General features: G+C 64.6%; 43 protein-coding genes, 1 tRNA gene and 1 pseudogene. 18 read left to right on the top strand and 27 right to left on the bottom strand.

Annotated elements, in window-relative coordinates; translation table 11 throughout:
• Positions 1–12 precede the first annotated feature (12 nt).
• From dnaN to P7A99_RS21415, 8 genes are all read left to right on the top strand, one after another.
• On the top strand, positions 13–1131 hold the full coding sequence (gene dnaN / locus P7A99_RS21450; RefSeq protein ID WP_058348952.1) for a DNA polymerase III subunit beta: 1119 nt from the start codon (positions 13–15) through the stop codon (positions 1129–1131).
• 145 nt (positions 1132–1276) lie between these two features.
• Positions 1277–3223, top strand: coding sequence for a S9 family peptidase (locus P7A99_RS21445; protein ID WP_277795779.1), 1947 nt, complete (start codon positions 1277–1279; stop codon positions 3221–3223).
• The gene (locus tag P7A99_RS21440; RefSeq protein WP_277795778.1) at positions 3220–3582 is read left to right on the top strand and encodes a hypothetical protein; all 363 of its coding nucleotides are present in this window, start codon (positions 3220–3222) and stop codon (positions 3580–3582) included. Before P7A99_RS21445 ends, P7A99_RS21440 begins: the two co-directional genes overlap by 4 nt.
• 266 nt (positions 3583–3848) lie before the next feature.
• Positions 3849–4226, top strand: coding sequence for a VOC family protein (locus P7A99_RS21435; protein ID WP_277795777.1), 378 nt, complete (start codon positions 3849–3851; stop codon positions 4224–4226).
• A gap of 248 nt (positions 4227–4474) precedes the next feature.
• The gene (locus tag P7A99_RS21430) at positions 4475–4627 is read left to right on the top strand and encodes a hypothetical protein (RefSeq protein ID WP_277795776.1); all 153 of its coding nucleotides are present in this window, start codon (positions 4475–4477) and stop codon (positions 4625–4627) included.
• Positions 4628–4681: 54 nt separating this feature from the next.
• The gene (recF, locus tag P7A99_RS21425; protein ID WP_277795775.1) at positions 4682–5860 is read left to right on the top strand and encodes a DNA replication/repair protein RecF; all 1179 of its coding nucleotides are present in this window, start codon (positions 4682–4684) and stop codon (positions 5858–5860) included.
• A complete protein-coding gene (gyrB, locus tag P7A99_RS21420) occupies positions 5857–8307 on the top strand; it encodes a DNA topoisomerase (ATP-hydrolyzing) subunit B (RefSeq protein ID WP_277795774.1) in 2451 nt (816 codons plus the stop codon). Before recF ends, gyrB begins: the two co-directional genes overlap by 4 nt.
• A gap of 73 nt (positions 8308–8380) precedes the next feature.
• Complete coding sequence (locus P7A99_RS21415) at positions 8381–9232, top strand: hypothetical protein (RefSeq protein WP_277795773.1); 852 nt, start codon at positions 8381–8383, stop codon at positions 9230–9232.
• Here P7A99_RS21415 and P7A99_RS21410 read toward each other — a convergent pair.
• The 5 genes from P7A99_RS21410 to P7A99_RS21390 all read right to left on the bottom strand — a co-directional run bounded on the left by P7A99_RS21410 (position 9229) and on the right by P7A99_RS21390 (position 16381).
• Positions 9229–9879 carry a flavin reductase family protein gene (locus P7A99_RS21410; protein ID WP_277795772.1) on the bottom strand — a complete coding sequence of 217 codons (651 nt, stop codon included), beginning with the start codon at positions 9877–9879 and terminating at the stop codon, positions 9229–9231. The two genes, P7A99_RS21415 and P7A99_RS21410, sit on opposite strands and share 4 nt — an antisense overlap.
• Before the next feature lie 183 nt (positions 9880–10062).
• The gene (locus P7A99_RS21405) at positions 10063–11460 is read right to left on the bottom strand and encodes an efflux transporter outer membrane subunit (RefSeq protein ID WP_277795771.1); all 1398 of its coding nucleotides are present in this window, start codon (positions 11458–11460) and stop codon (positions 10063–10065) included.
• Between the two features lie 150 nt (positions 11461–11610).
• Positions 11611–14793 (bottom strand): efflux RND transporter permease subunit, encoded by a 3183-nt coding sequence (locus tag P7A99_RS21400; RefSeq protein ID WP_277795770.1) that lies wholly within the window; start codon positions 14791–14793, stop codon positions 11611–11613.
• Between the two features lie 164 nt (positions 14794–14957).
• On the bottom strand, positions 14958–16133 hold the full coding sequence (locus P7A99_RS21395) for an efflux RND transporter periplasmic adaptor subunit (RefSeq protein WP_277795769.1): 1176 nt from the start codon (positions 16131–16133) through the stop codon (positions 14958–14960).
• A gap of 71 nt (positions 16134–16204) precedes the next feature.
• Positions 16205–16381, bottom strand: a complete 177-nt coding sequence (locus tag P7A99_RS21390; protein WP_277795768.1) for a hypothetical protein — start codon at positions 16379–16381, stop codon at positions 16205–16207.
• Positions 16382–16549: 168 nt separating this feature from the next.
• On the opposite strand from P7A99_RS21390, the gene P7A99_RS21385 reads away from it, so the two are divergent.
• Entirely contained in the window at positions 16550–17197 is a 648-nt protein-coding gene (locus P7A99_RS21385; RefSeq protein WP_277795767.1) for a TetR/AcrR family transcriptional regulator, read from the top strand.
• Positions 17198–17336: 139 nt separating this feature from the next.
• Here P7A99_RS21385 and P7A99_RS21380 read toward each other — a convergent pair whose 3' ends face one another.
• The gene (locus P7A99_RS21380; protein ID WP_277795766.1) at positions 17337–17798 is read right to left on the bottom strand and encodes a low molecular weight protein-tyrosine-phosphatase; all 462 of its coding nucleotides are present in this window, start codon (positions 17796–17798) and stop codon (positions 17337–17339) included.
• A gap of 300 nt (positions 17799–18098) precedes the next feature.
• Here P7A99_RS21380 and P7A99_RS21375 point away from each other — a divergent pair, with 300 nt between their 5' ends.
• Positions 18099–19397 carry an integrase arm-type DNA-binding domain-containing protein gene (locus P7A99_RS21375; RefSeq protein WP_277795765.1) on the top strand — a complete coding sequence of 433 codons (1299 nt, stop codon included), beginning with the start codon at positions 18099–18101 and terminating at the stop codon, positions 19395–19397.
• A gap of 42 nt (positions 19398–19439) precedes the next feature.
• Here P7A99_RS21375 and P7A99_RS21370 read toward each other — a convergent pair whose 3' ends face one another.
• The 5 genes from P7A99_RS21370 to P7A99_RS21350 all read right to left on the bottom strand — a co-directional run bounded on the left by P7A99_RS21370 (position 19440) and on the right by P7A99_RS21350 (position 22929).
• Positions 19440–19988, bottom strand: a complete 549-nt coding sequence (locus P7A99_RS21370; protein ID WP_277795764.1) for a MucR family transcriptional regulator — start codon at positions 19986–19988, stop codon at positions 19440–19442.
• A gap of 122 nt (positions 19989–20110) precedes the next feature.
• Positions 20111–20860 carry a hypothetical protein gene (locus P7A99_RS21365; protein WP_277795763.1) on the bottom strand — a complete coding sequence of 250 codons (750 nt, stop codon included), beginning with the start codon at positions 20858–20860 and terminating at the stop codon, positions 20111–20113.
• 54 nt (positions 20861–20914) lie between these two features.
• Positions 20915–21454: a hypothetical protein gene (locus tag P7A99_RS21360; protein ID WP_277795762.1), complete on the bottom strand. Its 540-nt coding sequence runs from the start codon at positions 21452–21454 to the stop codon at positions 20915–20917.
• Positions 21455–21458: 4 nt separating this feature from the next.
• Entirely contained in the window at positions 21459–21812 is a 354-nt protein-coding gene (locus P7A99_RS21355) for a hypothetical protein (RefSeq protein WP_277795761.1), read from the bottom strand.
• Between the two features lie 193 nt (positions 21813–22005).
• The gene (locus P7A99_RS21350; RefSeq protein ID WP_277795760.1) at positions 22006–22929 is read right to left on the bottom strand and encodes an HNH endonuclease; all 924 of its coding nucleotides are present in this window, start codon (positions 22927–22929) and stop codon (positions 22006–22008) included.
• Positions 22930–23341: 412 nt separating this feature from the next.
• On the opposite strand from P7A99_RS21350, the gene P7A99_RS21345 reads away from it, so the two are divergent.
• Complete coding sequence (locus P7A99_RS21345; RefSeq protein ID WP_277795759.1) at positions 23342–25240, top strand: hypothetical protein; 1899 nt, start codon at positions 23342–23344, stop codon at positions 25238–25240.
• Positions 25241–25338: 98 nt separating this feature from the next.
• Here P7A99_RS21345 and P7A99_RS21340 read toward each other — a convergent pair whose 3' ends face one another.
• A complete protein-coding gene (locus P7A99_RS21340; RefSeq protein WP_277795758.1) occupies positions 25339–25710 on the bottom strand; it encodes a hypothetical protein in 372 nt (123 codons plus the stop codon).
• A gap of 210 nt (positions 25711–25920) precedes the next feature.
• Between P7A99_RS21340 and P7A99_RS21335 the strand changes: the two genes are divergently transcribed.
• Complete coding sequence (locus tag P7A99_RS21335) at positions 25921–26127, top strand: helix-turn-helix domain-containing protein (RefSeq protein ID WP_277795757.1); 207 nt, start codon at positions 25921–25923, stop codon at positions 26125–26127.
• Here the strand turns inward: P7A99_RS21335 and P7A99_RS21330 are convergent.
• Positions 26124–27035 carry a HEPN domain-containing protein gene (locus P7A99_RS21330; protein WP_277795756.1) on the bottom strand — a complete coding sequence of 304 codons (912 nt, stop codon included), beginning with the start codon at positions 27033–27035 and terminating at the stop codon, positions 26124–26126. The two genes, P7A99_RS21335 and P7A99_RS21330, sit on opposite strands and share 4 nt — an antisense overlap.
• A gap of 552 nt (positions 27036–27587) precedes the next feature.
• Here P7A99_RS21330 and P7A99_RS21325 point away from each other — a divergent pair.
• Positions 27588–29105 (top strand): hypothetical protein, encoded by a 1518-nt coding sequence (locus P7A99_RS21325; RefSeq protein WP_277795755.1) that lies wholly within the window; start codon positions 27588–27590, stop codon positions 29103–29105.
• Between the two features lie 21 nt (positions 29106–29126).
• Here the strand turns inward: P7A99_RS21325 and P7A99_RS21320 are convergent, their stop codons facing one another.
• The 6 genes from P7A99_RS21320 to P7A99_RS21295 all read right to left on the bottom strand — a co-directional run bounded on the left by P7A99_RS21320 (position 29127) and on the right by P7A99_RS21295 (position 39366).
• Entirely contained in the window at positions 29127–29387 is a 261-nt protein-coding gene (locus P7A99_RS21320) for a hypothetical protein (protein ID WP_277795754.1), read from the bottom strand.
• 63 nt (positions 29388–29450) lie between these two features.
• Positions 29451–29873, bottom strand: coding sequence for a hypothetical protein (locus tag P7A99_RS21315; protein WP_277795753.1), 423 nt, complete (start codon positions 29871–29873; stop codon positions 29451–29453).
• Positions 29874–30355: 482 nt separating this feature from the next.
• Positions 30356–32398 carry a hypothetical protein gene (locus P7A99_RS21310; RefSeq protein ID WP_277795752.1) on the bottom strand — a complete coding sequence of 681 codons (2043 nt, stop codon included), beginning with the start codon at positions 32396–32398 and terminating at the stop codon, positions 30356–30358.
• Between the two features lie 481 nt (positions 32399–32879).
• Positions 32880–34199, bottom strand: coding sequence for a reverse transcriptase domain-containing protein (locus P7A99_RS21305; protein WP_277795751.1), 1320 nt, complete (start codon positions 34197–34199; stop codon positions 32880–32882).
• A gap of 1085 nt (positions 34200–35284) precedes the next feature.
• Positions 35285–38527 carry a DnaA N-terminal domain-containing protein gene (locus P7A99_RS21300; protein ID WP_277795750.1) on the bottom strand — a complete coding sequence of 1081 codons (3243 nt, stop codon included), beginning with the start codon at positions 38525–38527 and terminating at the stop codon, positions 35285–35287.
• Entirely contained in the window at positions 38524–39366 is an 843-nt protein-coding gene (locus P7A99_RS21295) for a hypothetical protein (RefSeq protein WP_277795749.1), read from the bottom strand. The genes P7A99_RS21300 and P7A99_RS21295 overlap by 4 nt, the downstream gene beginning before the upstream one ends.
• Before the next feature lie 223 nt (positions 39367–39589).
• Here P7A99_RS21295 and P7A99_RS21290 point away from each other — a divergent pair, with 223 nt between their 5' ends.
• Positions 39590–39826: a hypothetical protein gene (locus P7A99_RS21290; RefSeq protein ID WP_277795748.1), complete on the top strand. Its 237-nt coding sequence runs from the start codon at positions 39590–39592 to the stop codon at positions 39824–39826.
• A 77-nt stretch (positions 39827–39903) separates the two neighbouring features.
• Here the strand turns inward: P7A99_RS21290 and P7A99_RS21285 are convergent, their stop codons facing one another.
• The 4 genes and pseudogenes from P7A99_RS21285 to P7A99_RS21270 form a co-directional block, all read right to left on the bottom strand.
• A complete protein-coding gene (locus P7A99_RS21285) occupies positions 39904–40917 on the bottom strand; it encodes a hypothetical protein (RefSeq protein ID WP_277795747.1) in 1014 nt (337 codons plus the stop codon).
• Positions 40918–40985: 68 nt separating this feature from the next.
• On the bottom strand, positions 40986–43616 hold the full coding sequence (locus P7A99_RS21280; RefSeq protein WP_277795746.1) for a hypothetical protein: 2631 nt from the start codon (positions 43614–43616) through the stop codon (positions 40986–40988).
• Positions 43613–44806 (bottom strand): SIR2 family protein, encoded by a 1194-nt coding sequence (locus P7A99_RS21275; RefSeq protein ID WP_277795745.1) that lies wholly within the window; start codon positions 44804–44806, stop codon positions 43613–43615. Before P7A99_RS21275 ends, P7A99_RS21280 begins: the two co-directional genes overlap by 4 nt.
• Positions 44807–45538: 732 nt before the next feature.
• Positions 45539–45781 (bottom strand): annotated as a pseudogene (locus tag P7A99_RS21270) (IS110 family transposase); the annotation flags it as partial.
• Positions 45782–46183: 402 nt separating this feature from the next.
• Between P7A99_RS21270 and P7A99_RS21265 the strand changes: the two are divergent.
• Entirely contained in the window at positions 46184–47608 is a 1425-nt protein-coding gene (locus P7A99_RS21265; protein WP_277795744.1) for an SIR2 family protein, read from the top strand.
• Positions 47605–49620: an ATP-binding protein gene (locus tag P7A99_RS21260; RefSeq protein WP_277795743.1), complete on the top strand. Its 2016-nt coding sequence runs from the start codon at positions 47605–47607 to the stop codon at positions 49618–49620. The genes P7A99_RS21265 and P7A99_RS21260 overlap by 4 nt, the downstream gene beginning before the upstream one ends.
• Before the next feature lie 109 nt (positions 49621–49729).
• On the opposite strand, the gene P7A99_RS21255 is transcribed toward P7A99_RS21260, so the two are convergent.
• Positions 49730–52234 (bottom strand): hypothetical protein, encoded by a 2505-nt coding sequence (locus P7A99_RS21255; RefSeq protein ID WP_277795742.1) that lies wholly within the window; start codon positions 52232–52234, stop codon positions 49730–49732.
• A gap of 1143 nt (positions 52235–53377) precedes the next feature.
• Positions 53378–53454: transfer RNA gene (locus P7A99_RS21250), tRNA-Arg, on the bottom strand.
• Positions 53455–53741: 287 nt separating this feature from the next.
• On the opposite strand from P7A99_RS21250, the gene ggt reads away from it, so the two are divergent.
• On the top strand, positions 53742–55496 hold the full coding sequence (gene ggt, locus P7A99_RS21245; protein WP_347276704.1) for a gamma-glutamyltransferase: 1755 nt from the start codon (positions 53742–53744) through the stop codon (positions 55494–55496).
• Positions 55497–55689: 193 nt separating this feature from the next.
• Here ggt and P7A99_RS21240 read toward each other — a convergent pair whose 3' ends face one another.
• Both P7A99_RS21240 and P7A99_RS21235 read right to left on the bottom strand, forming a co-directional pair.
• Complete coding sequence (locus P7A99_RS21240) at positions 55690–56121, bottom strand: acyl-CoA thioesterase (RefSeq protein ID WP_101716738.1); 432 nt, start codon at positions 56119–56121, stop codon at positions 55690–55692.
• Positions 56122–56124: 3 nt separating this feature from the next.
• Positions 56125–56406, bottom strand: coding sequence for a zinc-finger domain-containing protein (locus P7A99_RS21235; protein WP_101716739.1), 282 nt, complete (start codon positions 56404–56406; stop codon positions 56125–56127).
• Positions 56407–56550: 144 nt separating this feature from the next.
• On the opposite strand from P7A99_RS21235, the gene P7A99_RS21230 reads away from it, so the two are divergent.
• Positions 56551–57513, top strand: coding sequence for an ABC transporter ATP-binding protein (locus P7A99_RS21230; protein WP_277795741.1), 963 nt, complete (start codon positions 56551–56553; stop codon positions 57511–57513).
• Positions 57514–57671: the final 158 nt, after the last annotated feature.

The following is a 57671-nucleotide window of genomic DNA, read 5'->3' as shown; positions in this document are numbered from 1 at the left end:
TTGGACCGAGAAATGAAGCTTACCATCGAGCGGGCGGCGCTGCTGAAGGCGCTGGGTCACGTGCAGAGCGTCGTCGAACGCCGCAACACCATCCCGATCCTGTCCAACATCCTGCTGTCGGCGGATCGCGACACCCTCTCGTTCTCGGCCACCGATCTGGACATGGAGATCATCGACGAGGGCCTGGCCCAGATCGACGTGCCCGGCCAGATCACCGCCCCGGCCCACACCTTGTACGAGATCGTCCGCAAGCTGCCGGACGGTTCGGACGTGTCCCTGAACTTCTCGGGCGATGACCCGCGCCTGGTGATTCAGACCGGCCGCTCGCGCTTCAACCTGCCGGTGCTGCCGGCCGGCGACTTCCCGGTCATGAGCAACGAGGGCCTGTCGGGCCGCATCGCCGTCGACGTCAACGAGCTGATGCGCCTGATCGACAAGACGCGCTTCGCCATCTCGACCGAAGAGACCCGCTACTATCTGAACGGCCTCTACCTGCACACGGTCAACGAGGGCGGCGAGACCAAGCTGCGCGCCGTGGCCACCGACGGCCACCGCCTGGCCCTGGCCGAGATGCCGGCGCCGGAAGGCTCGGCCGGCCTGCCGGGCGTGATCGTGCCGCGCAAGACCATCGCCGAGGCCCGTCGCCTGCTGGAAGACGCCGGCGAGTCGATCGACCTGCAGGTCTCGCCCCAGAAGGTCCGCTTCGAGTTCGGCCGCGCCGCCCTGACCTCCAAGGTCATCGACGGCTCGTTCCCCGACTACATGCGCGTGATCCCCAAGGACAACGCCAAGATCCTGACGCTGGACAACGACCTGTTCGCCAAGGCCGTCGACCGCGTGGCCACCATCTCGGCCGAGAAGAGCCGCTCGGTGAAGCTGGCCATTGAGCCGGGCCGCATCACCCTGACCGTCCGCAACATGGAAGCCGGCCAGGCCGTGGAAGAGGTCGAGGTCGACTACGACGGCGAGCCCTTCGAAATCGGCTTCAACGCCCGCTACCTGCTCGACGTCTGCGGCCAGATCGGCGGCCCGCAGGCCGAGTTCCGCTTCGCCGACCCGGCGTCGCCCACCCTGGTGGTCGACCCGACCGATCCGGGCGTGAAGTACGTGCTGATGCCGCTGCGGGTTTAAGTCCGCATATTTTCCGACTGTCCCCGCGAAGGCGGGGACCCAAGCTGACTTGAGCCTCCTGGCGCCGCGCCCCTCCTAGCCTCGGCTTGGATCCCCGCCTTCGCGGGGATGAACGGTGGAGGGGGCGGTTCCCGGAGGCGCCCTCGTGAAATCCCGACTGCTTGTCCTGACCGCCGCCCTGGCGCTGTCGACCTCGACCCTCGCCCTCGCTCAGGGCCCCGCCCCCGTCGAGCGTCGCGAGATCGGCAACCAGATCCTCGAGAACGTGCCGACAGCCGATCCGGCGATCCGGGCGAGCCTTGCGCGCTATCAGAACGCCCGCAGCGCCAGCTTCCAGGACTGGGCGCCGGGCGGCGCGATGCTGATCGTCACGCGTTTCGGCAACACCAACCAGATCCACCAGGTGGCCGCCCCGGGCGCCGACCGCAGCCAGCTGACCTTCCACGACGAGCCGGTCAGCGGCGTCCACACCCTGCCCGGCGGCGACATCCTGTTCTCCAAGGACACCGGCGGTGACGAGTGGTTCCAGCTGTTCGTGCGCGACGCCTCTGGCAAGGAAGTCCAGCTGACCGAAGCGGGCACCCGCAACCAGTCACCGGCCTGGTCGGGCGACGGCAAGGTGCTGGTCTGGAGCCGCGCGACCAAGGGCTCGGCCAACTACGACGTCGTGATGCGCGATCCCTCGGCCCCCGACGGTCGCAAGGTGATCTTCAAGGGCGAGGGCCAGGTCTCGCCGATCGACGTCTCGCCCGACGGCAAGACCGTGCTCCTGGGCCGCTATTTCTCGATCGGCGAGAGCAAGCGCTGGCTGCTGGACGTGGCCACCGGCAAGACCACCGAGCTGAACCCCGTGAAGGGCAAGGTCTCGTATGACGGCGGCCTGTTCACGCCGGACGGCAAGTCGCTGCTGATGCTGTCGGACGAGGGCTCGGACTTCATGCGCCTGGTCGAGTTCGACCTGGCGACCGGCAAGAAGCATCTGGTCTCGGGCGAGCGCCCTTGGGACGTCGAGGACTTCAAGCTGTCGAAGGACGGCCGGGTCCTGGCCTATGTGGTCAACGAGGACGGCTATTCGAAGCTGGTGGTGCAGGACTTCCGCACCCGCCGCGCCCTGCCGCAGCCTCAGCTTCCGGGCGGCGTGGTCTCAAACCTCGCCTTCTCGGAGGACGGCTCGAAGATCGGCTTCAGCCTGGCAACGCCCACGGCGGCCAGCGACGCCTGGAGCTTTGACCTGGCCAGCGGTCAGGTGACCCGCTGGACGGCTTCGGAACTGGGCGGCCTGGACGCCAAGGCGCTGGTCAGCCCCGAGCTGGTGCGCTTCCCGTCGTTCGACAAGCGCTCGATCCCGGCCTTCGTCTACAAGCCCAAGCTGGCCGCGGGCCAGAAGGCGCCGGTGATCATCGACATCCACGGCGGCCCGGAAGGCCAGTCGCGACCGGTGTTCAATCCGTTCCATCAGCACACCACGGCCGAGCTGGGGGCTGCGGTGATCGTCACCAATGTTCGTGGCTCGTCGGGCTACGGCAAGACGTTCCTCAATCTCGACAACGCCGAGAAGCGCGAGGACTCGGTCAAGGACATCGGCGCGCTGCTGGACTGGATCAAGACGCAGCCGGACCTCGATCCGAACCGCGTCGTCGTCTACGGCCAGTCCTACGGCGGCTACATGTCGCTGGCGGTGATGACCCACTATTCCGACCGCCTGGCCGGCGGGGTCGAGCGCTACGGCATCAGCAACTTCGTCTCGTTCCTGCAGAACACCGAGGCCTATCGCCGGGATCTCCGCCGGGCCGAATATGGCGACGAGCGTGACCCCAAGATGCTGAAGGCCTTCGAGACGATCTCGCCGCTGAACAACGTTGGCAAGATCACCAAGCCGATGCTGGTCATGCAGGGTTGGAACGACCCGCGGGTCCCGAAGTCGGAGTCCGACCAGGTGGTCGAGAAGCTGCGCGAGAAGGGCGTCGAGACCTGGTACGTCCAGTTCAAGGACGAGGGCCACGGCTTCGCCAAGAAGATCAACAACGACCGCCGCCGCGAGGTCGAGACCCAGTTCCTGCAGAAGGTGCTGGGGACCGGCGCGGCTCAGTGAGTTCGCGGGGCGGTCCCGCCGGCCTGCTGCGCGAGGACCGCTTCGACGACCTCTTCGAGCGGATGCTGACCCTGTGGGCGGCGATCGACTTTTCGGACTGCGCGACCTGGTTCGAGCGCTCGGAGACGGTCGCCAGCGCCTTCGCCTCGCTGGAGGGGGCGGTCGACCTGGCGGCCATGAACTCCGCCGTGCACCGGGCGATCGCCGTCGATGCGCCGTTCGAGGTTCCGGTGCGCGAGCTGGTCGATCGCGCTGTGGCCCGCGAGGTGTTCGAGGTCGAGATGCGCCGCGTGCTGCTGGGCGCGGCGGGCGTCTGGCGCCTGACCGAGGTGGAGGTCGCGCGGGGGTATTTCGGGTAGGGGATTCGTGCTCCTGACCTCTGGGTCACCGCCCCCACAATCGCCTTCCTCGCCCCTGTGGCGAGGATCCATCGTTCAGCCTGCTCAGACCTTTCGAGCTCGGGCGCCGTCTGAGCAGCGGCCGCCATGGGCCCTCGCCACAAGGGCGAGGGAGGCGGAACTCTTGAGGCGAGCGCTGTTGAAGGCGCGTCGCCACCCGACGGCTCTTGCCCCTCGCCGCTGGCTCATGCCAACGTCCGTTTCATAAGAAAACGGGAGGCGCCGCCATGGCCAAGATCAGCTACATGACCGTCGGTTCGAACCGGCTGGAGGAGGCCAAGGCCTTCTACGACGCCCTGCTGGGCTCGATCGGCATGAAGCCCCTGTTCGAGCATCCGTCCGGCGGACGGCTCTATCGCGGCAAGGGCGTGGGCATGTTCGGGGTGCTGGGCCCCTATGACGGCAATCCGGCCTGCATCGGCAACGGCATGATGGGCGGCTTCGACTTCGAAACCCGTGAGGAGGTCGACGCCTTCCACGCCAAGGCCATCGAACTGGGCGGGGCCTGCGAGGGCGCGCCGGGCGAGCGCATGCCCAAGGCCTACTTCGCCTATTTCCGCGACCTCGACGGCAACAAGCTGTGCGCCTACCGGCTGGGGGAATAGGTCCACAAAATACTCCCGTCATTCCCGCCCTTGTGGCGGGAACCCCTCTGTCAGCCGCAAGGGCGGAGGGGGCGGCGTGCTCGGCGCGCCGCTTTCACTTCACGTGCGAGCGGAACCAGGGTTTCCCGCCACAAGGGCGGGAATGACGGGAAGTAAGGGCGGGGCGTCTCTCTGCTGGGGGCGGTTCTTTTTTCCGCCCATATCCGGGCGTAGCGCGGCGGTGTCGCTTTTCTCTGCTGGAGACACCCATGCGCCTGGCCTGGGATCGTATCGCCGTCGTGCTGGTCAGCGCCGGGGCCTGGGCCATGGTGCTGCTGGCCGGGCCGCATCTGATGCACGGCCTGCGCAGCGCTCCGCGCCTCCTGGCCCACGCCGGGGCGGGGCGTCGCTGGCAGGGCTGACACCGGTCCAGCCAAGGCGTGACGCCGCCCGCGACGTGGCTTACAGAGACGCCCATGGCGTCCGCCACCATCGCCCGCCTGCGGCTCACCGACTTCCGATCCTACGAGCGCGCCGATCTTTCGACCGGCGGGCGCAGCGTCTACCTGTTCGGGCCCAACGGCTCGGGCAAGACCAACCTGCTGGAAGCCGTCAGCCTGCTGTCGCCGGGCAAGGGCCTTAGGGGATCGAGCCTGGCCGAGGTGGGCCGCCGCCTGCCGGGCGAGGCCGTCGGTCGGGCCTGGGCCGTGGCCGCCGAGATCGAACAGGCCGACGGCGAGGCGCTGAAGGTCGGCACGGGCACCGAATTGGCCGGGGCCTCGCGCCGCATCGTCCGCATCGAGGGCGAGACCGTCGCCCCGGGCCGCCTGGCCGACCACGTGCGGCCCATGTGGCTGACCCCCGCCCAGGACCGCCTGTTCCTCGAGGCCGCCTCGGAGCGGCGCAAGTTCTTCGACCGGCTGGTGTTCGCCGCCGAGCCGGCCCACGCCAGCCACGCCAACGCCTATGACAAGGCCCAGCGCGAGCGCATGCGCCTGCTGTCCGACGCCGCCGACGGGGGGGCACCGGCCGATCCGGCTTGGCTGACCGTGCTGGAGGCCCGCCTGGCGGCCGCCGGGGCGCTGATGGCGCAGGCTCGGGCCCGCACGCTCATCGCCCTGCAGGCCGAGATCGACGGCCGCGGCGACCGGCCGTTTCCGCAGGCCCGCCTGACCCTGACCGGGGCCTGGGAACTGATGGCCCTGGATGGGACGCCGGCCGCCGAAATCGAGCTTCAGCTGGCCCAGGCGCTGGCCGCCGCGCGGCCGCGCGACGGCGCCGCGGGCAGGGCCTTGACAGGCCCGCACCGGGGCGATCTGGCGGTGTTCCACGTCGACAAGGACCGTCCGGCCTCGGAATGCTCCACCGGCGAGCAAAAAGCGCTGATTTTGAACCTGGTTTTGGCCCAGGCGGCGAGACTTTCGCGTGCGGAATCCGCGCCGAATCCTATAGTGTTGCTCGACGAAGTCGCCGCGCATCTCGACCTCACCCGGCGAGCCGCTCTGGCCGACGAACTCACGGCGCTCAAGCTCCAGGCCTTCCTCACCGGCACGGACGAGTCGCTGTTCGACCATCTCAAGGGTCGGGCGTTGGGCGTTCGCGTCAGCGAGGCCGGCCTGACCCCCATTGAGTCTACGGCTCTGGAAGACGAATGACCGAGAATACCGAAGGCCAAGTTCCCGAAGCGCCCGAAGAAGCCGTCGCCGGCGAGTACGGCGCCGACTCGATCAAGGTCCTCAAGGGCCTCGACGCGGTGCGCAAGCGTCCGGGCATGTACATCGGCGACACCGATGACGGTTCGGGCCTGCACCACATGGTCTACGAGGTGGTCGACAACGCCATCGACGAAGCCCTGGCCGGCCACGCCACCAAGGTTCAGGTGATCCTCAACGCCGACGGTTCGGTGACGGTCACCGACGACGGTCGCGGCATCCCCACCGACATCCACGAGGGCGAAGGCGTCTCGGCGGCCGAGGTCATCATGACCCAGCTGCACGCCGGCGGTAAGTTCGACCAGAACAGCTACAAGGTCTCGGGCGGCCTGCACGGCGTGGGCGTCTCGGTCGTCAACGCGCTGTCGGACTGGCTGGAGCTGCTGATCCATCGCAACGGCAAGGTCCACCAGATGCGCTTCGAGCGCGGCGACGCGGTGACCTCGCTGAAGGAGACCGGCGTCTCCCCCGTGCGCGAGGACGGCCCCAAGGCCGGCGAAACCCTGACGGGCACGGAAGTCACCTTCTTCCCGTCGAAGGACACCTTCGCCTTCATCGAGTTCGACCGGAAGACCCTGGAGCACCGCCTGCGCGAGCTGGCGTTCCTGAACTCGGGCGTGACCATCTGGTTCAAGGACCATCGCGACGCCGAGCCGTGGGAAGAGAAGCTCTATTTCGAGGGCGGCATCGAAGCCTTCGTGCGCCACCTCGACAAGGCCAAGACCCCGCTGCTGAAAGTGCCGATCACGGTGCGCGGCCGTAAGGACAAGGTCGAGCTCGACCTCGCCATGTGGTGGAACGACAGCTACCACGAGCACATGCTGTGCTTCACCAACAACATCCCGCAGCGGGATGGGGGCACGCACCTTTCGGCCTTCCGCGGCGCCCTGACCCGGGTGATCACCGCCTACGCCGAGAGCAGCGGCATCCTGAAGAAGGAAAAGGTCAATCTGGGCGGCGAAGACAGCCGCGAAGGCCTGACCTGCGTGCTGTCGGTCAAGGTGCCGGACCCCAAGTTCAGCTCGCAGACCAAGGACAAGCTGGTCTCGTCGGAAGTGCGCCCCGCCGTCGAAAGCATGGTCGCCGAGGGCCTCTCGACCTGGTTCGAGGAGCACCCGAACGAAGCCAAGCAGATCGTCAGCAAGATCGCCGAGGCCGCCGCGGCCCGCGAAGCCGCCCGCAAGGCGCGCGAACTGACCCGCCGCAAGAGCGCGCTGGACATCACCAGCCTCCCCGGCAAGCTGGCCGACTGCTCGGAACGCGACCCGGCCAAGTCTGAAATCTTCATCGTCGAGGGTGACTCGGCCGGCGGCTCGGCCAAGCAGGCCCGCAACCGCGACAACCAGGCCGTCCTGCCGCTGCGCGGCAAGATCCTGAACGTCGAGCGGGCGCGCTTCGACAAGATGCTGTCGTCCGACCAGATCGGCACGCTGATCACGGCGCTGGGCGCCGGCATCGGCCGCGACGACTTCAACCCGGACAAGGTGCGCTACCACAAGATCGTGCTGATGACCGACGCCGACGTCGACGGCGCCCACATCCGCACCCTGCTGCTGACCTTCTTCTACCGGCAGATGCCGCAGTTGATCGAGCGCGGCTACATCTACATCGCCCAGCCGCCGCTCTACAAAGCCAGCAAGGGCAAGTCGTCGCGCTATCTCAAGGACGACACCGAGATGGACGCCTTCCTGGTGGACGAGGGCGTCGACGGCGCCGAGCTCGACCTGTCGTCGGGCGAGCGCCTGATCGGCCAGGACCTCCTGGCCCTGGTGCAGCTGGCCCGCTCTGCCAAGGGCAATATCGACCGCCTGGCGGCCCGCGCCCCGGCCTCGGCCATCGAGCAGGCGGCCCTGGCCGGCCTGCTGGGCGAGAACCCCAACGCCGCCGCCGCCGCCGCGCGCCTCGACCTCTACAACGAGGAGGGCGACGGTCCCTGGAGCGGCGAGCGCGCCGACACCGGCTTCGTGTTCAGCCGCGTGCGTCGCGGCGTGTCCGAGCGCATCGTGCTCGACGACGTGCTGCTGCACGCCGCCGACGCCCGTCGCCTGGCCGAACGCGGCGTCAAGCTGGCCGAGGTGTTCGCCAAGCCGGCGATCTTCCGCCGCAAGGACAAGTCCAGCACCATCCGGGGTCCGCTCGACCTGGTGCAGACCGTGCTCGACGCCGGCCGCAAGGGCCTGACCATCCAGCGCTACAAGGGCCTGGGCGAGATGAACCCCGAGCAGCTGTGGGAAACCACGCTGGACGTCGACGCCCGCACCCTGCTGCAGGTCAAGGTCAACCACGCCGACGACGCCGACGACATGTTCAGCCGCCTGATGGGCGATCTGGTCGAACCGCGCCGCGAGTTCATCCAGGAAAACGCCCTGGACGCCGAAGTCGACGTCTGACGACGCTTCGCCCTTGTGGGCGAGCGATGTTCTGTGAAACCCTCCCCGGTTGAGCGACCTGGGAGGGTTTTTCATGTCGGTTTCGGTGTTGGCGGCCGCGATGCTGGCGCTGTCGGTTCCGCAGGGGGCGGCCCAGCCGCCGGCGGTCGAGGAGGTCGAGGTCTCGCCCAAGGGCGTGGATCCCTATCCGGACTTCGTGCGACGGGCCACGCCCCTGACGCCGGCGGGCAAGGTGATGAGCTGGGCCGCGCCGCTGTGCCCCTATGTGGCCGGCGGGCGGACCGAGGAGAACCGCTACCTGCATGACCGTATCAGCCAGGTCGCCCGCGAGGCCGGGGTGCGGATGGCGGCCAAGGGCTGCCGGCCCAACCTCACCGTCGTGCTGGCCGACGAGCCGGAAAAACTGGTGCGCAAGGCCAGGTCGGCCGGAAAGTTCTGGGTCGACCGCGAGCGGCCGCTGAGCTTCGAGCGCTACGCCACCACCGACCGTCCGGTGCGGGTGTGGACCAATTTCGCCGAGGTGGAGGTGATGCGGGGAGCGGTCAGCGCCGACGGCCTGGGCAATGACCTCCTGATGTACACCACCAGCAGCGCCGGCTCGCGCGTGCGCACCTCGGTGGTCGGGGTGATCCAGGATCAGTTCGTCGTGGTCGACCGCCGACGGATGGGCGGGCGCAAGCTGGCCGGCCTCGCCGACTACGTCGCCCTGGCCGGCGTGGCCTCGGCCCGCGCCGACCGTGACTACGCCGGCTTCAACACCGTGCTGAACCTCTTCACAGAGGAGGGCCGGGCCGACGCCTCGCCGATGGATCGCGCCTATCTGCGCGGCCTGCAGGCGGTGAAGCCCGACTCGCCCGGGGGCTCCCAGATCGGCCAGGTCGTCACGGCGATGCGCGCCGCGCGCGACGGCAAGGCCGGCCGCTAGTCCGCCGGCGGGATGTCGGCCTTGGTGGGGCGGAAGATCTCGAACATGGCGGCGGGGTCCACCGCGACATAGTCGCCCCGGCCGCCCCAGCGCAGGATCGGCTGCCCGGCGGGGGCGTCATAGATGCGATCGGGCCTGATGAGGCGGCGGTCGATATGTACGGCCACGACCTCGCCGAAGGTCATCCAGGTCTCGACAGCCTCGCCAGCCGCCGTGGTCAGCTGGAACGACTGGGTGACGCGGCACTCGAAGTTCACCGGGCTTTCCAGCACGCGAGGCGCGGCGATCAGGCTGCTGTCGACCGGCGTCAGGCCGGCCAGCGCGAACTCGTCCTGGCCGGGCGCGGCGGGGGCCGAGGTCATGTTCATCGCTTCCGCCAGCTCGCGCGTGGCCAGGTTCCAGCAGAACACGCCGGTGGCCTGGACGTTGGCGATGGTGTCCTTCCAGCCCGTCGAGGCGAAGCCGACGATCGGCGGGGTGTAGTTGAAGGCGTTGAAGAAGCTGTAGGGGGCGAGGTTGCGCCGCCCCTCCGCGTCCACGCTCGAGATCCAGCCGATCGGGCGCGGGCCGACGATGGAATTGAACGGATCGTGGGCCAGGCCGTGGCCGTCGCGGGGGTGGTAGACATAGGCGTCGGCTGCGGCCATGCGGGGGCTCCAGGGTGGAGCCGTGCAGGTAGGAACGGGGGAGGGGCTTTTGAACCCTCTCCCCTTGCGGGAGAGGGTGGCCTCCCGGAGGGAGGCCGGGTGAGGGGTCTCTCAGAACTGGCCGCGCGACCCCTCATCCGTCGGCTATCGCCGCCACCTTCTCCCACAAGGGGAGAAGGAAAATCAGCTCCACCCGCCTCCCAGCGCCTTGTAGATGGCCACGACGTCGGTGTTCACGCCGGTCTCGGCCACGGTGAGCGAATCCTCGGCCGCCAGCAGGGTGCGTTCGGCGTCGAGCAGGATGAGGAAGTCGATGCCGCCTTCCTTGTACTGGATACGGGCCAGCTCGGCGGCGCGGCGCGAGGCGGCGGCCTGGTCGGCCAGGCTTTTGAGCCGGGCCTGGCGCTGGGCGTAGGAGACCAGCGCCGTCTCCAGGTCTTCGATCGCCGCCAGCACGGTCTGGTCGTAGGCCGCCAGGGCCGCGTCGTTGCGGGCTTCCGCCGCCTTCAGCCGCGCGCGGGCGCCGCCCAGGTCGAGAGCCGGCCAGCTGACGGCGGGAGCGACCGACCAGGCCTGGCTGGCGCTGTTGCCGAAGCCCGACGAGGTGCCCGACAGGAAGCCGACGAAGCCGGTCACCCGCACGCGCGGGAAGAGGTCGGCGGTGGCCACCCCGACCTTGGCGGTCTGGGCCGCCAGCCGTCGCTCGGCCGCCTGCACGTCGGGGCGGCGGCGCAGGAAGTCGGACGCATCGCCGATCGGCAGGGCGGCGACCAGCGGCGCCGGCTCTTCGGCGCGGGGCGCGAGCTGGGCGTCCAGCGCGCCGGGGCGCTGGCCGGTCAGCACGGCCAGGCGATAGTTGGCGCGGGTGGCGGCGGTGACCAGGTCGGGGATCGTGCCTTCCGTGGCGTTGAGGCGCGCCTCGGCGCTGGCCACGTCGATCGCCCCGCCGGCCCCGGCCTCGAACCGCACGCGGGTCAGGCGCAGGGTGTCGCGCTGGGTCTCGAGGTTGCGGCGGGCCACGGCCAGCCGGGCCTGGGCGCCGCGCAGTTCCAGGTAGTTGCGGGCCACCTCGGCGGCGATGCTCACCTGCACGTCGCGCAGGTCGGCCTGGGCGGCGCCGGCCTCGGCGCTGGCGGCCTGCACGCCGCGGCGCACGCGGCCGAAGAGGTCGATCTCCCAGGCCGCGTCGAGGCCGGCGCGATAGCTCTCGACCTCGACCCGCTGGTCGGAGAAGCCGGGCTGCTGCTGCTTGGTGTCGGTATAGCCGCCCGAGGCGGTGACGCGCGGGATCTGGTCCAGGCGCGCGTCCTTGAACAGGGCGCGGGCCTCGTCGACGCGGGCCACGGCGACCTTGAGGTCGAGATTGGCGGCCAGGGCCTGGGTGACGAGGGCGTCCAGCGTCGGGTCGTTGAAAGCCTTCCACCACTGGGCCTCGGGGTTGGCGGCGGTGGAGGCGACGGCGGGGGTCGCATTCTGGAGCGCGACGGGGGCGGTGGCCGGGGCCTTGTAGGTCGGGCCGACGGCGCAGGCCGTGGCCAGCAGCGAGGCGCCGGCGATCAGGGCTGTGCGAAGGAGGGTCATGGGAGCCTCGGAAGTCTCCCTTCCCCCTCGATGGGGGAAGGGTCGGGGATGGGGGTGACAGCATTTCAGGATGGGGAGCCGGCCGACGCCGCTTCACCCCCCACCCCTGACCCCTCCCCCATCGAGGGGGAGGGGAGGAGATGGGCGGCGTCAGTGCGCCTGCGCCTCCACCGCCGGGGCCGCGGGGGCGGTCGCCAGCGACTTGCGGCCCGAGAGCCGGCGGATGACGTAGTAGAACACCGGCGTCAGGATCAGGCCGAAGACGGTCACGCCCAGCATGCCGGCGAACACCGCCACGCCCATGGCCCGGCGCATCTCGGCCCCGGCCCCGTGCGACACCACCAGCGGCCAGACGCCCATGATGAAGGCGATCGAGGTCATCAGGATGGGACGCAGGCGCAGGCGGCAGGCTTCGAGCACCGCCTGGAGCGGCGTGTCGCCTTCGATCTCGCGTTCGCGGGCGAACTCGACGATCAGGATGGCGTTCTTGCACGCCAGCCCCACCAGCACGATCAGACCGATCTGGGTGAAGATGTTGTTGTCGCCGCCGGCGACCAGCACGCCGGCCAGCGCCGACAGCAGGGTCATCGGAACGATCAGGATCACCACCAGCGGCAGGCTCCAGCTTTCGTACTGGGCGACCAGCACGAGGAAGGCCAGCAGCACGCACAGCGGGAAGATGTAGATCGCCGTGTTGCCGGCCAGGATCTGCTGGTAGGTCAGCTCGGTCCATTCGAAGCCCATGCCCGGCGGCAGCTCGCGGGCGGCGAGCTCCTCCAGGGCCTTCTGGGCCTGGCCGGTCGAGAAGCCCGGCGCGGGGCCGCCGTTGATCTCGGCGGTCAGCATGCCGTTGTAGTGGCTCTCCCGGTCGGGACCGGTGGCTTCGTGGAAGCTGACGAAGGCGCCCAGCGGGATCATCTGGCCGTCGCCGTTGCGGGTCTGCAGGCGCAGCATCTGTTCGGGCTGCAGGCGGAAGTTCTGCTCGGCCTGCACGTTGACCTCGTACGTCCGCCCGAAGCGGTTGAAGTCGTTGACGTACAGCGAGCCCAGATAGACCTGCATGGTCTCGAACAGGTCGGTCAGCGACACGCCCTGGGCGCGGGCCTTCTCGCGGTCGATGTCGGCCTGGATCTTGGGCACGCTGACCTGGTAGCTGGAGAAGACGCCGGCCAGGGCCGGATCCTTCTGCGCCTTGGCGATCAGGTTCTGGGTCTCCTTGTAGAGGGCGTCCGAACCCAGGCCCGCCTTGTCGACGATCTGCATGCGGAAGCCGCCGATGGTGCCCAGGCCCTGGACGGCCGGGGGCGGGAAGACCGCGATCTGGGCGTCGGGGATAGCCGCGAACTTCTGGTTCAGGGCCGCCACGATGGCGCCGGCCTGGACGTCCTTGCCGCGCCGCTCCTTGAAGTCCGACAGCGGGAAGAAGATCGCGCCGGAGTTGGGGCTGTTGATCAGGCCGTTGACCGACAGGCCGGGGAAGGCCACGGCGTGCTCGACGCCGGGGGTCTTCATGGCGATGTCGGTCATCTGCCGGATGACGGCCTCGGTGCGGTCCAGCGAGGCGGCGTCGGGCAGCTGCACGACGGCCACCACATAGGCCTTGTCCTGCTGGGGCACGAAGCCGGTCGGGGTGCGGGCGAAGGCCAGCCCCGTCAGCAGCAGCAGGCCGGCATAGACCGCCAGGGCGACCGGCGAGCGGCCCAGCGTGCGGGACACGCCGCGCACATAGCCGTTGGAGGCCTTGGCGAAGAAGCGGTTGAAGGGCGTGAACAGCCAGCCCAGGGCCTTGTCGATCAGCTTCTGGAAGCGGTCCTTGGGCGCATGGTGCGACTTCAGGAGCACGGCGGCCAGGGCCGGCGACAGGGTCAGGGAGTTGATGGCCGAGATGATCGTCGAGATGGCGATCGTCAGGGCGAACTGGCGGTAGAACTGGCCCGACAGGCCGGTGATGAAGGCCGTGGGGATGAACACCGCGCACAGCACCAGGGCCACGGCGATGATCGGTCCGGTGACCTCGCTCATCGCCTTGCGTGTGGCGGCGGCGGGCTCCAGGCCGTTGGCGATGTGGCGCTCGACGTTCTCGACCACGACGATGGCGTCGTCGACGACGATGCCGATGGCCAGCACCAGGCCGAACAGGGTCAGGGCGTTGAGGCCAAAGCCCAGCAGCAGCATGATCGCGAAGGTGCCGATCAGTGAGACGGGCACGGCCAGCAGCGGGATCACCGAGGCGCGCCAGCCCTGCAGGAAGATCACCACCACGATCACGACCAGGATGATGGCCTCGATCAGGGTGTGGACCACCGAGTTGATCGATTCCTGCACGAAGGCGGTGGTGTCGTAGACGATCTCGTAGTCGACGCCCTCAGGGAAGTCCTTCTTCAGCTCCTCCATCGTCTTCTTGACGTCGGTGGCCATCTGCAGGGCGTTGGAGCCGGGGCGCTGGAAGATCGGCACGGCCACGGCCGACTTGTTGTCGAGCAGGGAACGCAGGGCGTAGTTGTTGGCGCCCAGCTCCACGCGGGCCACGTCGCCCAGGCGGGTGATCTGGCCGTCGGCGCCGGCGCGGATGATGACGTTCCGGAACTGCTCCTCGTCGGTCAGGCGGCCGGGGGCGTTGATCGACAGCTGGAAGTCGGCGGCGTTGTTCGACGAGGGCGGGGCGCCCAACTGGCCGGCGGCCACCTGGACGTTCTGCTCGCGCAGGGCCCGCACGACGTCGCCGGCGGTCATGCCGAGCGCCGCGACCTTTTCCGGGTCGAGCCAGACGCGCATCGAATAGCTGCCCGCGCCGAAGATCTGCACGTCGCCCACGCCGTCGACCCGCTTGAGGCGGTCGCGCACGTTCAGCTGCGCGTAGTTGCTGAGGTACAGCATGTCGTAGCGGTTGTTGGGCGAGATCATGTGCACGACCAGGGTCAGGTCGGGCGAGGCCTTGTCGGTGGTGACGCCGATGCGCTGCACCTCCTGGGGCAGTTTCGGCAGGGCCTGGGCGACGCGGTTCTGCACCTGCACCTGGGCCTTATCGAGGTCGGTGCCCAGGGCGAAGGTCACGGTCAGCACCATCGCGCCGTCTGCGGCCGACTGCGAGGACTGGTAGATCATCCCCTCGACGCCGTTGATGGCCTGTTCGAGCGGGGCGGCGACCGTCTCGCCGATCACCGACGGGTTGGCGCCCGGATAGGCCGCGCGCACGACGACCGTCGGCGGCACCACTTCGGGGTACTCGCTGATCGGCAGGTTGGGCAGGGCCACGAGGCCTGCGATGAAGATGACGATGGACAGCACGGCGGCGAACCGCGGTCGTCCGACGAAGAATTTTGCGAAATTCATGGGGAGGCGTCCGGCGAGGGGAGGGACGTAAGAAGCTGTTCCCTCCCCCTTGATGGGGGAGGGCTAGGGTGGGGGTGTCTGCGGCGGTGGGGCTGGCGCCTTGTCCTGACGCGCTGTCACCCCCATCCCCGGCCCTTCCCCCATGGAGGGGGAAGGGAGGGAAATCAGTTCTGGCTCGTGCTCGTAGCCACGGCGGCCACCTTCTGCGGGCCGGCTTCCAGCTGGCCGAGGTCGGCGGCTTCCGTCTTCACCGCCACCGGGGCGACGGTGTCGCCGGGCTTCACCTTCTGCAGGCCGCCGACGATAACCCGGTCGCCGGGCTTGAGGCCCTGGCGGACGACGCGCAGGTTGCCGGCCAGCGGGCCCACCTCGACCGGCCGGTACTGGGCCTTGTTGGCCCGGTCGACGACGATCACGTAGCGTTTGCCAAGATCGGTCGCGATGGCGCGGTCGGGGGTCAGGGCGACGGTCTGGGCCGAGGCGCTGACCAGGCGGATGCGGGCGAACAGGCCCGGCGTGAACTTGCCGTCGGCGTTGGCGAAGATCGCCCGGCCGCTGATCGTGCCGCTCTTGGCGTCGAGCGCGTTGTCGATGAACGACAGCTTGCCTTCGTGCGGATAACCGTCCTCGGTCATCAGGCCCATATAGACCGGGCTTTCCTTGCCGCGCTCGGCGGCGGCGTATTTCAGGAAGGTCTGCTCGTCGGCGCTGAAGGCCGCATAGATGGGCGCGTCCGAGACCACCGTGGTCAGCATGTCGGCCTGGGTGACCAGGTTGCCGCGGGTGATGCGGGCCTTGGAGACGCGGCCGTCGATCGGCGAGACCACGCGGGTCCATTCCAGGTTCAGGCGGGCGGTCTGCAGGGCGGCCTGGGCGGCGGCGAGGTTGGCCTGGGCGGCCTTTTCTTCCGAGGCAAGGCGGTCGAATTCGCTGCGGGCGAGAGCATTCTGGTCGATCAGCCGCTGGCCGCGCTCGCGGTTGACGACGGCCAGGTCGAGGCCGGCCTTGGCGCGGGCCACCTCGGCGCCGGCGCGGGCGGCCTCGGCCTGGAACGGGCGCGGGTCGATCTCGAACAGCACCTGGCCCTTGCGGACATAGGCGCCTTCGGCAAAGCGCACGGCGTTCACATAGCCGCCGACCCGAGGACGGATGTCGACGGTGTCGACCGCCTCGAGGCGGCCGGTGAAGTCGTCCCACTGGCGCAGCGACTTGAAGGCCACGTCGGCGACGGTGACCTGCACGGCGGGGGCGGGGCCCTGTTCGGGCTTGGCCTGGGCGCTGCAGGCGGTAAGGACCGCCAGCGCGGCGAGGCCGGCGAAGGTGTTGATGGCTTGGCGCATCGGAAGACCTGTCGAAAGAGACACCCGGGGGAGCGGGCGGACGGGGAGGAGAAGCGGGTACGCTTGGGGAACTATTCCCAGGTCGGCGGACGGTAGGGCCGCGACGACCGGGTGCGGGGCTTGGGCGCGGCGGCCTTGCCGATCCAGCGCTGGATCGAACGGCCGTGGCGCGCGGCGCTGGCCAGCCACCCGGAGGAGCAGGCCGTGGCGGCTTCGGGGGCGGCGGTGATGTCGCTCGCGTTCGGCATGGCTTGCGCTCCGTTCAAGGGGTAAGAGGGGGAGAAATGTCGCAGGGTCTGTTGCTTGACTTGGCTCGGCGGAATGACGATTTAGGATGTGACGATACCGTTCGGTATCACTCCCTGGCGGAGAGATACTGACCGGTAACTCTCACGTCAAGGCGAGGTGCTGCGAAAATGGCTGCGAGAAAATCTGGGGAGGTCGGCTCGGGGGAGCTGGGAGTCGGGACGGCGTGCGCGCCGGACGGCCCGCCGGCGTCCAAGAGGCCCGCCCGCGACCGGATCTTCGAGACGGCCCGCGAGCTCTTCTACCAGCACGGCATCCGGGCCGTCGGCGTCGAGGCCATCGCGGCCGAGGCCGAGGCCACCAAGATGACGCTGTACCGGAACTTCCCGTCGAAGGACGAACTGGTCGCCGAGGTGCTGCGCGAGCAGGAGCGCGAGTACTGGGCCTGGTGGGACGGCGTCACGGCCATGTGCTGCAGCGACCCGCGCGGCCAGCTGGAGGCGATCTTCGACGCCTTCGAGACCAAGGCCTGCGACATGAACGTCCACGGCTGCCCGCTGGCCAACGCCGCCATCGAGCTGCACGAGGAGAACCATCCGGCCCAGCAGGTGTCGGTGAACTACAAGCGCTCGCTGCACGGCCGGCTGGTCGACCTGTGCCGCCGCGCGGGCGCGGCCGACGACGAACTGGCCGACGCCCTGATGCTCTTGATGGAGGGCTCCTACACCGCCCGCGTCACCCTCGGCGCCGACGGTCCGGCCCGCTCGGTCGCCCGCGCCGCCCGCAGCCTGATCCGCGTGCACCTGGGCGAGCGGTAGAAAAAATCCTCCCCCTCCTGGGGGAGGTGGCCCGGAGGGCCGGAGGGGGGACGTTTTCAGCCTCCGTGGAGTTGGACGATTTCAGCCGATTCCCTATCCGTCGCCTGCGGCGACACCTCTCCCTTCCGGGAGAGGGTCTTCAGCCCACGATCTTGGCCGCCAGCCCCCGAGCCCCGGCCACAGCATCGGCCCAGGTGATTTCGAACCCGGCGTCGTCGCCATAGTAGGGATCGGCTACGGCCTCTCCGGCCCGGCCATCCACGTGATCCAGCAGCAGGCTGAGCCGCGCCCGGCTTCCAGCTGGCGCCAGGCGCTTCAGGTTGCGCAGATTGTCCAGATCCAGCGCCACCACGTGGTCGAAGCGCTCGAAGTCGGCCGCCGTCACCTGCCGCGCCGCATAATGGCCGATCTCCACCCCATGCCGCCGCGCCGTCGCCTGCGCCCGCCGATCCGGCGGATCGCCCGCGTGCCAGCCGCCGGTCCCGGCCGAATCCACCACGACATCCAGCCCCAGGCGCTGCGCCTCCAGCCGAAACGCGGCCTCGGCCAGCGGCGAGCGACAGATGTTGCCCAGGCAGACGAAAAGTACGGAAACGGTCATGCCCCAGCGCTACGGCCAAACCCGCCGCGCCGACAACCCGGAATTTTCAGGAGTTTCTTCAAGCAGAAGAAGAATGGCGCGCCCGGAACGATTCGAACGTCCGACCCTCAGATTCGTAGAATGTTCGCACCCATACTAAGGGCTACGACGGGGTACGACTACTTGAATTTTTGAGCGAAATACGCCATTGTAATTAAACGAGATTTCGCACTCTTGCGGACATTATCGCAGGCGTCGCCTCGAAAACTCCGAGAAGGCACTTCCCCCGACTAAGTCCCGACTAAAGTCATTGGTGCGAGCATGGCGTCCCTTCAACTCCTCCTCACCGACAAGGCCGTCGCCCGGCTTCCGTATGCCGAAGCCGGTCAGTACGTGGTCCGCGACAGCGAGCTGGCGGGTTTCCTTTTGAAGGTCGGCAAGCGCCGGAAAACCTTCATGGCCGAAGGCGAGCACTGGAAGCATGGGGTTCGGGAATTTCGGGCGCAGACCAAGCTTGGCGAGTTCGGCGAGCTGACCAGCCGTGACGCTCGCGGCAAGGCCAAGGACGTCTTGGGCCAGATCGCGCGCGGCGAGCGTCCTGGCGGGGAGGCCCGGCCCAAGGCCCAGGCGATCACGCTGCGGGGCGCCTGGCAAAACTACCTCGATCGCCACCTGGTCCGGAAAGGCCGCGACGCCGGCACGATCGCCAACTACCGCGACCACGTCGAACGGCTGCTGGCGGACTGGCTCGACCTCCCGCTTGCTCGTCTGGGCGAAACGCCGACCTTGGTGGTGGAGCGTCATGAGCGGCTTAGCGAGCTGAACGGCCCTTACATCGCCAACGGAGCCATGCGGAGCCTGCGGGCGATCTATAACCACGCTCTCAAGACCAACCCCGACCTTCCCGGCGTCAACCCCGTCAAGGCGATCGACTGGAACGTCGAGGTCCGTCGCGACACCGGCATGGGAGACCAGGATCTCGGCGGTTGGCTGCGCCAGGCCTTCGCGCTGGAGAGCCCGATCCGCCGCGAGTATCACCTGCTCGTTCTGCTGTCGGGCTCACGGCCGACGGCGCTCAAGAAGGTCCGCATCGAGCATATCGATCTGCGCCGCCGCATCCTCCACATCCCCCGCCCCAAGGGCGGGCCGAAGAAGGCGTTCGATATCCCGCTATCGCGAGCGATGGTTCGATGCGTGGTGCGCGCCATGCGCTGGGGGCGGCTGCTCTATCCGGAGCAGGCGGAGACTTGGCTGTTCCCGGCCGACAGCGCCGCGGGCCATCTGGTCGAGCACAAGGAAAAGCGCTCGGTTCTATCGAAGTGGGGCAACGACCTGCGCCAGACCTTCCGGACCATCGCCCAGGTCGCGGAGGTCTCGGAGTTGGACGCTCACCTTCTGATGAACCACTCCCTGCCCGGTGTGAACACCGGCTACATCACCCGCGATCGGCTGCTGTCGGGTCATCTGCGCCGGCAGCAGGAGCGGATATCGCGGGTGGTCTGCCAGAGAGCCGCGAGCGCGGAGGCCGATATCAAGTGCTGGATCAGCGGCGCGGCCAAGCTGACGGTGCAGGCGTCATTGGTCAGCGCGGCGCCGGAGCAATGGAGCGCGGCGGCTTAGGGAGGCGGAGGCCGTGCGCTCCGCCTCCTCATCGCTGAGCTGCTAGGTCTTGGCCCGGCCCTTCGCGGCGGCCTTGGGCTTGGCGGCCGGCTTGGCCGACTTGCGACCGCTCTGACCTAGGCCAAGGGCCTTGGCCATGGCGCTGCGGGCCTCGCTGTAGCTCGGCGCCGTCGTCGGGTAGTCCTGCGGCAGACCGTAGCGAGCCTTGTACTCGGCGATGGTGAGGCCCTGGGTCGTCAGGTGGCGCTTGAGCGTCTTGTAGGCCTTGCCGTCGATAAAGCTGATCAATGCGTCCGGCGTGACGCTCTTGCGGATCTGGGCGGCGGTAGGCTTGGTAACTTCCACTGCTTCGGCTTCAACCGGCGCGCCAGCGCCGGCCAGGGCGTCGTGAATGCTGCGGACGAGCGCGGGAATATCGGCGACGCCGATGGCGTTATTGCCAACATAGGCGGCGACCACCTCGGCAGTCAGCGCGACCAATTGCTTGTCTTGTTCAGCCACGGGGTCCCCTTCACGCGGAATCAACACCGGCTGACGCTCGCACCATTCCGCCTCGACCGAAAGAACTACTGTCCGGACCTTGTCCGACATTGCGGCTTAAGCCGCACGCCAAGCCCCTGCCGGCCACACGACAGGCGGTCAAGGGTGGCCGAAGGCCATCGCCGCAGGCGACGGCGTCAGCCGCCCTTGAGGGTCTGGCGGGCGGCTGGCACCTAAGCTCCTTGGTCCTTCTTTAGCGCGGCCGTCACCCACTTCGGCTCACTGGAGATCTGAGATTGAAAGGTGTTTTCTGGGAGGTCTCGCCAAAATGCCACTACCGCGCGGGAAAAGCGCTCCAAGTCACTGTCTGTGACCGATAGGTTCGTGTGATCCAAAGAGAAGTATGGATGATTGGGATTATATCCAGCATGTGCCGGGGATAATCCCTTCAATTTATCAAACGAGGAACCGCTTCCGTGTTTATAAACATTGACGATTAGGTGGCATATTTCCAGGTCCTTGTAGTAACTCGTGGCCTTGATGCGCCAGCCCCAACTCTCGAAAAATTCGAACAAGTCTCCTATAGGCTGCTTCCAGATGGCGGCTAGAAAGGCCTTTCCCGCGCCTACGCGCATAAGTTCTCGCGTAAGCCAGTCGCGAAGCTGCTTCTCCCACTCGTGATACATCCCTGCGACGATACTAAGCCGAGTGGTGTCCCTAAGTTCTTCCAGGCGAAGGTAAAAGCCGACGCTCTCGTCATTTGCTTGCTCGTAGTACGCGCCAGGGTCATCGCGATCGGGATCGAAACGAGCGGACATTCGGGCAAGCCAGGTTCCAGCGACCTGCTCGGCCTCTGCCCTCATGGATTGATCGGTGAAAGGCGAGAGCAGTCGCTGCCGAGCCTCGGCGACATAAAACTCATGGCTCGCGATCAAATGCTCTCGTGTGCGCCCCCACATATGGAAAAGCACATAGTCGCCCATCAATGCCCCCAGGAGTCAGGAATGGCGGCGGCAGCGTCCGCGCCGCCTCTACAATTAAAGGCGCATCAAATCCTGAATGGACGCTCCCGCTTCGAGAGCGGCGATGATCTGCGCCGACTTTTTTCGTGTCGCTTCCACGTCTCGTCGGATGCCTACACCGATGCGAGTGCCCTTCCGATGGAAGACTATTCGGCCATCTTCCTCGGTCATGATCACGTCCGGGTCGGCGCGAAAAGTGCAACCATCCGTCCCATCAAGCGTGGGCGTAATGCAGATGGCTTCATCGCCACGCTTCACGATGCTGTGCAGCATATAGACGCCGTTCACATCATCCACGATCCACCCCGTGACCCGCTTGTGATCGCCACGAGGGTCGTTTCGCTCATACCAAATGCAGTTGGCATGACAGTCGCCGACCTTCATCCCTGCCCATTCAAGCTGAGCCCTGTCCGCGCGGTTCACCCATTCTGATGGCAGCGCTTCAATCTGACTGGCGATATCAGCCTCGCCGGGAATGTCTGGGCCAGCCCATTTTTCCATCATTGCGCGGATTTCAGCTCGTTGCTGATCCGCTTTGCGCTTCGCCTCCCCCATTGAGCTAGTCCTCTCGCCAATCGACGATCTGGATGAGGCCCGCCTTTTCAAAGGCTTCGCGATTGTCGTCCCATGCCTGTTCGATCCGATCGATGTCCAGCAGATCAACAATGTGCTTTTGACCATCGATGGTTTGGAGAAAGACCTCGCCGTAATACTGCCAGGGACCTGGCCGGTCCGGCCCGGTGTAGCCGAACGGAATCCCTCCGTTGTTTCCCATGTTCGCGCCCGTCATGACGGCATCCACGCCGATCCTTGCGCCTCTGAGAAAGACTTGCACGATGCCGCCGATGGGCATGCTGTGGGTGATGCGGGCAATGTGGCGAGCTTCGTCATCATTGGTCGAATATCTAGGCATGGGCCCTCCCGGTATGGGGGCAACATCCGGTTGCTCCTCGCACGGTTAAGGTAGGTCGGAAGGGTTGGAATTTCCAGTTTGCGACACCACGGATTGAGTCTGTGGCTAGGCAAGCGGCCGCTCTGGAAAGTCGACGGCTGGCTGGCCCCTGCAACCACGGGGATGTCACTCAGCCGTATGTTGCCTAGTCCATCTAGATGGCTGCGACGACAGCTTGCGCGGTCCAGGCATACTCCAGGCAGTCTTGAGCCGGCCAATCCTTGGCAGACAGGGGCAAGCTAAGCGCGCGCCCGTGATAGGCCCAATATTCCGTGCCCTGCAGGGCGCTGGCCATCACGACAGCGCGGGTCGACGGATCGATAGTCAGCAGCTTGAGGTCAAAGAGGGTGTGGAGATCTGCTCGTAGTAGAAGGCCGTTCTGAACGACGTTCGTATGATCCCCAAGGTATGGCTTGATGTGAGCCGCTTCTAGGACATCGGGGACTGCACACCCACTAATGGCGCAGCGCCCCAGATAGGCCTTCATAAGCGCAGCGCGAAACTTCCCTTGCCCCCGCCGGCGTACAATCGCGCTCGTAATCTTCTCGCGGGCGTCTGCGAGAGACACTGGCGCCACCTCGGGAACCGCGCTGGATTTAGATTCCGCAACTCTGGCCCGCTGCACACCGGGAGCTTCGGCCTCGAGGAGCTCGATGTCGAAGAAGCCGTTAGCCCACGCGGTCACATGGCCAAGACCTAGCACTTCATAGCTGGCCTTCGGCTTTGGATTCAGGCGCCGAATGACCCCAACAGGAACGCCATCGTCCATGCAGTTGGCCAGGCCGACATTGGTCGGAAACGACGCCGGATCCAGTCCTTTAGGGGTCTCCTCGTGGTAGCGGAAGCGCCGACCGCCGTGGCCAGAATGCGGTTCCTCGTCGGGATAGCCGCCGCCGGGGATGATCTTGATGCTGAGACTGTGACGCCAGTCTTTAGGTCGATAGATGCCCTTAGGGATGATCGCTAGGCGCTGTTCGCCTTTGTTGAGTGACGACCACGGGACGACCTGGCCGGCATGGGCCGCAAACCAGTCCAGCGCAGCGACGTGCGCAGACGATAGCGTCACGCCGTAGTCCATTCCCCTGCCCACCCTTTGGCCGGTGTCCGAGCCAATGGCTGCAGGTCACCGAGTTGAACCTCTGACCTCCATCTTTCGCTCGATTCTAGCGCGGGGTCTTTGACGCACTCACGCCATTCCTGCCGCTCTGGCTTGTCGCCTCCGGTCGACATTGGGCCGCATAATGTCGGCGTCAGTCGACAATCGGCCCCGTCACGCTGCTCCAGCCCCAAGATCATCGGGCCGTCGCCCAGGGAAAACCGACCGCTGGCGCGTCTATGCGGCGCGGACGAACCGGTCCGCGCGTGAACCCAGTGAAATGCCTAAAAAATCAGAGCCGCAGCGGCCCGCCTCGAAGAAAGCTGCCTCCTCCAAGCCAAGGACTTGCCTAACTCCTCAAAAGCGAAAAACCGGCTACCCGCCCCGACCGGTCGTGCCTTTCCCAAAGCCGCTCTGGGAGGAGTGGGAGGATCCGCCGACATTCGCCGAAGCACTCGACCTGCACATGCGCCGGCACGGGGATACGGGCTATGGCTTACGCCGCGCGGTCTCCCTGAAGGGCGAGAGCCTCGAAACCAGCACCTTCCGTATGTGGAGGCTTGGGCTGAAGGCCCCGCGTGGCGCCGCGAGCCTCCGCATCCTGGCCGCACTGGAGAGACGCTGGCGTCTTCCTGCCGGCTACCTGCGCGCCAAGCTTCCCCATCCGGGCCGGATGGTCTCGGACGCAGAATGCCTGCCCCTACCGATATCCGAGCGTCGGCGGATGGCCTGGCACCTTCCCGACGACTTCGCCCAACTGCCGGCGGCTAAGCGCCAGGAGATCGAACGTTGGGTGCGGGAGGTCGTGTTGTCGGGCCATACGGACTACCGGCGCTTCCAGGCAGAAGCGATGAAGCAGCGCTTTGCCGTACAGTTCTCGGCTCGGATTGGGCGCATCGATACTGGAGAGCTGGCGCATGGCCCAGGCCTTGAGGAGCGCCTGGCCGATCCGGGCCTGCGGGAGCCTGGCCGCCCGCTCGCTGCGTTCCCAGCGCCGGCCTGGCTTGATGCGGAAGCGGCCGACCTGCTGACGTTCAAGACCGCCACGCTCAGTTCCCGAGGCCGCCGTCGAAACGGGATCTGGAACGAGGCCACCGCCGACCAGAAGATGGAGCATCTGGGCTTGCTGCTGGGAGGCCTGGCGGCCTGCCCTCAAGGCCCTGTCCGCGGACACGGTGTGCCTACACGCTGCCTGAGCTTCGGCCTCTTGGTCTTCCCCGCGGTCTGGGACTGGTATCTGCAATGGCGTGAGAGCCGCCGCGGGTTCTTCACCCAGTGGGAAACCGAAATGCTGATCCTCGCCGCGGGTCTCTCCCGCAAGGAGACCGGCTGGCTGCGGCAAACCCCGCGGCTTGCGGAACGTCTTCAGCCCATCGAGGGCCTGGTCACCGCCGCAGACGTCCGCGCCGCCTGTCAGGACTGGGACGCAGCGTGCGACGCGCAACATCGGCATGTCCTCCTTCGCGCCAAGGAAGTGGGGCGGGTGGCGCGGGTCCATCGCGACCCCTTCGAGCCGATCCTCACCATTCTTGAGGCGGAAAGTCCCGTGGGCGAGTACCGCAAGATCACCATGGAGATCCTACGATGGCGGGCCGACGAGCGGCTCTATCCAATCTCCGCTGCGGAATCGACGCGCGCCTTTCTGATGCTGCGCCTTGGCCTGCATCTAGGCCTTCGGCAGAAGAACCTGCGCCAGCTCCTTGTGTGTCCCAGGGATCGGATCCCGACCCCTGAACGCCAGTTGGAAGCGCAAAAGTGCGGGGAGCTACGCTGGAACGCTCGAGATCACAGCTGGGAGGTTCTGATCCCTGCTGCCGCGTTCAAGAACGCGGGCTCTTCCTACTTCCGCAAGAACCCCTTCCGCCTCGCGCTCCCTGACCTTGATGGCCTTTATCGTGAGATCGAAGCCTATCTCGATCGCCATCGCGCCGTTCTTCTCAAGGGAGCGCCCGACCCAGGCGTCTTCTTCGTCAAGACGATGAAGGCCAAAAGCAAGGAGGCCGCGTACGACTCCAACAGCTTCTACGCCGCTTGGCGGCTGGCGATCGAACGTCATGGCATCTTCAACCCCTACACCGGCCGAGGAGCGATCGAAGGCCTGCTGCCACACGGCCCGCATAACGTCCGCGATGTGATCGCCACGCACGTTCTCAAACAGACAGGCTCCTACGAGCAGGCCAGCTACGCGATTCAGGACACGCCGGATACGATTGCAGAGCACTACGGCCGCTTCCTGCCGCAGGATAAGGCGGCTCTGGCCGCCCAGGTCCTGAACCAGGTCTGGTCGGCTTAGACGGGGGCGGGACGGCCTGATCCTGCTGGATGGCGCCGTCCCGCCCTCGCCATCTTCTCAACAGGCCGAGGCATTGCCTCCCTCCAGGAACAGGAGCTTCAGCCGAGCGGTCGGCGCTGCAGCAGACCAAGGGCTTCCGTGACGATCTCATGCACCGGGCCGCCGTCTTCTCGCGTCAGGCAGGCGAGGACGGCAAGCTTGCTGGCCACTGCCTGAAGGTCTCGCGCTTCGGCGCCGGCGATTTGCTCCAGGCGGTCAGCTTGCACATGACGCAACCGCTCTAGCTGGGCTTCGACCTGTTCGCATTCAGCCGCCGCCGATGCTCCGCGATCGGAGAGGGCAGCCCATCGCTCACTCAGGCGATCGATCTCCGCGTCGATCGCGAGCCAGCTCCTGCAATGTTCGGCCACTGGAATGGCGGCCGCCGGCTCTGCGCTAGCCGCGATGGGCGCGATGGAGGCGACGCCCAACACCGCGCGGCGGGACAGAGAAAGGGGCGGATGATTTGGAGGTATGACAAGGGTTCTCGGCGCGAGGGATCGATCCGAGCTGATGTCAAATCAGTGGAGTTCGATGGGGTTACCGCTACAGTCGATCGAAATTCGTCGACTCAGTCAATGATTTTCGGTCACTATAGATAGAATATCGGTAGCGGAATGCTGGTCCCGGCTCAGGTTCGAATGGCGCGCGCCGCGGTGGGATTCAGCGTTCGGGAGCTGGCGCAGCGGTCAGGCGTGGCCGATTCCACGATCCTGCGGTTCGAGACCGGAAAGGGCGATATCCTGACCGCCAACCTTGGGAAACTTCAGGCGACGCTGGAGGCGGCCGGAGTGGTTTTCGTCTCGGCCGATGACGTCGCCGGCGCCGGTGTGCGCCTGAAGCGCTAAGCCGCGCTCTGGAGTTCGGCCAGGCGCTTCTCGCACCGCTCGCGGACCATCTCCCGTAGCACGCCGATCCGCTCCTCCAGCCATGTCAGCTGCTCGGCAGTGATGTGGTAGTGGCGCGAGTAGCGGGCCTTCACATAGGCCTCGCGGATCAGCTCATAGCAACGGCGCTCGAACTTGTTCTGTCCGGGCCAGACTTGGGCCAGGGCGGGGTCGAGGCCTTCGGCCAGCTTACGCAGCTGGTTCAGGCTATGGGTCTTGGGGCTGTAGAGCGTCAGGACTAGGAACAGCGTGTGATAATAGCGCTCGGTCGCCTGATGAAGCTGGAAGGCGGCGTTCTTGTTGCGCCCCTGACCGAGGTTGAAGCGGTAGTTGTCGAGAAACTCGTCAGCGCTCGTCAGCCATTCCTCGTAGTAGTCCCGGCTCTCCTGAAGCGCCTGCTCAGCCGACAGCCGCGCCGACGCGGTTAGGGCATAGCCGGGCTCCTCGAACAGTACGACGCCGTCGCGGACGATGTCCGTGAAGAAGTAGCGCCCGAGCTTGAGCTGCTCGTTCACGTCGTCGAGGTCGTGGTGGATCACGCTGACGGGCGTGCGCAGGTGCTGGCCGGAGGCCAGGGCTTCGACTAGCGCTTCCTCGGCCTTGATCCAGAACTCCGGGACGTCCGTGAGGTCCTCGTGATTGACGACGACGAGGATATCGAAGTCGGAGAAGTACCGGCCGACCGGATCCTCCACCCAGTCGCCACGCGCGTAGCTACCGAACAGGATAATCTTGAGCAGCTTGCCGTTCCGAAACCGCGGCATGGTCCGATGGGCGATCGCACGGGCGAACGCGGCGCGCAGTGTCTCGACCACGAATTCCAGTTCGCGGCGCTTGCCTACAGGCAGATGGTCGAGGCTGAGCTTCATCGGGCTTAGTGTCGAAAGATCGAGCTGAGGTTGCAAGCTAAGAGCTGGGAAGGCGGTTCACTTCTGAGTCAGCAGCCATAGTCGGAGTCGGACGATCTGGCGCCATTGGCCGACTGGCCAGGGAAGGCTTTCCCTGAGGCGGCTTAAGCCGCATGCCGAGCCTCAGCCGGGCGGCCGTCAGCCGGTCAAGGGTGGCCGTAGGCCAATCGCCGCAGGCGACGGCGGAGCCGCCCTTGAGGGGCTGACGGGCGGCTGGCACCTCTGTGGCGTAGGCGCGCCAATTGCTGACCTTGGCGCGCGTCCAGTAACGCGACATACAGCGCCTCGGCGATAAAACCCTCGCCGCCCCTTTTCGGACTCTGAGAAGGTCAACCGAAGCGGCCCGCGGCGCGTCCGTCTTCGCCCCTAGTGTATGGTGACCGCATCATAGCGGCCGGCCTTGATCTGGCACCTCCGATTGGCGAGGTGGCACCGCCATGCCAGAGACCCTCGACAAGGCCGCGATACTCGGTGCAGTAGCAAAACTTGTAACGCCGCAACCGGGATCTTGAAGTGCAGCCGCTCCGCATCGACATGGCCCGCGCCCCGCTCAGCGAGAACTACGTCCTTCTCCTAACGACCAACTCGGTCGAGCGGAGGGCGATGGACACCGCCTTTGGAAAATCACTGCGAGCCAGGACGCCTTTCGAAAACGCTGGCTGCACGCTCGGCGAAATCGGCGGCCAGTTCGTGCTGCACCTCACCGGAACCAGTGGATCGGGCAAGCCCAAATCCATCGACCGCATGGTCCGAAGCCTGCTCGCCGACCGCTTCATGCCCCGGCCGTCATTTGTCCTTCTGGCGGGGGTCGGGTGGGGCGTCCCCGCCAAGGTCGCGGAAGGCGACATCGTCCTCGCCGGCGAGATCGTTTCGGTCAACGAAACACGCAGGACTGAAAGGAAGACCATCTACAAGGACACGCTGCACCCAAGTCCGCTTCTGGGTGAAGCCGAAGGGCTTGGCCCCCATCTTGAGGGCCTGGCGGAGGGCTTCAGGGTCCATGCCGGCCGCCTGGCCTCCGCGCCCACCCATTTTGGCGACGACGATGCCCGCGACGAACTCCTGGCTCAGGTCCCATCGATCCTGGGCGGAGAAATGGAGGCGTTCAATCTCGTGCCCGATCTTGCCCTTCCCTGGCTCGTTCTACGCGCGATTTCCGATTTCGGGGAGGACAGCGTCACCCGCGCCTACCAGGATCGGGCGGCCGCCAATGCGGCCCAGCTCATCGCGCCGCTGCTTGGCGAGCTGGAACGGCGGGCAGTCCTGGAGCCCCGACGGGCCGACGAGCTCACGGCCGGTCTTGTTGCTACAATCGCGGGGCGCAGTCTTGAGATCGACCGTCCAGACGACAATCTTGATCTGGCGACCTATTTGGACGCCAGATTCAGCCCGACCCTCGCCTACAGGCTCAGCCGCTACATGGTGGCGGCCGGCGACGACGCCTCCTTGGCCGACGAACTGACGGACCTGCTGCTGGAAAAGGCCCAGAACGCTTTTGTTCACGGCGGCGCGCGACGCGTCACGATCGATTTCAACGACCTATCCGTCGATTACGCCGACGATGGCGCGGTCTACGATCTGCTGTCCCTAAAAGGCAATCGCGGCGGCGCGGTCGCCCTGAGAGATTTCCAGGCCGATTTCGTTTTCCCGGGTCTGGCGAGCATCCAATCCAGGAAGGCCAAGGCGCCCTATAGCAACAGGTATCGCTTCGAATTCATCGCCCTATCGACCGCGCTGCAGGCGGCGCGGCAGAACTGCGAGCTCTCGATCAACGACACGGCGGTCCTTCTGCAGGAGCCGTTCGAGCGCCAGGTCCGATACGCCGACGGCTGCGAGACGCTGTTCTACGACACCACCAAGGTGCGAATGACCTCGATACACGCCGACACAGCTCCGGTTTTCCGTGAGCTCCTGGCGCAAGGAAAATCGCTTTTCCTTCTTGTCCGGGCCGCGCGGAACAAGCGCTTCTACGAGAACGAGCTGGCGGACTATGCCGGGGACAAGCTGACGATCGTCGTCGCCCCTCGATAGGCGGACCGACAGCCACCGGATTCAGGTCAAGATGGCGGCCGTCCCGGAACAATCCGGACCGCCGCTGCGGCCTTGTCCACGGTGCCGCGCGCCCAGGTCGGCGAAGTCCGACGGCGTCCAGACCCCACGGTTCACCGCCTGAGCGAACGGGTCGTCCATGGTCGAGATCAGCGATGATCGCGGCGCGCTCATGTCCGAAATTCGTATACACATTTCGGACGCCGTAATCGGATCGGCAAAGCGCCAGTTGCTGCCGTTGCTGCACGTCCAGGAACTGGACATTGAGGGCGCCAGGCGTAGGCACGAGATCGACCCTAGTCGGACCTTAGGCAGCTGCCCCGCAGTCTAAAGCGCAAGCCGTGCGAAAAAATCGGAGGCCAGCGCTCGCGCTTCGTCCTCGATGGCGGTGTTGGACGCTATACCCCGCATGATCGCGATGTAGCCATCTCGAACCTGTGAGTCTTTCAGACCGTTGATGACACGGTTCAACAACCAGGTGGTGTGCTCGGTGGGGCGGCGGTTCAGAGAAGCAACTAGCCGCTCCTCGTACCCCTTCATCCAGAAGCGTTCGATAAAATGGACCAGAGGGCCTGGCGAACCGTAGTCAATCGCCGGATGCGTCTCCATAAATTTCAGGATCGGCTCGACAGCGGCGAGGCCAATGTCGGCGCCCGTCCAGGTGTCGACCAGCCGCCCTGAATCCTCCTCGAAGGAAGCGCTGTGCTCGATCGCGTCGAGCTGCGCTTGAATGCTGTGATCTGTGAACATGCAGGTTGCAGAGTAGGCACGTGAGGGGCCGACATCCACCCTCGTCGGAAGTCGGACAGGTCTGCTTAGGGATTGCCGAACCGATATTCTCAAGGAGCTGGCGTAACTCATCTCGCTCTGCGCCTAGGCGTGTCGCAAACTCGGCGTCGTCAACATCTCCACCGTTGCACACTTCGTTGAGCGCGTTGCTGAGGAGCGTGAGTTCATGGATGGAGAGGCGGATGTCGGAGAATGTAGCCGTCTGGCGGAGCTTGATCATTGGCAACGTTCACTCCGTGCCGAGGCCGAGCCGGTCAAGTGGCACTTGGTAGGGGTGCAGCGCCTGTTGCACTAGCTCGTCGAGCGGCGTCGCCGGTTAAGGCCCTGGCGCAGATCACTTCGACCTCGAGCCCGAGGGCGAGAGTCTTGAGCCGAACGAGGCCCGCCTCAGGCGGGCATGATCACCAATTTTCGAGCGCGGTCGGTGCTTGCATGTCGATCTTCTAGGGCACGGCAACGTCCCAACCATCGCCTCGAGACCAAGGAATAATGGCGTGCGGCCAGAGAAGCCGATCCATGTGTCGGCCGAGTGCCAAGAATTCTTCGTAAGACTGCCATCGTCCGCGCCGGTCCCACAGCCAGACTAAATCGCGGCGTAAGTCCGCCAGCCACGCGAGCAACTCCTTTGCTCGCAAGTCGGATTCCAATGCTGGGCAGCCTGCCAAGGGGTCTACTTCGGCACCATCCGCGTGACCGAGCAGAGCTCCAGCTTGTTCGAGGACAGTGCGCACAGCGAAGAACGTCTTGTCTACCAACCGCGCATGGTTGCCGTGAGTCTGGAAAGCTAAGCGCTCGTCGGGGATGGTGCGGTAGGCGATCTCCAACGCTCGTTGAAGAAGCTCTTGGGTTTGGTCTAGGCGATTTGGATCAAAATGTGCGGTCGCTCGACCCGCGAAATACGCCATCCACGCTGGATACGTCGCAGCCTGCCGTTGCGCGTCCAGACCCTCGCATGTCCGGCTAAGGAGAATTCCCGGCAGCGCTTCGTCGAAGACGTCTGTGATTTCTGCATGGACGATCTGGTTAGCAAGCGCGTGTCCCGCCCAAGCCCGATCCGCCTCGTTGTCGCTGAGCAGATTGTGGGCGACGACGCTCTGGACCACGACGTGCTCCTTTATGACGCCGTCTCTCCGGACGGAAATCGACTGCGCGAAACCGGTACCAAACTCATCGTTCCTCGCCACTGGATTCTTCACGCCCGGCATACCGCGGTCGAGGTTAGCGATCCCGCCCGCGTAGTCGTCTGCGATGGTGATGCCGTCCAGCCGATCAAAGCCCATCGACCAAGCCGCCTGGGCCAAGACCTCTTTCACCGCCGCCGTGATTTTCGGCGGCGCGTCAGGCTCGAACTCGCCCTGAATAATTAGAGTGATCTGCGAGCTCGAAGGCGGCTGCCGCCTGGGCGTGGTCGTCGGCTCTGCCGGCTCCAACTCCTCCTTCCTCAAGAGTTTGTCGAAGCTTGTCTCTACGACGCTCCGTATAATGTGGTCGGTGAAGCCGCCGATCGTCTGCGCGAGCGCCTCAAACTCCGGCGTCTTCGATGCAGCCAAGAAGTACGCGTGCGCGCATCGTGCCGCAGCATCATTGAAGGTAGTGAGATCGACTTCAGCGACGCCGTGACGACCACCAACGAGTGCGCTGCGCGTCGTCAGGGGTAGCACGATTGTGTCCTTCTTGCTGGAGCTCGCCATCATGACGGGCTCAGGACCGTCCTCGCCAAAGGCGAGGGCGACGCAATCCGGAAGGACGAGATCGACCGGACTCTCTTGGACGCGCCATGTGAAGCCGCTGAGGTCTTCCGCCCGTTTATCCGGGACCAGGCTTTCCGAGAGAGCGCGGTTATGGCCATCTCGCACCACCGCCGGCGCGAGGTTAGACATGAACGCAAGCATCGACTTCAGCTGCGGCATCTGACTCGCGAATATAGACGAGAATCCTTCGCGCGCCGCCGCGAAGAGCATCATCTCCAAAAGTTTAGGCGGGATCTGATCCCGGTTGGGTATCGGCAGCTTCTCCAAGCTGTCCGCAATGATCTCTCTGAAGCGATCAGGGATCATGGGGCCGTCGAGGCCGGCCATGCGTCGTACGTTGTCTTCGTCTGCGAGGACTTCCCAGGCACTGACGGCCATCGTTTCGAGGCCGAATTTGAATGCGCCGCGGATATGCGCGTTGCGTGTCGTCAGATGCGCGATCACTTCTGCGGCCGCTTCCCCGTCGACGATCTCGCCCGGCGTGTGCGACCGCAGCGTGGCGATAAGGCCCTTTAGTCGCTTGTCCTCGTACTCGGTGATGTCATCATCGAGCGTCCGCTCGTTCGTCTTCGGAAGCTCCGAATAGAAGAAGGACTCGGCCGCCGACCGATTTATGTTGGACGGATAGATGGCGTCGTTCCGGAAGACGAAGATGCGCTCCGCCTTGCCCGTGCCTGGGATGAGAAACCCTCGCTGATAGAGTTGAGGGATTTCGTGTTGAACCTTGCCCGCCATTGCTACGACCGCCTTTCCGGTGGAGTCGAAGGGGTTGCTATCGAAACAAAAGACAAGTGAAGCGAGGCAAGGCCGGGCGTTCAAACCGCCCGCCAAAGGCGGGCCGATTTTCCACCTACGCTTCCAGCGTATTGTGCTAGCCGCCTGTCCCGTCGACCAGGTGGGTGAAGGTGCCGCCGCCGACATTCATCACCGTCATCGAAGGCCGAAGCCTGCATTTCGAACCGGCCAAACCTCACCTATCCGAACCGGGGGGATCCACTCTGCGCCAATACCGGACGTTGGCTTACCTCCAGAAATACGACGTTCCGTGGCGACGCGTCGCGCACCCGGACCGCGCTAAAGCTGGTGGGCCGACCCTTTAGAGGTCGGTCTGCTAGGACATTTCCAGCGCGGCATCGACCTCGATGCTAAGGCACCGCCCCCACTTTGTGACATTGAAGCTCTAGCCGACATACTTCCTCAGGCAGCGGGTCCACCGTCACCGCGAGGACAAAGCACTAGGGATACTCCCCAAGCCATCGTCTCCAGGGGGTGGCGCGTCTCTCAGGAGCGCGACACCCCACATCCGGCGTTGCTCAGACGACGAACGGCCTTTCTGGACACTCAGGAACCAGCCAATGAAAGCGTCGATCTGCTTTCCTAGGCGGTCGTCGAGTTGAGTGAATTCAACTCGCTGTGTGGTCTCCTGGAACGCGTCTCCCCAGCCCCGTATCTTCCGATCGACAAGCTCCATGGTCTGAATGAAGCGGTGCTGCGCACGCCTGGGCTCCGCAGAAGCCAGAATAGACTTCTTGGCGTCCCGGATCGTTAGCGCGACGTCATTGGAGAGTTCGTCCTTGGCCTTGCGGGACGGCGCGATCGTTCGCCCTTGAACCCTAAAAGACAGAAATTCGAAGCCTTGAGCGACAGTGCCTTTTGCGGCCTTGTTGCTCTGGCCTGGTTGATGAGCTTCCAGGCCTAGCCCAGCGAGTATCGTTTCAGCTCGCGTCCATGCACTCGCAACGGTCGCTTCAGACGGGCCCAGAATGACGAAGTCGTCGAGGTACCGAATGGTGGTGACTGTCCCCGAGTTAAGCTGCTCGTCAAAGTCGCTTAGAACGATGTTCGCGCTTATCGCAGAAAGAGCGGAGCCTTGCGGGACACCGACTTCTGTAGTGGGAAACAGGCTCCACCACTGCCGGACATCCTCGTCCTCACGGTTCGAGAGCTCCACCTCAAGAGCTTTTTTGAATAACGCGACGAAGGACCTGTCGCTGACCTCAGCGTCGAGAAACGCGTGGAGGGGCTGCTTGGGCAAGTTGGCGAAGAAGTTCTTTAGGTCAGAACGGACGTAGTGGGTCGCACCCCCGTCGATCGCTTCCTTGATAAGCCGAACAGCGTACGACACTCCGCGCTCTGGTAGCCCCCCGACAGACGTTCGCGTTGCCAGTCGTTTCGGTAATTCCCCAAGGAGGCGACATATCCGCCGCGAATTGCTTTGGCACACGTCCAGAATTGCTCGCTGAACAATGCGGTTGCGCAAAGGCGAGACAACGATCGGACGCGGCGTCTTCCCGGCTCGCCGCTTCAGGACGCCTTTCTGAGCGTCGAACCGAAACCCCTCTGGGCCAATGTCTTTCTGAAGGCGACCAATATAGAGCAGCGTATCGGCCTCGATGGCGGCTCGCTCTCGCTTGGTGTCAGGATCGCGGGATTGCAGCGCGCGAGGACGCACGTGGTCCCACGCGCGCTTCAGCGAGCTACGCTTGCGGACCTCGCAGAATAGCTCGATCGGGTCGTTTGGTCGGGTGAGACTCATCGGTGCCGCGCAGCCTCAACCTTGCAAGATCAGCGTTCGTCGGAGCGCGTACCAGAACCAGGGCCTGGCATCGCGACGATCCCCGCCACGTGGGCGCAAGCCGCGTGACAGCCGCCCTGCGCTTCCTCCGCTCCTTTCGGTCCGGGGTCACGCAAGGCAGTCAGAAGCGTGACCGACGCCGCGAGAGCGGCAACGATCATCAACCCCGGTGCGGGGCGTTTTTGCAGCGCATGGTCGGCACTCCCTCAGCATCCACCGTAAAGGTTTTTCGCCCAGGTCAAGCGCAACTCTCGCCGCCCCCTCGCCCCTCACCGACAGAAAAGACCGATTAGCCGTTCGATGTGCGTCAAACTGCAACGCGGCAACGGCATCGAGCCTCATGGCGTAAGGCAAGCGTTCGTCGGAGCGCGTACCAGAACCAGGGCCTGGCATCGCGACGATCCCCGCCACGTGGGCGCAACCCGCGTGACAGCCGCCCTGCGCTTCCTCCGCTCCTTTCGGTCCGGGGTCACGCGGCGCGGTAGAACTCGCATACCGTGCGGCTTCCATCGGAGTCGCGCAAGCAAAAAGAACACCGAGTGAACGTAAGGGGCCTAAATGGAGAGCGCCCATACTGGAGCTTCACCACCCAGTCCTTGTTCAGTCAGCTTGAATGGCAAACGACCGCCCTTCCATGAACCCTCGCAGCTGTTGCTTGATGCCACGCTGGCCAACGCAAAGGTCGCATTAGGCCGGCGGGCGCCAGCTGCTGCCGTTGGCGCATCTCCAGGAAGACGACGTTCGCCGGAGGCGCATATCCCATCATCCGGGCGTGTGAATAGGTTCCGACGGGAGCGAGACGCGGCTGACGCATCCAGATGCGCTGTCGAATTCGTCTTCAACGACGGCGGCTCGGCCGAGGCTCCTGATCCAGGCCTGCCACCTGAAGCCTGCTGGGGGACCAATTGGCCATCGCGCTCTCGAAGTCCGCGTCAACTGCTACAACCTGGCGACCTTGGAATTCAACGAGGCAGGTGCGCTTCCGAATGGCCCGGACATATTCCGGTGGACGACTCGCCACGATCGCAGCGTCAAGACAGAGACGCTCACACTGCCGCGGCGCCAGCCTCGGGCGCCAGCCAGGGCAGGTGGCGAAAAAGCGCGGCCCGTTGCCGCCCAGTTCTGGCGCTTGGCCCTCCCGTACCGATCGCTCGGCAGAAATATTGTCCATGGCTTGTAATCGTCAGAAATGGATCGCGTCCATGCCGGGTTCTCGCCACGTATCCCGCTTTGCACAGCCCGTTGAGACGCGAGCGCAGCGACGCCGGCTTTTCGAAAGGAAAGATGCGCTTGAGACCGTCCATCAGTTCGCTATGGCTGCATGGATCGGGCTGAACGATCTCCAGCCAGCGCAGCATGACCAGTTCGGCCACGCGCGGCCTCAACCGACCTTGCGGCGTGTAGAACTGATCTCCAGTGGGTCCATAGGGCGTGAGCGGCGTACCCCGGTTCCTTGCGTACGGCCCCAGGCCAGGCTCGAGGCGACCGTAAAGCGCCCCGTCTGGCTCCTCGGCAGCGGGCAGGCTGGCCGTTGGCAACGCTTGAAATGGGGCGCGTAAAGCGCTGGTGGAAAGGACGGTGAGGATGTGGACACCGAGCTCGTCGATCCTGACCTCCAGCCGCATCAGGATGTCTGACACGTGATTGATAGATCGGCCCGCTTGCGCCGAGCTAAGCTGGACGACCAAGCGCAACGCCTCACCATCGAACCTGGCGCTGCTGGCGCCAATGGCGAAGCGCTCCTGGAAATTCTCGACGGCCAGAAGATCGAGCAAATCGTCGGCCGCGCGCTCTTCGAAATGCGTCAAGTCCGAAGTGAGAGCCGAGCGCAGGAGCAGGGCCAAGTAGGCGGTCCTGGCCTCGGTCGACGCGCCTGTGGCGAGACGCCGAGCTTGGCTGGCTACCAGCAGCCAGACGGACGGCCGCCCGGGACGGTAGGCGGCAAGGTCGCGACAGCTGACCCAGAGCTCGTTGGCCCGCACGAGGCGATCCATGACCAAGTCGACCTGCGCGGCTTCGCTGACAACGACGCTTTCGATAGTCTCGAAGTGAAACCGGCGCAGTTCGTCGTCGCCGGCACGAAAACGGCTCGGCTTCCGTTCGGGGGCGCCGAACTTGAATGTCAGGGCGCCGTCCGGCGACGGTAGCATGAGGGCGATCCCTTCCCCCAACAACCGGCGAGGGCGAAGCTTACGCGCTTCAACCTCGGCCCGATTCGGCCACAAGAGCGTCTCGAACTCCCCCGTCTCGCCCGGCTCTGATAGGCCCCATCCCGAATGGGCCAACATATGGCGGATAACCTCGGCATAGGCCGGATCGGGACCAGCGAGATCGACATTGCCGAAGAACAACGCGTCGGCGTTCGCCCCGACATTGAGGGCTTCACTAGCCAGCGGAAAGGCGATGCTCGGGACCTTCCTGGCGGGAGCAGTATTGAAGAGGTCGTCGCGCGACGCCAACCAGCCATCTCGAGCGGTAAGTTCCAACCGCTGCAGGCGCGAATAGAGCTGGCACCAGGCGTCGTCCTCACGGAAGGGGCCTTGCCCGTGGGCGCGCATGAAAACCGTCGCCTGTCGGCGCAACGTCATGCCACTGGTGCTGGGCCAATTTCGCGCCAGGAAATCCAGAGCGTCCGCCAGCTCGCCGGGAACTTCACCATAGGCCAGCTGCCCGCCTCCAAACAGTGCCGGCACGAGCACCAGCCGCTTGACCTCGCGCAAGACCTGCGACCAGCGCGCCTTTTGCCGATCCGATCTCAAGGTCTGCATCGCTACCCCGACCGCATGCGGTATCGTCCGCATGAGCCGGGCCGCCGCCTCGGCATCCTCGAAATCAAAGACGATAAAGGCCGGCCGGTCTGAGTCCTCGCATGCCAAGAGGAAGTCGTACGAGTGACCAGGCTCGTAGACCTCGAAGTCCCCGAGCCTGCGCCGAGACCGTTGCGCTCGCGGCAAGGTGGCGTTGACACCTACGAAATACACGATCGGCTTTGTGGAGACGACTGGCACCTCCCGCGGCGTCAACAGGTCATCGCCTTGGGCGAGCACGGCTTCCTGGGCCTCGAACTCCATGCGCGACTGCAGAGACGGTTGGCGCAGAGCTGTGCGATCGCGCCAAAGGTCGCCAATCCTTCGCCAAACGCTGCGCCTGATCCAATCGCGCGCGACGCCAGTCGGGGTCACAATGACGAGCGCGCCACCGCCCGTCACACGAAGTTCAGTTGGGGCGATCCAGGCCTCAAACGCCCGGTCTCCCAGCTCTCTCCGTAGAGATACGAGGATATCCCCCCAGAGCTCAGCTTCGACCGGCTGGGGCCAAGCGCCCACCTGGCTTGGCGACACCAGCCGCCGGCGCTCGGGGTCATAGCGATCCCAAGCCTGTTGCAGCTGCAACCAGCGCGCGCCAACCAGCCACGATCTCAAGCTGTCGCCGCCGACGACTACCGACAAATGGTTCAGATCAGTGTCGTCGAGGTCGAGGAGGAGCCATCGCCTTGCATCAGCGCCGCTCTTCTCCTGAGCCACGGCCTTGATCGCCGCGCGCCAGGATAGCCGCGTGCGTTTTCGGCGCGCCGTCTCCAGGGTGAGGTCGCCGTCTGGGATGGCCATCGCCGGGTCGTATCGAATGGATGCTCCGGCCGACGAGAAGCCGGCGGCGGCGGCGCTCACCGCCTTCACGGCGTCGCTGCGCGCGGCGACCACGGCGAATAGTTCCGGTGACAGGGTGATGCCCACGACATCGCCGGCGGCGCTTTTGATGCCGACGTCGACGGCGGAGGCCTTGACGCCCTTGGCCAGCAATTCTGCCACGACACGGCTGCGAATATAGATTTCGTCGCGCCACTGATCGGCCCGCCCTTGACCCAGCCTGGCGCTCAGTTGGGCGTGCGCGGCCTGGGCATAGCCCTGTCGAGCCGCGCGGCGATTGCTCGGACAGAGCTGAACGAGACTGAGAGGCGCCTGCTGCTCCATCTCCGCGCGCCACGGCGCCAGGGCGCGCCAGAGTTCCAGCTCGCCACCGACGAAAGCCCGTCCTTGCCATAGGAAGACGTCGCACCAGGGCTCTCCGACTTCCACCAGCCGCTGGTCTTCCGCCCTTAGGGGATGGGGATCCTCGGGCGCGAACGGCTCGAAGCCCGCAACCTTGCCGCTGCGCGACCCAGGCATGGTCGACAGCGCCCGGTACCATTGGTTGGGCCGCTCGTTGGCACCGTAGCAGGCCAGCGCGAAACCCGTATCGACGAAGGCGTCGTAGGCGATGAGCCGCAGGGCGGCGATCTCCTCGTTCATTCTGCCGTCGCCTTGGGGCCGAACAGTCGCCGCCGTACCAGCTGGTTGATCTCGTCATTATACTGATTGGGCGTCTTGTGGGGCTGCCAGTCATAGACCTCCCAGGCGATGCCGAGCTCGGTCAGGCGCTCGATGAATTTGCTGTTGGGGCCGTGCTGGTCCTCCAGGTATTGGGCCGGCAAGATCGCGTAGTCGACAGCGTCCTTCAGCGAGACCGGTCGGCTATAGGCCACCTCGACCGTCGAGGCGCGAAGGTCCGGCTTCGTATTGCTTTGCCGCGACGCCAGGCGGGCCAGACTGGTGAAAGCCACGCCGACCTCGTCCCAGCGCGCCAGGGTTTCGCTCAGGCCGGGCCGAAGATCGCCATTGTAATAGGCCTGGAGGTCTTCGAACGCCCACGCGATATGACCCGCCGCCGAGGCCAGGTTCGGCTCAAGCTCGTAGTCCTCGAGATAGACGTGGGGATCGGGGTGGCCGCCGAAGACCCCGGCCATGAGCCCGCCGGTGTCCAGGGGATAAACGTGATAAGGTGCACCCAACGTCGTTCCCCGACCCATGAACAGGCATGGAAACATGGAGATGTAGTTGCTCTTGTCGTCGCCGTGCTTGAGCCGGTAGGCGGGCCTTCCGACGAAGAAGTAGACCAGATCGCGGTCGAACACGGGGCACCGCCGCGTATCGATTGAACCGGTCCGGACGATTTCGCGCGCGGCGCCGACGGCCGTCATGTGGATCAGCGGCAGGCCATCGCCGGCCGCACCGACGGCGCGCCCCGCCATGGGCGGGTCGGCCTTGCCTGTCCGCCGCCGCCGCACCTTGACCGTCTCGTCCTCGCTCAAGCACACCCCCACTCGACGATCCCGCCATAATGGTAAGGCCGCGCCAGTTCGCAACCCTGGGCGTCAAGAGCCGCCGTCGATTTGAACGCGCGCGCCGCCCGGTCTCCGGAACGGCGCGACTGGCTTATGACCTAACTGCGCTTTAGTCTTGCGCCACGCCTCCTCGCACTCGCCCCGGTCGCCGGCGATCATGGCGCGTCGTCGGCGCCTGGACAAAGCGCCGATGAGTTATTTTCCCGATCTAGCCATGGCGATGACGGCCGCCGCCGCGCATGTGGACGAGCGCGATTGGGCTAGGTTCGCCGGCGAATGGGTCGAGGAGCTGGCGTTCAGCGTCGAGGATTACGCTCAAGCGCTGCAGTTACTGGAGCCTCTTGAAGGCCTTTGCGCGATTAGTCCCCTGTTACGGGGCGGCTTAGGAAGCTCGATCGCGGCGTTGCGGAGCTTTTTACAAATCTGATCGCGTATGACCGTTTGCCAAAGTATTCTGGGCGGTAGGACACAGATCAACAGCCACTAGAACGCCGCACACGGCTGCTAGATTTTCCCATAGGCCCTCAGTAGGCGCCACGTGTCGGAGCCATCAATGATGCAGTAACGCCGCGGGCGCGCCGGGTTTATCGCGAACGCCTCGGCCGTGGTCGCGACAGTGTTTTCAATCTTATCACAATGCTGGACGACGATCAGGTCAGCTGGCTCCCTGAAGGCTCGCAGCAACTGATCGCCGCGCTTACCCATATTGGCCGGGTGAAGGGAACCTTTGAGCCCCGGCCCCTTGAAGATGAAGGCGCTGGAGACCCGTGCGCCCTCGATCTGGACCTGGCTGGTCTGCAAGTCCGATGTCTCTCCGCCCCAGTCCTTGGGCACGAAAGGCTCGCCTATAATGTCGGCGAAGCTCGCCTTCACAACCTCCTCCGGCATGGCGCGTAGCTGCGCGAGATCAGCGGCTTTCGGCGGCTTCACGTTTCGAACAGCGGCGAAGGTGTCGATCTGGTCGACATAGACGCGGGCGAGTGATTTCCAGGATACTTCCAGAATGCCCATTCCCTGCACGACGTCGCCGATTGCGATCGGATGCACTGTGACTGCCAGACCGCTCACTTCGAAGCGGCCCATTATCAGGACCCGCTTGCGGTTGCTCATTAGGCCCACCGAGGTGTCCGAATAGACGTGATCGTTGGAGAGTTCCCCTTCCACAGCGTACTCGGTGTCGCCAACCTGAAGCGTTCCCGAGAAGCTACCCGGCGGCGCGATCTTGCCCGCTTCCTGTGCCCGGACGGCGGCCGTCAGCCCCGTGAACTTGAATACGCCCCAAGTTAAGGCGGTGAACAGCTCACCGTCGTCGACACCCTTGATCAGCTTCTCCGTAAGAGAAGGAACGTCGCCCGCCTCCAGGAGACCGCGTGCGACCTGGGCCGCGGTCCTCATCGCCGCAGCGCGTCCGCCGGAATTGGGTCGAAGTGGGGCTTGAGCTGCGACGGGTATGTCGTAGCCGGTCAAGTCCATCAACCGACGACTGTTCAAATAATAGGGCCAGAAACGCTGTTCCATGATGTTTTCCAGAAAGGTGACGCTTCGAGATCTGACGCCAGCTTCAAAGCCGTTATCCCCGGATCGCTCTAGCGCCGCGCCAAGGCGGCGAGCCGCGCGAACCGGCGGTCCTTCACGGCTCCCGACCAGCGGGCCGTCATCGCGGTTAGGGCGACATCGAGGTCGTGCGGAATGACCGCCCCTTCTTCCTCGCCGATAGTCCGGTCCAACAGGGTGAGCATCGACCTGGCCTCGGCTTGAGTCCGCGGGAACTTGAGTTCGCGGCCACCTCCGTCCTCGCGGACATAGAGCCGGTACTCCCAGAGGGACCAGACGTCGAATGGCATCAGATAATCGCCTAGAGCGGCGACGGCTTCCGAAAAGGCTGTATCGGCGGCCGCCGGCAGGGCGGCGAACCCGTCCGCCACCTCGGAGGACTGGACGGACCGGTCCCGGGGCCAGCCGCCTGCCAGGATGGGCAGGACGCCAGAGGTGAAGGTTTTCTCCGGCGCCTTCGCGTCGGCGACAAAGCGGGTCAGGGCACGCGCGCAGACCGTTCGGACCTGAGGTCCGCCGAGTCTCAGGACCTGTTCCGTTTCCACCAGACTCACCGGAGGGGCGGTCCCGTCGCGCAAGGCGATGGCCACGGGCAGGATCAGGCGTTCGGCCAGTCGCGACCGCACGTCCGGCGACAGGCGATCATCGAGGATCCGGCGCACCATCTCCGCGGAGATAAGGGCCAGGGCATCAGGGGCGAGCAGGCCGATCCGGGCAATGGCGTCCCAGAGCTCTGGCACCACCCCGTCTTGAGCCGCCAGCGGTCCCAGTAACTTGGCCTGGGTCCAAGCCGGATCGATGTAGTTGAGAAACTGCACGTTTAGCAGGAGACGATAGAGCCCCTGTCTTCCCCCTTCGCCCGGTGTCTCGACGATAAGATCCCGCGCCTGCGCCAGAAAGGGATCGTCGAATGCCGTCCGCGCGTCCTCGCCCTTGGGGAATAGGCTGAAGTAGCCCGACATCATCCGGCCGGCCGCCGTATTGAGTGAAAGCGAGGCCAAGCGTTCGGTCGGTGCCTCTTCGAACGGCCCGTCGTCCGCAGTTTTTGTCTCCGCCACGGTGGCGGCGGCGGCGTAAGGCCACCACTCCAGCCAGAGCGCCGGCATGCGCGCATCGTCCGGGAGCCGACCCAGCGCCCCCTCGAAAAGATAGGCGACACCGGGTGCCGCCGCCCTACGCGCAGAAGCCGGAACGCCGCCAAGGAGCTCGATGAAGTCGGAGACCTGCGCCGTCTCCATCCGGTCCGGATCTCCTTCCTCCACGCCGATGCGGTCCCGGATCGCGAAGGCCAGAGCACCGACGATCCGGCCCCGGCTCAGAAGCGCCGGCTCGGCCCGTATCCGGTCGAAGACCGCCTTCCAGTTCGCTCCGATGGCGTCCAGAGTTTTGCGGCCGTCGGTATACGGGTTGTCGGTCAGGGCCGCCTCGATCTCAGCGAAGGCGGTCGCCGAGGTCAGATCGAGGTCGAGCCGCGACCGCGACGGGACATAGCCGTCGCCGGTCCTGTAGAGGTCGTCGCTTCCCCACATCGCCTCGAGGTCGGCATAGTCGGCCAGCCAGGCGATCGAGCCCGGGGTCAGTACCGCGCCCGCGTTTTGCATTCGCCTCAGCTCGGCATACGCGTCCCCGATCTGGCGTTCGTCGCGGCGGGCGCGCGACAGGTCCCGGCGGAAGAGGCGGGTTGGCGGCCCCCGGCGAATCCGGCGCTCTAGCTGATCGCGGACGTCGGCGGTCAGGTCCCCGTGCCGGCGGCTGCGGAGCTCGGCGAACTCCGGATAGGCATGTACGCCCCAAAGCTCCTCCTGGGACATCGAGAGGGCCCAGGGATCAAGCCGGTCGGCTGGAACGACGGCGGGATCGAGCGCGGCAGCGGCCCAGAGACGACGGGCGATAGGCCAGGCCTTCAGCGCCAGCCCGTCGACCCGTTTCGTTGCGGCCGTGGGATCGATCGCGCCTAGCCGCGAAAGGGCCGCGCTGACCAAGCGAGTGATCGGCATGAAGCCGCCGCGATACTTGTCCGGGTCCTTGTCGTCCCCATCGGCGTCCATCTCGCCATCGCTGTCGACAGGATAGACCCGCGCAATCCAGTTGGCAGACCAAGTGAGACCCAGCCGCTCCGCCTGATGCAGCCGCGAGAACAGGGCGCCTTGCGCACGGTCAAGCAGCTCCTCCCACACGCGGGCGTCGTCGCAACCCGACAGGCCTATCTCGGCCAGGCGAACATGGTGGTCAGGCTCCAGGTCCAGTGACAGCAGATCCGCGACCGTCCGGGGTTTGCCACGAACCGGCTCCTTGAAAGGGCTTCGAGGGCGGATCTTCAACCTGGGCGCCGCCAGATCGACGATGGAGCCGACGAAGATCCGGGGGTCGACGCCGCGCCGGATCGCGTCTTTGATCTCGATGACGGTCATGTCGGGATCTTCGGCGGTTCCGTCCCGCCAGGCCTCAATCACGCAGCGCCACGCCGTCATGTAGAGTTCCGGCAAAGCTTCCGATCGCGAGAATACGGCGTCGCGCACCGCTCGTCGCTGGGCGTCCGCGCCCGGTCCGAGTGCCGCCGCCCAGACCAGGACCGCCCGATCCTGAAGACGCCCGTCGATGAACAGACGGGTGGCCCGCCGTACATGGTCGTCGACGGGCCGAGGTGGACGCCGGTCCTTCATGAGCCGGACCTGGGCTCGCGCAGCACCTTGATCGCCTCATCTAGCCAGCCGGGGTCAGCGCCGATCTCACCGAGGAACCGGGCCAGGGCGCCCTGTTCAGTTCTGAGAGCGCGCCGGAATATGTAGCCGAACAGGGCGACATTGGCCTCCGAGGCCTCGCCTCGAGGCCCGCGACAGAGGCGCCGGAGCCTTTTCCGCGCCCACCGATCCTCCCCCGGGGACGGAATGCTGGCCGCCCAAGCCTTCAGCAACCGGGCGAGCTCTGCATGGTGATCGGCCTTGTCGTAACAGATCGGGATAATGGAGCGCGCCGACCAGTCTTCGCCGACGGTGAGGTCCCCCGCATCCCGGGGCGCGAACACATAGCGATCCTTCAGATCGGGGAAATGCAGGCTGTCGCCCGCCACTGCGTTCATCAGATAGCGAAACGGCGGATCGTTGACGCTGTAGCCGACGATCACGAGGTGAAAAATGCGCGTGGCGTCATAAATGAAGTCCGCCGTCAGTCGCCGCCTGAGATAGAGGTCTCCGAAGTCCTGGTCGGTTAGAACTAGCTGACGCGACTGTTTCGGATCCAGCACTCCGTGGATGTGAAAGACGCCGTGGAACCCGGGACCGTTGCTCGCCCGCGGCAGGCCTTCTAGTCCATGGCTCGCGACCTTTTCCGGTCTCGCCGCCTCCTCGTGCAGCCGGTCAAAGTTGGTCGTCGCGACGAACAACTCGCCGAAGCGTCGCGCCAACAGGTTGATCGAGGCATGGAGGGCGTTCGGGGCTTTGGCCGCGTCGAGAATCTGCCGAGCGGCGACCCGCAAGCTGCTGAGGGGTTCGCTCGCGCGGACCATACGGCGCTCGAGCATGCCCAGCACCATGTCATACTCACTGGAGACGAAGCGTTTGAACTCGGCGCACTGGCGAGGATCGAGCCCCTCCATGAACGCCTCTTTGGCTTTTGGCGGGTCTGAAGGCGATGCCTTCTCCTCCCTCCAGTCGTACATCGCCTGGCCAAGGCGAGCATCAAGGCGCTTGGCGATCTCGCAGACCAACCCTTGGAAATCGGGAAGCTCAGAGGGGGCAGGGGTGGAAACTCCGGCTCCTGTTAAAAACAGGACCCGTCCCTGATCCCGCGCCAGCATCAGGTCTTCGGGCAGACCCGGGAGATCGTCCTCAAGATAGATCAGCGCTTCGGTCATGTCGGTCCAGTCGAGAATTCGACACGGTTTTGCCGCCTCCCGTCAAGCTTGTGGAGATTAATAAGTCACCCTCAACACAAGCACCTGTGCCGGGGAGTAATGGATCTAGCTTTTCCCGCCCAGAAGCGGACCTTCCGAACCGCCGCAATGAGTCACGTTCAACCATTCGGAGGCGGTCCCACGCCGTTTTGAAGCGGCCTCGTGCCGACTCACGCCGTACCACGCTAATACACGCCTAATATTCAGCGATGGCGCGTGGGCTGTTGATTTGACTAGGAAAACATCGAAAGCGCCAGCTGCGCCTAACTGGCGACGGCGCAGCAAACCCAGGCCCTGTAAGGGATTGGCCCCATACCGGCGGCGCTGCTTTTATCTGGCCATCGTAATCGGGGGTCTCTGTCTCTGCTTCCGAGGCATGACTTTCTCCGGTGCCTGATCCTATCACACGCCTGACCAGTGGTGATCCTCGCCCTGCCGAAGCGGTTGAGATTGGGATGGTCCCTGCAATCGTCCATGCTCTCGCTGCCTGCCAGGCGGGGGCACATGTCTGCGTCGGGATCGCGGGGCCACACAGGCAATCGGGCGCGGTCTTGGCCTCGTTGAGGAGCCTGCCGCCGGCGAGATTACGTGCTCTCCGCATCCGCATCGATCCATCCTTCTCATCCGCCGCTGGCGGAACCTGTGTCACCCCCTGGTCAGTCGTCTGTCGTTCGCCCGTGTCGTCGTCGCGCGTCAGTTCGCCATGGCTAGGACCTCCGCGCCGCCACCGGCCGGCGCGTCGCTGCCCGCCGAAAAGCGGAAGCTCGATCCGTCCAGCCACATTCGGTGCATGATCACCGCCAGCTTGCGGGCCACGGCGACGACGGCCCGCTTGTGGCCGCGCTCGCGGGCGAGGCGCTGTTTCCAGGCCTTCAGCGCGCACTGGTTCTGCGATCTGGTCATCATCACGCTGGCCGCCTCGTAAAGGGCGCAGCGCCATGGCGATGGTCTCAGGGGCGGTCGGCACGATGGTCTCGAAGACCACGGTCCCGTCGCGGCTGGTCACCACGCACAGCGCGGTCGTGGCCGCGGAGGTGTCGAGTGTGGCGTCATAGGTCATCGGCGGGCGTCCTCTTCGGCTAGCAGGGGTTGGACGCCCACTCTGCGCCACTACCGACGTTGCCGCCGCCGTTCCCTCTGCCGCCCCGATTACGCGGCCACTCCTAATCGCTTCACGAATAAACCAGCGCCAAGCTTTCTCGACCGCCGTCCACATGCCGCTTCACGACCATGTGCCTTCCTGCCTGAGTTCATGACCCTCGGGTTGCGAAAGGCAATACGACACCTGTTGCTCGCGAGTTCGGTATACCTTCTCATGCAGCAAAATCGGGGGGGGCGATGACCACGGCAGAGCTAGCTGGACGAAGCTTCAAGTTCCTGCGCGACGGAGCCGTAGAGCCCGTCGATGTGTCGTGGGACGAGGAAGGTGGGAGCGGTCGCCAGAATACCATTGGGAGCGCTCGACAGATGATCTCCGAGGCGATGAGCGCCAAAAACGTCGCCTTTTTGCTGGGCGCGGGATGCTCGTCCCTCGTCCGTGACAAGATCGAACGGGGCATTCCGACGATGGCACCGCTTGCGTGGGAATTCTGTCGCGAGGCTATGGCCGAACAGGTCGCGGCAGCTACGGCCCTGACGCCCGCCGAGACGCCAGAACCCGCGCACCTGTCTTTTGAGATCCGGGGCGCTGACGGAGCCTCAGAGGTCATCTCGCCAGATGTGGAAGACACTGAACTGGCAGACCCGCCGCCTTCATGGCGGCTCACTCTTGCCGAAATGAATGTGCTCGACGACCTGGGGGTCGATCTTGAGGATGGCTACAATAAGAACCTCGAACGCCTGATGGAAGTCTTGTACGGTCAACGCTTCGTCCTATCGCGAAGCTCAAAGTCTTCGCACGATGGGCAACTGCGACTTGTGAACAGCATCATTCAGAAGGTTCAGGACTTTCTATGGGAGCGATTGACCGCCGGTGCCTTCAGTTACGGCGACACCATGGTTCGCGACCTTTACGAAAAATTCTATCGTAAACTGGTACTGCGCGACCGCTCACTGCCGCGACCATGGGTCTTCACGACCAACTACGATCTTTTCAATGAGATCGCGATGGACCGGCTGGGGATCCCGTACGCGAATGGGTTTACAGGCTTCGTAGAACGACGCTTCAATCCTGCCAGTTTCCGTTACGCCCTGGCCGAGCAGCTTGATGTCGGCAACCGCAAGTGGGCCGCCGTCGACGCCTTCGTTTACCTCTGCAAACTGCATGGTTCGATCAGTTGGACGGAAGACGACCACGGGCTCCTGCCAATTCGAGAGAACTGGCCAGTCACTGAACGGTCGCGGATGTTGATCTATCCGACGCCGGCCAAGCAGAACGCCTCCCTCGCTTCGCCCTACGCGGATCTGTTCAGGGAGTTTCAATCGCGGGTGGTTCGCGAACAGAGTGTGCTAATCACCGCCGGCTTCGCCTTTGGCGACGAGCATCTCAACAACATCATCTATCAGGCGCTGACGATTCCGACGTTTCGCCTTATCGTTTTCGCCGACCCCAACTCGGGCGGAGATATCGCTAAACTCCGCCAATTGGGCGATCCGCGTATCTGGATCATTGGTGGCGACGGACCTACGGCTGGGTCCCGCGCCCACTACTTCGACACCATTGTCGAGCACTTTTTACCGCAACGCCCGAGCGAGCGGATCGACGAAGCCGTTCAGAAGGTGATGAGGGCCATGGCGCCTGTGCCCAAGGATGGCGAAGCGTGACCCACGACGACCGTAAGCGCGCTATAGGCAAGGTGGTATCCGTCTCTTCCGACCGCTTTTTGGTTGAGATGCATGCCGGTACTGACAACTTCACCGTGGTTGGCTTCGACGACGTTCACTATGTCGCGCGTCTCGGATCCTTCCTCATGATCCCGGCGCAATCGGAATATGTCGTAGCCGAGGTTGTCGGACTCCGGGAACGTGACGCCAGCGCTCCTGGCGAACGTGGCGACCTGGACCGGGCGACTTCGTCAAAGTTTCTGGATCTGGTGCCGGTGGGCATGTTGCCGGTAGCGGGAGGCCCGTTCCGCTTCGGAGTGTCGATCTTCCCCTCACTCTATGCCGACGCTCTCTATGCTATGGACCGAGAACTCGACCGGATTTTCGAGACCGAAGACGCTATCGAACCTTCGACGGGTGCCAATGGCGAAGCGTGCTCACCGCCCAGCGCAAATCGCTACCGCGTCTTATCGATCGGTAAGTCAGTCGTGTTCGAGGACTACGAGGTCAAAGTCCGCCTTGACGACTTCTTCGGCGGACACGTGGCGGTTTTAGGTAACACGGGCAGCGGAAAGTCCTGCACCGTCGCTGCCACGTTGCAGGCGCTGTTCGGGAAGCCTGAAGAGCACCACGCACGCGGCGCAACCTTCGTGGTCTTTGATGTGAATGGAGAGTATGGCGCAGCGCTCGCGTCGCTAGCGGCTCCGGGCGCTATCGGCGTCGACAGGATAGTCTTGGACGGTACCCCAGCCGGATTCCGCCTGCCGCACTGGTTCCTGGAAATGTCCGAGTGGGAGCTGTTGCTCCAGGCTAGTGAAAAAACACAGTTGCCCGTCCTTCGCACGGCTTTGGGCCTGACCAGCCTGTTTCGCGCAAAGTCCCCAGCGGCTCTCGAAATAAAAGAGCACTTCATCGCCACCTGTATCATCGAGTGCTTTCGCGGTGCCGACGGCGATTCGCCAGTCTCGAAGTTCCAGAGGGTGGTGTCGTTGTTGCAAAAGTACCCGACAGCGACACTGAACATGGCGCTGCTCCACCATTACCGACCGAACATGCAGTTCGGCAATTTCGCCGGGAATGGACAGGAAGAATTTCTCGAGGTCGTCCGAACGAAGGTGCGTGAGGATGTCCGCCTGCCCGCTTACGACCACACCCCCTTCGCTTTCGACGATTTAGCCGAGTGCTTGGACTTCGCCATCCTTTACGAAGAAGCGCACGGCAACCGTCAGATACGAGACTACTGCGCCTCGCTGGCGACCCGCTTGAAATCGCTTCAGGATCGCTCCGAATACGGCTTTCTCCGACACGTCGAAGACGATTTAGTGTCCGCGCCTTCTACCATGGCGTTTCTAATGCGCTTGGTTGGCCTGAGTCAGCGCGGCCAGACCCTGACGAAGGCCAATCAGCTCATCATCATCGACATGAACGACGTGGAAGACGAGGTGGTCGAGCTGGTAAGCGCCGTCATCGCCCGGATGTTGTTCAAGCTCCTACGGAAGGCAGACCCTCGCAGCCGCTTCCCCATCCACCTGCTTCTCGAAGAAGCGCACCGCTATATCGCCGCTACACCCTCACGGTTTTCCCTCGATGCAGCTCGTGGGTTCGAGCGGATCGCCAAGGAAGGACGCAAGTACGGCATGTTCGTGATGCTTGCGTCCCAACGCCCGAGCGAGCTTTCCAAAACTGTGCTCAGCCAGTGCTCGAACTTCGTCGTCCACCGGATCCAGAACCCCGACGACTTAGCGCAGATCAGGCAGATGACGCCGTTCATCTCCGACGCTGTCCTCAAGCGGTTGCCATCTCTTCCGAAGCAGCACGCCCTAGTGTTCGGCACGTCAGTCAATCTGCCGACCACATTTAAAGTGCGGCAAGCCTCGCCGCGTCCGCGTAGCGATGACGCTCGGATCGTCGAACGCTGGTTCCATGAAGACGGTCGCCCGGCAGACCTCTGCCTTCCGACAGAAATTATATTCGATCCGATAACTGACCAAGCACCTGAGGAATGCGTCTAGCAACTCAACGACAAAGGGCTATTGAACGTTGCAATACCCTCCGAGCAATGTGGCGGGCTCGTGCGGTGCGCGATATCGGTAGAACTGACTCTGTCGATGCGCCTCGTATTCAATTTGAACGTGAAGCCTCATCGTTGAACAGCGGCAGCCCCATCAATTCTTTTTCTTTGTCTGTTCCATAATTTCTAACCGCAGACCGAAGTGCTCTTTCTAGCTCGGAGTCGAAATCCGTTCGAAGTCTAGAGATGGGATTATTCGTCCAGAACGGCCCTAAGTTCCGCTTTGCCGCTTCTGAGCACAATTTCTGCACTTCCTGCTCCACCCAGTCAAAAAATGTGCTAGTTATTTCTTTCCTCAATTTAAATTTAGCAACAGGTCTGCTGTTTCCGTAAACCTGCTGCATCTTCCTTTTTACATCGTTCCAAACTATATCATCATATATAAATGTGTCGAATATCGCATTTTCAAGGAATATCATCTTTCCAATTAGATCTCTGACGATGTATCCACACAGCCGGCTCGGAACGAGCACGCTCTCAAGCGTGTACTCCTGGTGTGATCTCGAGAAGCAAATTCTACCAGATATGAGGTCTGCGATAACTTTATTTGTGATCCTCTGACTGAAGCCAAGCTTTTCCAGGCTGGATACAATTTCCCCCGCCTCCAAGCCCTGGAAAGTCTTTGTCGAGGCGGCGCTCACCAAGGCACTCATTATATACAGGCGCAAAAATTGGCTCTCGGAGCGCCCAGTTTTCGCATCGAATGGATTTAGGAAGGGGGAGAATTCATCCCTGTAGATCGACTGATTCCCGAACATGATTGCTCTGACGGCCTCGTGCACGGGAAAGCGATAGGTGCCGGTGCGCTCGAAGGCTTGATATGCCCGGTAAGAGGTTGAGTAGCCAAACTGCAGAAACTGCTTGGTCATCTGAAGGGCGAGGCGCACGTCGCCGGTGGCGGACACCTCTATGAGATTGCCGACCTCCGTACCAAGTACGCTGGCGCTGAGCATTTCCACGACGCGAGATGCATCGGAAACAGTGACGCGCGCGCCGCCATCGGTAGTCAGATCGAATGACTTGCCCTTGAGGAGGTGCTCTGCAATCGAGAAACGCTTTGATAGCACGGATTGGATGTGCGGAGGGTCAATGTAGATCGCGTCGAAGGTGAAGGCGTCAAACACTGCAGACGAGCGATTTTTGACGTAGGTCGCATCCCGCATTGCAAGGACCAGATTCAGGCCGCTTTCCCGAGCTATCGCAACAGCTTCAAGGAAGATACTTTCCTGGGTTGTCGTTTCTTCGATCTGGTCAACATTGTCAATTACCAAAAATAGCGGAGTCTTCAATGAAGCGTATGACAGAATGCGCCTCGCATAGGGAGATTTTTCCTCGTATTCCCTTAGAAGTAGCTCGGCGATCTTATCATCTATCGCTTTCTGGTTGCCTCGCATAACTGCGAGGGGGCCACGAGTAAGCGCCGCTATCTCCCCCTTATAAGCGTGCTTGATTGTTCTTTCGTAGTCCCCCAGCGTGGCATTCTCGCCGATGTAGTTGAAAAGTGATTCATAAATAAACGATCTCGGAGAAAGAGATTTAGAAAACGAACGAAAATCGATATAAAGCCAGTGCGCGCTGGGTGACGCTTTTTCTTGGTCGAAGTATTGACTACCGCTAACCTTCTGAACGTAGTTTAGAAATGTCGTCTTTCCCGCGCCCACGAGCCCAAGAGTGAGAAGCGCAACAGATTGACTCTTGACCTTCGTACTGATGACATGGCTTGCAGTGTTTGAGACGCCCGTGCGCCCGACGGGGCGCATTGGGCGCGTATTGATGACTTGATCTCTGCGCAAAACAGCCATCTTAACGCGGTCGTCGAACTTGATCCGATCAGCCGTTTCTACGTAAGCCTTCTCTAGTAGGGCTGGATTATTTGACACTAGCTCTTCAGCAAATGCGGTAACTATCTCATCCTCTATCGAGGAAAACATGGTCGTTCGAGTAATTTTGGAGAACGAGCTGTCGTAAATTTTGTTAAGCCGCCGGTTGTCTGTTTGATTGCTATCGCCGCCCAAGAGCGCTTGCTCCAGACTGCCGTCGATAACAGAGCTCCTCGAAAGTAACGCTCTGAAATCATCAAGATCGGCGTCTAGAGCAGTTGCTGCGTCAGAAAAGGTGACGGCATATGTATCTTCGAAGCTTACGAGGTCTCTCCTATTTACGGGAAAGACTATCCAAGCATCACCATTTGTGACGGCGCAAAATCCGACCCCTCTTCGGCGACCGTAGTCTCGCGCCTGATTAATTGCTTTCTTAAGGTCCCCCTTTACCCAGGAACCCTTTAGCGCAGCGCGACCGGTCGGCACCTTCGAGAAATCCACTTGGAGGCGCTTCGCCTCTATAAGCAGAGAAGTTTGGGCCGTGGTTATTAGGTAATCCAAAAAATAATCTGACCCATCTTCAGATACGCGCTCTTCGTGGGTGAAATCCGTCTTATCCCAGCCCAGTATATGGGTGAGAATATCATCTATTACTTTGAAGCGGACATCAGCTTCGTTCCCTGCTGAAACCTTGATCTCGCTGAGTCGGGCTATAAGTTCCTGAGAGGTTGCCACGCTTCTGCCTCGCTTCTGATAGGTCGAAGAATGTCGTATCAGGCACGAGTGCGCTATACCCTCTAACCTCACCACCTGTGCATGGATTTAGGATACGCGCCCCCCTTTAGGGTATAGCTGAAGTCCTTCTTCCAACTGGTAAGGGGCGACTTCCTCCCGCCCTCTAGGCCCCATTTTATGAGGTCGTGAGGTGCCGCAGCGGGCCGCTAGATACCACTTTAGCCACGCAGTTTCTCAGTCTAGACAGCCCCCTAAACGTCAGCAGCCCTTGGCGCTCCGGCTAGGTTCTGCTTCGAGAAACGTGCGGGCGAAATGGTGGCGTGCCGCTAGGGTGCGCGAAAAAACAGCGGCTGGTCGAGGCGCTCGGGTGAAGGTGGAAGTACGCTTGTGGTCTGGAATGGGCCCGCCGCGAAGTCGCCACGACACGCGGTGAGGTATTTAGTATGGCGAGCATTGCTCGCCCGTCCTGCCGTAGTCGCAGTCGCCTCCGCTCGTACATCTAGCCAATGCACCGATCACAACAAGGATGGCAATCAGTGGCGCATGTCTAGCGGCGACCGACGCCACGCTCACTGCGACGCGCCCCAACCCCGGCATCACCCACCTCCAGAGAGAAGCCAAGCGCGAGTGTGACTAGTATCTTCAGCACGACCATGCCGTATTGGAGGCCGTCTGGTATCTCGACGTCAACGGCGTCCGTGGGGACCGGCCACGGCAAGAACCAGAATCCTAATTCACGATCTACAGGAACTGAGGGTTTAAGGAGCGAGCGACCCCTCATCAACTTCCTAGATCGAGGTCGAGATCGATTGTCGCTTCCGGTGAACTCCCGCCCTTGTGGCCGGGACCTCTCTTTTCAGCCGCAGGTGCAGATGGGGCGGCTTGCTCGGCACGCCGCTTGCTTCACCCAGCGAACGGGACCAGGCAGGGCTTCCCGCCACAAGGGCGTGTGCCGAGGACCTCACGTATTCACTCCGCGTCATGGATCATTCTGGCGCTTTCATGTCGCGAAGCGTTCGGGAGCAGTTCCGCAAGACCCTTCGATCTGAGGAAAGTTCCCCGACTAAAACCCCGACTAACGAACCCAAATAGTCGGGGGTGCCGCATTTTGGCACATCAAATCGTTGATTTTATTGGAGAAAATGGCGCGCCCGGAACGATTCGAACGTCCGACCCTCAGATTCGTAGTCTGATGCTCTATCCAGCTGAGCTACGGGCGCGCACTGCCTTGCGGCGAGGCGGGGGAGATACCCCGTACCCCTGGGGTGCGCAAGCGTCTTGTCGCAAGAAAGTCGCCAAGTTCGGTGGATAACTGCGCGATCCCTTGGCGCATAAGGGTTTGTAGGCGCGAAAAAGATGTCGCAGGGGTGCGCGGCGGCGTTTTTTCGCGAGCGTGGTGGCGGCGTCGGGGGCATGGTTCGTCGAATCTCCGCTGCCCGAGTCGGATTTCCGACGCGCCGGGCGGTCTGTTTCGCGCCCGATGTCCGTCCGCCTGAAGGATCCGCCCATGCGCCTGCCCGTTCTCGCCGCCCTCGCCGTCCTGACCGCTTGCGGAGGGATCGCCGGCTGCGCGGCCACGGCGGAGCCTCAGGCCACGGCGACCGCCCCCAGGATCGCCCCGAAGACCGCCGGCGCGGCCGCCTACAGCCCGCGCGGCATGGTGGCCTCGGCCAATCCGCTGGCGACGGAGGCGGGCCTTCGGGTGCTGCGCGAGGGCGGTTCGGCCGCCGACGCCGCGGTGGCGGTGCAGGCGGTGCTGGGCCTCGTCGAGCCGCAGAGCTCGGGCCTGGGCGGCGGCTCGTTCATGGTCTTCTACGACGCCAAGACCGGCAAGGTGACCGCCTATGACGGCCGCGAGACCGCCCCGGCGGCCGCGACGCCCGCCCTGTTCCTGGGTGAGGACGGCAAGCCGGTGTCGTTCATCTCGGCGGTGCTGTCGGGCCGCTCGACCGGCGTGCCGGGCGCGGTGGCCATGCTGGCCCAGGCCCAGAAGGAGCACGGCGCCATCGGCTGGGACCGCCTGTTCCTCGACGCCGAAAAGCTGGCCGACCAAGGCTTCGTCGTCAGCCCGCGCCTGGCCTCGATGATCAACGGCCGTTCGCCCCAGGGCCAGACGCCCGACGCGGCCGCCTATTTCACCAAGCCCGACGGCCGGCGCTACCAGGCCGGCGACACCCTGAAGAACCCGGCCTACGCCGCCACCGTGCGCCGCCTGGCCGCAGAGGGGCCGTCGGCCCTCTATGAAGGCCCGCTGGCCCAGGCGATCGTCGCCAAGCTGCACGAGGGCGAGCGCCCCTCGGCCATGACCCTGGCCGACCTTGCGGCCTACAAGCCGCGCAGCGCCGACGCCCTGTGCCGCCCGTGGAAGGTCTACAGCGTCTGCGTGCCCAACCCGTCGTCGAGCGGGGTGTCGCTGCTGCAGGCGCTCTTGATGCTCGAACACACCGACATCGCCAAGCGCGGCCCCAAGGACCCGATCGCCTGGACCCAGATCGCCGAGGCCGAACGGGTGATGTACGCCGACCGCGACCGCTATGTCGGCGACCCGGACAAGGTGAGCGTGCCCGTCGAGGGCCTGCTGGAGCCGGCCTATGTGAAGGAGCGCGCCAGGCTGATCGGCGAGACGGCCGGCCCGGCCCCGAGCTTCGGCCTGCCCAAGGGCGCGCCCAAGGTCGGCCCGGACTCGACGATCGAGCCGGGCGGCACCACCCACTTCGTCATCGTCGACGCGGCGGGCAACGTGGTGTCGATGACCACCACGGTCGAGAGCATCTTCGGCTCGGGCCGGATGGTCGGCGGCTTCTTCCTCAACAACCAGCTGACCGACTTCAACTTCGCGCCGATCGACAAGGACGGCCTGCCCGGCGCCAACGCCGTGGCCGGGGGCAAGCGCCCGCGCTCGTCGATGTCGCCGGTGGTGGTGCTGGACGACAAGGGCAAGTTCCTGGCCGCCGTCGGCTCGCCGGGCGGCTCGGCTATCCTGTCCTATAACCTCAAGGCCATGGTCGGCGTGTTCGACTGGGGCCTGTCGATGCAGGACGCCGTGGCCCTGCCGAACCTCGTGGCGCGGGGCGACGTCTTCTCAGGCGAGGTGAACCGCTTCGGCCCCGAGCTGACGGCGGCGCTGCAGGGGCGCGGCGTGATGGTCAAGGAAGGCCAGAACGAGAATTCGGGCCTGCACGGCGTGATCGTGCGGCCGGGCGGCAAGCTGGAAGGCGGCGCGGATCCGCGTCGCGAGGGCGTGGCCAAGGGGCTGGAGTAGTCCCGACGGGCGGCCGGCCAAGGCTGGCCGTTCAACCAAACTCGCCTTCCTGGGCCTTGTGCCCAGGACCCATCGTTCGGCCGCTCAGACCTTTGTCATGACGGCGCAGGTCTGAGCCGCGGCCGCCATGGACCCTCGCCACAAGGGCGAGGGAGGCGGGTTTGTCTGGATTTTGGAGAAGGGTCCCGCGCCCCTACGGCAGCGGACGCGGCTTGCGGTCTTCGCCGATGGCGACGAAGGTGAACACGCCCTGGGTCACCTTGTGGGCCTTTTCGCCGTCGCGGCGGCGGCGCCAGGCCTCGACCTCGACCTTCAGCGAGGTGCGGCCCGTATGGATGATGCGGGCGAACAGGCTGACCTCGTCGCCGACGAACACCGGGCTGATGAACACCATGCCGTCGACGGCGATCGTGGCGCAGCGGCCGGCCGCCCGGTGGAAGGCGATCGAGGCCGCGGCCAGGTCCATCTGCGACAAGAGCCAGCCGCCGAAGATGTCGCCTTCGGGGTTGGTGTCGGACGGCATGGCGATGGCGCGCAGGACCGGCGGGTCGTGCGGCCACTCGGCGGCTTCCCACGCCTTGGCGAGGGTCTCGGCCCGCGGGCCGGTCAGGCTGGAATCGTCCACGCGTTAGTGGCCGCTCGGGCCTTCGTACACGCCGGGGGCGAGGCGCTCGTCCTCGTCATGACCGGCATGCTCGGCGGCGATGAAGCGGCGGTCGCAATAGGGGCAGTCGACCGAACCGGCCGCGCCCATCTCCAGCCACACGCGCGGATGGCCCAGCGCGCCGCCGACGCCGTCGCAGGCGATGCGGTGCGAATGGACGTGGACGATCTCCGGCGCCGGGCCGGCGTTGACGGCGACGTCCATGGCGGTGGGGGCGGTCGGAGCTTCGGACTTGGCCTTGGCCATGGGGGAACTACCTTCGAATTCTGAGCGCGGCCTTGGCTAGGCGGCGAACGAGGCATACCTATGCGACGCGTCGGCGCCGCGTCAATTCGACGAAGCCGCGCACGCCCCTGTTTTCAAGGCCTTCCGCCCCCGATTGGACGCTTCATGGACCTGCCTGCCTACGCGATCGAAGCCGAGGGCCTGTTCAAGACCTACCCCGCCACCAAGACGGCGCCGGAAAAGCGCGCGCTGAACGGCATCGACCTGAAGGTGCCGCGCGGCTCGATCTTCGGCCTGCTGGGCCCGAACGGGGCGGGAAAGTCGACCTTCATCAACATCCTGGCCGGCCTGACGCGCAAGTCGAGCGGCACGGTGAAGATCTGGGGCCGCGACATCGACGAGCGCCCGCGCGACGCCCGCGCCGCCATCGGCGTGGTGCCGCAGGAGCTGGCCGCCGACGTCTTCTTCACCCCGCGCGAGTCGCTGGAGGTGCAGGCCGGCTATTACGGCGTGCCCAAGAACCAGCGCCGCACCGACGAGCTGCTCAATGCCCTGGGCCTGGGCGACAAGGCGAATGCTTACGTGCGCCAGCTGTCGGGCGGCATGAAGCGGCGCCTGATGGTGGCCAAGGCGATGGTCCACCAGCCGCCGGTGCTGATCCTCGACGAGCCGACCGCCGGCGTCGACGTCGAGCTGCGCCGCCAGTTGTGGGAATATGTGAAGGGCCTGCACGAGCTGGGCGTGACCATCGTGCTGACCACCCACTACCTGGAAGAGGCCCAGGAGCTTTGCGACCAGATCGCCATCGTCAACCGCGGCGAGGTGGTGGTGTGCGAGCCGACCCCGACCCTGCTGGGCCGCATGGACATCCGCAACGTGGTGGTGACGCCCGAGAGCCCGCTGGCCACGCCCCCGGCGCTGGAGGGTTTCGACACCAAGGGCCGCGCCGGCGGCGCCTTCTCGGTCAGCTACCGCACCGGCCAGTCCAGCGTCGAACACGTGCTGGCCGCCGTGCGCGCGGCCGGCGTGTCGATCAAGGACATCGCCACCGAGGATCCCGACCTGGAGGACGTGTTCGTGTCGCTGACCTACGGCGACCCGAACGCCAAGGATCCGCTGAAGACCTGATCCCTCTCCCCTTGCGGGAGAGGGTGGCCTCCCGGAGGGAGGTCGGGTGAGGGGTTGCACGTACAGAAACGCCGCAACAGCCGATCAGCTGTATCGGAGTGGTTTTGGTGGAAAGACACACAAACGGGGGCATCGCCCAACCCATAAACCGCAAGGGG

Origin of the sequence: Caulobacter endophyticus (assembly GCF_029543245.1) — a bacterium.
GTDB classification, from domain to species: Bacteria; Pseudomonadota; Alphaproteobacteria; order Caulobacterales; family Caulobacteraceae; genus Caulobacter; species Caulobacter endophyticus_A.
The sequence above is the reverse complement of the archived record's forward strand: the minus strand, read 5'-3'. Positions and strand labels throughout refer to the sequence as shown.

Coding starts and splice junctions, on each gene's coding strand:
- P7A99_RS21280 (WP_277795746.1), bottom strand. CDS start 43,616: ATGAAGGACCGGCGTCCACCTCGGCCCGTCGACGACCATGTACGGCGG.
- P7A99_RS21430 (WP_277795776.1), top strand. CDS start 4,475: ATGCGCCTGGCCTGGGATCGTATCGCCGTCGTGCTGGTCAGCGCCGGG.
- P7A99_RS21320 (WP_277795754.1), bottom strand. CDS start 29,387: ATGTCCAGTTCCTGGACGTGCAGCAACGGCAGCAACTGGCGCTTTGCC.
- P7A99_RS21370 (WP_277795764.1), bottom strand. CDS start 19,988: ATGTCGGACAAGGTCCGGACAGTAGTTCTTTCGGTCGAGGCGGAATGG.
- P7A99_RS21315 (WP_277795753.1), bottom strand. CDS start 29,873: ATGTTCACAGATCACAGCATTCAAGCGCAGCTCGACGCGATCGAGCAC.
- P7A99_RS21275 (WP_277795745.1), bottom strand. CDS start 44,806: ATGACCGAAGCGCTGATCTATCTTGAGGACGATCTCCCGGGTCTGCCC.
- P7A99_RS21390 (WP_277795768.1), bottom strand. CDS start 16,381: ATGCCGAACGCGAGCGACATCACCGCCGCCCCCGAAGCCGCCACGGCC.
- P7A99_RS21235 (WP_101716739.1), bottom strand. CDS start 56,406: ATGGCCAAGGCCAAGTCCGAAGCTCCGACCGCCCCCACCGCCATGGAC.
- P7A99_RS21290 (WP_277795748.1), top strand. CDS start 39,590: ATGAGTTATTTTCCCGATCTAGCCATGGCGATGACGGCCGCCGCCGCG.
- P7A99_RS21405 (WP_277795771.1), bottom strand. CDS start 11,460: ATGACCCTCCTTCGCACAGCCCTGATCGCCGGCGCCTCGCTGCTGGCC.
- P7A99_RS21360 (WP_277795762.1), bottom strand. CDS start 21,454: ATGGGGGAGGCGAAGCGCAAAGCGGATCAGCAACGAGCTGAAATCCGC.
- P7A99_RS21395 (WP_277795769.1), bottom strand. CDS start 16,133: ATGCGCCAAGCCATCAACACCTTCGCCGGCCTCGCCGCGCTGGCGGTC.
- P7A99_RS21410 (WP_277795772.1), bottom strand. CDS start 9,879: ATGGCCGCAGCCGACGCCTATGTCTACCACCCCCGCGACGGCCACGGC.
- P7A99_RS21330 (WP_277795756.1), bottom strand. CDS start 27,035: ATGAAGCTCAGCCTCGACCATCTGCCTGTAGGCAAGCGCCGCGAACTG.
- P7A99_RS21230 (WP_277795741.1), top strand. CDS start 56,551: ATGGACCTGCCTGCCTACGCGATCGAAGCCGAGGGCCTGTTCAAGACC.
- P7A99_RS21350 (WP_277795760.1), bottom strand. CDS start 22,929: ATGGACTACGGCGTGACGCTATCGTCTGCGCACGTCGCTGCGCTGGAC.
- P7A99_RS21380 (WP_277795766.1), bottom strand. CDS start 17,798: ATGACCGTTTCCGTACTTTTCGTCTGCCTGGGCAACATCTGTCGCTCG.
- P7A99_RS21365 (WP_277795763.1), bottom strand. CDS start 20,860: ATGGGCGACTATGTGCTTTTCCATATGTGGGGGCGCACACGAGAGCAT.
- P7A99_RS21300 (WP_277795750.1), bottom strand. CDS start 38,527: ATGAACGAGGAGATCGCCGCCCTGCGGCTCATCGCCTACGACGCCTTC.
- recF (WP_277795775.1), top strand. CDS start 4,682: ATGGCGTCCGCCACCATCGCCCGCCTGCGGCTCACCGACTTCCGATCC.
- P7A99_RS21400 (WP_277795770.1), bottom strand. CDS start 14,793: ATGAATTTCGCAAAATTCTTCGTCGGACGACCGCGGTTCGCCGCCGTG.
- P7A99_RS21355 (WP_277795761.1), bottom strand. CDS start 21,812: ATGCCTAGATATTCGACCAATGATGACGAAGCTCGCCACATTGCCCGC.
- P7A99_RS21435 (WP_277795777.1), top strand. CDS start 3,849: ATGGCCAAGATCAGCTACATGACCGTCGGTTCGAACCGGCTGGAGGAG.
- P7A99_RS21285 (WP_277795747.1), bottom strand. CDS start 40,917: ATGGAACAGCGTTTCTGGCCCTATTATTTGAACAGTCGTCGGTTGATG.
- P7A99_RS21265 (WP_277795744.1), top strand. CDS start 46,184: ATGACCACGGCAGAGCTAGCTGGACGAAGCTTCAAGTTCCTGCGCGAC.
- dnaN (WP_058348952.1), top strand. CDS start 13: ATGAAGCTTACCATCGAGCGGGCGGCGCTGCTGAAGGCGCTGGGTCAC.
- P7A99_RS21415 (WP_277795773.1), top strand. CDS start 8,381: ATGTCGGTTTCGGTGTTGGCGGCCGCGATGCTGGCGCTGTCGGTTCCG.
- gyrB (WP_277795774.1), top strand. CDS start 5,857: ATGACCGAGAATACCGAAGGCCAAGTTCCCGAAGCGCCCGAAGAAGCC.
- ggt (WP_347276704.1), top strand. CDS start 53,742: ATGCGCCTGCCCGTTCTCGCCGCCCTCGCCGTCCTGACCGCTTGCGGA.
- P7A99_RS21385 (WP_277795767.1), top strand. CDS start 16,550: ATGGCTGCGAGAAAATCTGGGGAGGTCGGCTCGGGGGAGCTGGGAGTC.
- P7A99_RS21305 (WP_277795751.1), bottom strand. CDS start 34,199: ATGAGTCTCACCCGACCAAACGACCCGATCGAGCTATTCTGCGAGGTC.
- P7A99_RS21310 (WP_277795752.1), bottom strand. CDS start 32,398: ATGGCGGGCAAGGTTCAACACGAAATCCCTCAACTCTATCAGCGAGGG.
- P7A99_RS21375 (WP_277795765.1), top strand. CDS start 18,099: ATGGCGTCCCTTCAACTCCTCCTCACCGACAAGGCCGTCGCCCGGCTT.
- P7A99_RS21335 (WP_277795757.1), top strand. CDS start 25,921: ATGGCGCGCGCCGCGGTGGGATTCAGCGTTCGGGAGCTGGCGCAGCGG.